General features: G+C 71.6%; 54 protein-coding genes (1 of these 54 cut by a window edge). 27 read left to right on the forward strand and 27 right to left on the reverse strand.

The genetic code is table 11. The annotated features are described in order from the left end of the window. Positions 1-45 precede the first annotated feature (45 nt). Positions 46-540 carry a redox-sensitive transcriptional activator SoxR gene (gene soxR / locus ACHBTE_RS08190; RefSeq protein WP_394722811.1) on the reverse strand — a complete coding sequence of 165 codons (495 nt, stop codon included), beginning with the start codon at positions 538-540 and terminating at the stop codon, positions 46-48. A gap of 139 nt (positions 541-679) precedes the next feature. Between soxR and ACHBTE_RS08195 the strand changes: the two genes are divergently transcribed. After that, a complete protein-coding gene (locus ACHBTE_RS08195) occupies positions 680-1,141 on the forward strand; it encodes a MaoC family dehydratase (protein WP_394722813.1) in 462 nt (153 codons plus the stop codon). A gap of 6 nt (positions 1,142-1,147) precedes the next feature. Here the strand turns inward: ACHBTE_RS08195 and ACHBTE_RS08200 are convergent, their stop codons facing one another. From ACHBTE_RS08200 to ACHBTE_RS08210, 3 genes are all read right to left on the reverse strand, one after another. Further along, positions 1,148-1,771 (reverse strand): TetR/AcrR family transcriptional regulator, encoded by a 624-nt coding sequence (locus ACHBTE_RS08200; protein ID WP_394722814.1) that lies wholly within the window; start codon positions 1,769-1,771, stop codon positions 1,148-1,150. Positions 1,772-1,888: 117 nt separating this feature from the next. Further along, positions 1,889-2,176: a YiaA/YiaB family inner membrane protein gene (locus tag ACHBTE_RS08205; protein WP_394722815.1), complete on the reverse strand. Its 288-nt coding sequence runs from the start codon at positions 2,174-2,176 to the stop codon at positions 1,889-1,891. Positions 2,177-2,282: 106 nt separating this feature from the next. Beyond that, complete coding sequence (locus ACHBTE_RS08210; RefSeq protein ID WP_394722817.1) at positions 2,283-3,434, reverse strand: acyl-CoA dehydrogenase family protein; 1,152 nt, start codon at positions 3,432-3,434, stop codon at positions 2,283-2,285. A gap of 153 nt (positions 3,435-3,587) precedes the next feature. Between ACHBTE_RS08210 and ACHBTE_RS08215 the strand changes: the two genes are divergently transcribed. The 3 genes from ACHBTE_RS08215 (at position 3,588) to ACHBTE_RS08225 (ending at position 6,121) form a co-directional block, all read left to right on the forward strand. Then, a complete protein-coding gene (locus ACHBTE_RS08215) occupies positions 3,588-4,238 on the forward strand; it encodes a TetR/AcrR family transcriptional regulator (RefSeq protein WP_394722819.1) in 651 nt (216 codons plus the stop codon). Positions 4,239-4,340: 102 nt separating this feature from the next. Then, positions 4,341-5,051: an ArsR/SmtB family transcription factor gene (locus tag ACHBTE_RS08220; RefSeq protein ID WP_394722820.1), complete on the forward strand. Its 711-nt coding sequence runs from the start codon at positions 4,341-4,343 to the stop codon at positions 5,049-5,051. A gap of 119 nt (positions 5,052-5,170) precedes the next feature. Further along, positions 5,171-6,121 (forward strand): DMT family transporter, encoded by a 951-nt coding sequence (locus tag ACHBTE_RS08225; RefSeq protein WP_394722821.1) that lies wholly within the window; start codon positions 5,171-5,173, stop codon positions 6,119-6,121. Here the strand turns inward: ACHBTE_RS08225 and ACHBTE_RS08230 are convergent. The 11 genes from ACHBTE_RS08230 to ACHBTE_RS08280 form a co-directional block, all read right to left on the reverse strand. Then, the gene (locus ACHBTE_RS08230; RefSeq protein ID WP_394722822.1) at positions 6,113-7,438 is read right to left on the reverse strand and encodes an MFS transporter; all 1,326 of its coding nucleotides are present in this window, start codon (positions 7,436-7,438) and stop codon (positions 6,113-6,115) included. The genes ACHBTE_RS08225 and ACHBTE_RS08230 overlap by 9 nt on opposite strands. Positions 7,439-7,687: 249 nt before the next feature. Beyond that, a complete protein-coding gene (locus ACHBTE_RS08235; protein WP_394722823.1) occupies positions 7,688-8,770 on the reverse strand; it encodes a Zn-dependent alcohol dehydrogenase in 1,083 nt (360 codons plus the stop codon). A gap of 22 nt (positions 8,771-8,792) precedes the next feature. Further along, the gene (locus ACHBTE_RS08240; RefSeq protein WP_394722824.1) at positions 8,793-10,181 is read right to left on the reverse strand and encodes an aldehyde dehydrogenase family protein; all 1,389 of its coding nucleotides are present in this window, start codon (positions 10,179-10,181) and stop codon (positions 8,793-8,795) included. A gap of 152 nt (positions 10,182-10,333) precedes the next feature. Next, positions 10,334-10,813 carry a DUF3574 domain-containing protein gene (locus ACHBTE_RS08245; protein ID WP_394722825.1) on the reverse strand — a complete coding sequence of 160 codons (480 nt, stop codon included), beginning with the start codon at positions 10,811-10,813 and terminating at the stop codon, positions 10,334-10,336. 67 nt (positions 10,814-10,880) lie between these two features. Next, positions 10,881-11,555 carry a class F sortase gene (locus tag ACHBTE_RS08250; RefSeq protein WP_394722827.1) on the reverse strand — a complete coding sequence of 225 codons (675 nt, stop codon included), beginning with the start codon at positions 11,553-11,555 and terminating at the stop codon, positions 10,881-10,883. Continuing rightward, entirely contained in the window at positions 11,542-12,198 is a 657-nt protein-coding gene (locus ACHBTE_RS08255) for a hypothetical protein (RefSeq protein ID WP_394722828.1), read from the reverse strand. Before ACHBTE_RS08255 ends, ACHBTE_RS08250 begins: the two co-directional genes overlap by 14 nt. A 100-nt stretch (positions 12,199-12,298) precedes the next feature. Beyond that, positions 12,299-13,534, reverse strand: coding sequence for an MFS transporter (locus ACHBTE_RS08260; RefSeq protein ID WP_394722829.1), 1,236 nt, complete (start codon positions 13,532-13,534; stop codon positions 12,299-12,301). 31 nt (positions 13,535-13,565) lie between these two features. Next, entirely contained in the window at positions 13,566-14,999 is a 1,434-nt protein-coding gene (locus ACHBTE_RS08265) for a CitMHS family transporter (RefSeq protein ID WP_394722830.1), read from the reverse strand. Between the two features lie 140 nt (positions 15,000-15,139). Continuing rightward, positions 15,140-17,377, reverse strand: a complete 2,238-nt coding sequence (locus ACHBTE_RS08270; protein ID WP_394722831.1) for a molybdopterin oxidoreductase family protein — start codon at positions 17,375-17,377, stop codon at positions 15,140-15,142. A gap of 103 nt (positions 17,378-17,480) precedes the next feature. Continuing rightward, positions 17,481-18,095 carry a TetR family transcriptional regulator gene (locus ACHBTE_RS08275; RefSeq protein WP_394722832.1) on the reverse strand — a complete coding sequence of 205 codons (615 nt, stop codon included), beginning with the start codon at positions 18,093-18,095 and terminating at the stop codon, positions 17,481-17,483. After that, entirely contained in the window at positions 18,092-18,748 is a 657-nt protein-coding gene (locus ACHBTE_RS08280; protein ID WP_394722833.1) for a hypothetical protein, read from the reverse strand. The genes ACHBTE_RS08275 and ACHBTE_RS08280 overlap by 4 nt, the downstream gene beginning before the upstream one ends. 150 nt (positions 18,749-18,898) lie before the next feature. Here ACHBTE_RS08280 and hmgA point away from each other — a divergent pair, with 150 nt between their 5' ends. Genes hmgA through ACHBTE_RS08295 form a run of 3 tightly spaced genes read left to right on the forward strand, consistent with a single transcriptional unit; the run spans position 18,899 to position 22,197 of the window. Next, positions 18,899-20,251 carry a homogentisate 1,2-dioxygenase gene (hmgA, locus tag ACHBTE_RS08285; RefSeq protein ID WP_394722834.1) on the forward strand — a complete coding sequence of 451 codons (1,353 nt, stop codon included), beginning with the start codon at positions 18,899-18,901 and terminating at the stop codon, positions 20,249-20,251. A gap of 27 nt (positions 20,252-20,278) precedes the next feature. Further along, entirely contained in the window at positions 20,279-21,028 is a 750-nt protein-coding gene (locus ACHBTE_RS08290; protein ID WP_394722835.1) for a GntR family transcriptional regulator, read from the forward strand. Positions 21,029-21,054: 26 nt separating this feature from the next. Beyond that, positions 21,055-22,197, forward strand: a complete 1,143-nt coding sequence (locus ACHBTE_RS08295; protein WP_394722836.1) for a type ISP restriction/modification enzyme — start codon at positions 21,055-21,057, stop codon at positions 22,195-22,197. A 115-nt stretch (positions 22,198-22,312) separates the two neighbouring features. On the opposite strand, the gene ACHBTE_RS08300 is transcribed toward ACHBTE_RS08295, so the two are convergent. Then, positions 22,313-23,029 (reverse strand): TetR/AcrR family transcriptional regulator, encoded by a 717-nt coding sequence (locus ACHBTE_RS08300; RefSeq protein WP_394722837.1) that lies wholly within the window; start codon positions 23,027-23,029, stop codon positions 22,313-22,315. Between the two features lie 63 nt (positions 23,030-23,092). Here ACHBTE_RS08300 and ACHBTE_RS08305 point away from each other — a divergent pair, with 63 nt between their 5' ends. Continuing rightward, a complete protein-coding gene (locus ACHBTE_RS08305; protein ID WP_394722838.1) occupies positions 23,093-24,082 on the forward strand; it encodes an ATP-binding cassette domain-containing protein in 990 nt (329 codons plus the stop codon). Further along, a complete protein-coding gene (locus ACHBTE_RS08310) occupies positions 24,079-24,870 on the forward strand; it encodes an ABC transporter permease (RefSeq protein ID WP_394722839.1) in 792 nt (263 codons plus the stop codon). Before ACHBTE_RS08305 ends, ACHBTE_RS08310 begins: the two co-directional genes overlap by 4 nt. Positions 24,871-25,151: 281 nt before the next feature. Here the strand turns inward: ACHBTE_RS08310 and ACHBTE_RS08315 are convergent, their stop codons facing one another. From ACHBTE_RS08315 to ACHBTE_RS08325, 3 genes are all read right to left on the reverse strand, one after another. Next, complete coding sequence (locus ACHBTE_RS08315; protein WP_394722840.1) at positions 25,152-25,421, reverse strand: hypothetical protein; 270 nt, start codon at positions 25,419-25,421, stop codon at positions 25,152-25,154. A 126-nt stretch (positions 25,422-25,547) separates the two neighbouring features. Then, positions 25,548-26,366: an anti-sigma factor domain-containing protein gene (locus tag ACHBTE_RS08320; RefSeq protein ID WP_394722841.1), complete on the reverse strand. Its 819-nt coding sequence runs from the start codon at positions 26,364-26,366 to the stop codon at positions 25,548-25,550. Then, positions 26,363-26,905, reverse strand: a complete 543-nt coding sequence (locus ACHBTE_RS08325; RefSeq protein WP_394722842.1) for a sigma-70 family RNA polymerase sigma factor — start codon at positions 26,903-26,905, stop codon at positions 26,363-26,365. The genes ACHBTE_RS08320 and ACHBTE_RS08325 overlap by 4 nt, the downstream gene beginning before the upstream one ends. A gap of 230 nt (positions 26,906-27,135) precedes the next feature. Here ACHBTE_RS08325 and ACHBTE_RS08330 point away from each other — a divergent pair, with 230 nt between their 5' ends. The 4 genes from ACHBTE_RS08330 (at position 27,136) to ACHBTE_RS08345 (ending at position 33,865) form a co-directional block, all read left to right on the forward strand. After that, positions 27,136-28,671 carry a DUF4331 domain-containing protein gene (locus ACHBTE_RS08330; protein ID WP_394722843.1) on the forward strand — a complete coding sequence of 512 codons (1,536 nt, stop codon included), beginning with the start codon at positions 27,136-27,138 and terminating at the stop codon, positions 28,669-28,671. Positions 28,672-28,781: 110 nt separating this feature from the next. Beyond that, on the forward strand, positions 28,782-30,434 hold the full coding sequence (locus ACHBTE_RS08335) for a tetratricopeptide repeat protein (protein WP_394722844.1): 1,653 nt from the start codon (positions 28,782-28,784) through the stop codon (positions 30,432-30,434). Then, complete coding sequence (locus ACHBTE_RS08340) at positions 30,431-32,185, forward strand: nickel transporter (RefSeq protein WP_394722845.1); 1,755 nt, start codon at positions 30,431-30,433, stop codon at positions 32,183-32,185. Before ACHBTE_RS08335 ends, ACHBTE_RS08340 begins: the two co-directional genes overlap by 4 nt. 63 nt (positions 32,186-32,248) lie before the next feature. Beyond that, positions 32,249-33,865, forward strand: coding sequence for a serine/threonine-protein kinase (locus ACHBTE_RS08345; protein WP_394722846.1), 1,617 nt, complete (start codon positions 32,249-32,251; stop codon positions 33,863-33,865). Between the two features lie 24 nt (positions 33,866-33,889). On the opposite strand, the gene ACHBTE_RS08350 is transcribed toward ACHBTE_RS08345, so the two are convergent. Next, the gene (locus ACHBTE_RS08350) at positions 33,890-34,699 is read right to left on the reverse strand and encodes an SGNH/GDSL hydrolase family protein (RefSeq protein WP_394722847.1); all 810 of its coding nucleotides are present in this window, start codon (positions 34,697-34,699) and stop codon (positions 33,890-33,892) included. A gap of 314 nt (positions 34,700-35,013) precedes the next feature. Between ACHBTE_RS08350 and ACHBTE_RS08355 the strand changes: the two genes are divergently transcribed. The 6 genes from ACHBTE_RS08355 (at position 35,014) to ACHBTE_RS08380 (ending at position 43,504) form a co-directional block, all read left to right on the forward strand. Beyond that, positions 35,014-35,409 carry a hypothetical protein gene (locus tag ACHBTE_RS08355; RefSeq protein ID WP_394722849.1) on the forward strand — a complete coding sequence of 132 codons (396 nt, stop codon included), beginning with the start codon at positions 35,014-35,016 and terminating at the stop codon, positions 35,407-35,409. A 5-nt stretch (positions 35,410-35,414) separates the two neighbouring features. Continuing rightward, positions 35,415-36,512: a GNAT family N-acetyltransferase gene (locus tag ACHBTE_RS08360; RefSeq protein WP_394722851.1), complete on the forward strand. Its 1,098-nt coding sequence runs from the start codon at positions 35,415-35,417 to the stop codon at positions 36,510-36,512. Between the two features lie 390 nt (positions 36,513-36,902). After that, entirely contained in the window at positions 36,903-37,766 is an 864-nt protein-coding gene (locus tag ACHBTE_RS08365) for a glycosyltransferase family 2 protein (protein ID WP_394722852.1), read from the forward strand. Continuing rightward, on the forward strand, positions 37,763-38,860 hold the full coding sequence (locus ACHBTE_RS08370) for a glycosyltransferase family 2 protein (RefSeq protein ID WP_394722853.1): 1,098 nt from the start codon (positions 37,763-37,765) through the stop codon (positions 38,858-38,860). The genes ACHBTE_RS08365 and ACHBTE_RS08370 overlap by 4 nt, the downstream gene beginning before the upstream one ends. Beyond that, complete coding sequence (locus tag ACHBTE_RS08375) at positions 38,857-39,657, forward strand: polysaccharide deacetylase family protein (RefSeq protein ID WP_394722854.1); 801 nt, start codon at positions 38,857-38,859, stop codon at positions 39,655-39,657. Before ACHBTE_RS08370 ends, ACHBTE_RS08375 begins: the two co-directional genes overlap by 4 nt. Further along, complete coding sequence (locus ACHBTE_RS08380; RefSeq protein WP_394722855.1) at positions 39,650-43,504, forward strand: lipopolysaccharide biosynthesis protein; 3,855 nt, start codon at positions 39,650-39,652, stop codon at positions 43,502-43,504. The genes ACHBTE_RS08375 and ACHBTE_RS08380 overlap by 8 nt, the downstream gene beginning before the upstream one ends. A 70-nt stretch (positions 43,505-43,574) precedes the next feature. Here the strand turns inward: ACHBTE_RS08380 and ACHBTE_RS08385 are convergent, their stop codons facing one another. Next, entirely contained in the window at positions 43,575-44,987 is a 1,413-nt protein-coding gene (locus ACHBTE_RS08385) for a xylan 1,4-beta-xylosidase (protein WP_394722856.1), read from the reverse strand. A 381-nt stretch (positions 44,988-45,368) separates the two neighbouring features. On the opposite strand from ACHBTE_RS08385, the gene ACHBTE_RS08390 reads away from it, so the two are divergent. Both ACHBTE_RS08390 and ACHBTE_RS08395 read left to right on the forward strand, forming a co-directional pair. Next, on the forward strand, positions 45,369-46,463 hold the full coding sequence (locus ACHBTE_RS08390) for a DUF5925 domain-containing protein (protein WP_394722857.1): 1,095 nt from the start codon (positions 45,369-45,371) through the stop codon (positions 46,461-46,463). 106 nt (positions 46,464-46,569) lie between these two features. Further along, positions 46,570-47,343: a DUF72 domain-containing protein gene (locus ACHBTE_RS08395; RefSeq protein WP_394722858.1), complete on the forward strand. Its 774-nt coding sequence runs from the start codon at positions 46,570-46,572 to the stop codon at positions 47,341-47,343. A 95-nt stretch (positions 47,344-47,438) separates the two neighbouring features. Here ACHBTE_RS08395 and ACHBTE_RS08400 read toward each other — a convergent pair whose 3' ends face one another. Beyond that, positions 47,439-47,807, reverse strand: a complete 369-nt coding sequence (locus ACHBTE_RS08400) for a GntR family transcriptional regulator (RefSeq protein ID WP_394722859.1) — start codon at positions 47,805-47,807, stop codon at positions 47,439-47,441. 72 nt (positions 47,808-47,879) lie between these two features. Here ACHBTE_RS08400 and ACHBTE_RS08405 point away from each other — a divergent pair, with 72 nt between their 5' ends. The 3 genes from ACHBTE_RS08405 to ACHBTE_RS08415 all read left to right on the forward strand — a co-directional run bounded on the left by ACHBTE_RS08405 (position 47,880) and on the right by ACHBTE_RS08415 (position 49,669). Beyond that, positions 47,880-48,809, forward strand: coding sequence for a GNAT family N-acetyltransferase (locus ACHBTE_RS08405; protein WP_394722860.1), 930 nt, complete (start codon positions 47,880-47,882; stop codon positions 48,807-48,809). Next, positions 48,790-49,293, forward strand: a complete 504-nt coding sequence (locus ACHBTE_RS08410; RefSeq protein ID WP_394722861.1) for a DUF402 domain-containing protein — start codon at positions 48,790-48,792, stop codon at positions 49,291-49,293. Before ACHBTE_RS08405 ends, ACHBTE_RS08410 begins: the two co-directional genes overlap by 20 nt. A gap of 238 nt (positions 49,294-49,531) precedes the next feature. Next, positions 49,532-49,669, forward strand: a complete 138-nt coding sequence (locus tag ACHBTE_RS08415; protein WP_394722862.1) for a hypothetical protein — start codon at positions 49,532-49,534, stop codon at positions 49,667-49,669. A gap of 28 nt (positions 49,670-49,697) precedes the next feature. Here the strand turns inward: ACHBTE_RS08415 and ACHBTE_RS08420 are convergent, their stop codons facing one another. Then, positions 49,698-49,910: a hypothetical protein gene (locus ACHBTE_RS08420; RefSeq protein WP_394722863.1), complete on the reverse strand. Its 213-nt coding sequence runs from the start codon at positions 49,908-49,910 to the stop codon at positions 49,698-49,700. A 170-nt stretch (positions 49,911-50,080) separates the two neighbouring features. Here ACHBTE_RS08420 and ACHBTE_RS08425 point away from each other — a divergent pair, with 170 nt between their 5' ends. Next, positions 50,081-50,914 (forward strand): DUF4436 family protein, encoded by an 834-nt coding sequence (locus ACHBTE_RS08425; RefSeq protein WP_394722890.1) that lies wholly within the window; start codon positions 50,081-50,083, stop codon positions 50,912-50,914. Positions 50,915-51,102: 188 nt separating this feature from the next. Next, a complete protein-coding gene (locus ACHBTE_RS08430; protein WP_394722864.1) occupies positions 51,103-52,143 on the forward strand; it encodes a lytic polysaccharide monooxygenase in 1,041 nt (346 codons plus the stop codon). Between the two features lie 100 nt (positions 52,144-52,243). Here the strand turns inward: ACHBTE_RS08430 and ACHBTE_RS08435 are convergent, their stop codons facing one another. Beyond that, entirely contained in the window at positions 52,244-53,125 is an 882-nt protein-coding gene (locus ACHBTE_RS08435) for an esterase/lipase family protein (protein ID WP_394722865.1), read from the reverse strand. 199 nt (positions 53,126-53,324) lie between these two features. Then, positions 53,325-53,771, reverse strand: a complete 447-nt coding sequence (locus tag ACHBTE_RS08440; RefSeq protein WP_394722866.1) for a MarR family winged helix-turn-helix transcriptional regulator — start codon at positions 53,769-53,771, stop codon at positions 53,325-53,327. A gap of 81 nt (positions 53,772-53,852) precedes the next feature. Here ACHBTE_RS08440 and ACHBTE_RS08445 point away from each other — a divergent pair, with 81 nt between their 5' ends. After that, complete coding sequence (locus ACHBTE_RS08445; protein WP_394722867.1) at positions 53,853-54,227, forward strand: cupin domain-containing protein; 375 nt, start codon at positions 53,853-53,855, stop codon at positions 54,225-54,227. 21 nt (positions 54,228-54,248) lie between these two features. Here the strand turns inward: ACHBTE_RS08445 and ACHBTE_RS08450 are convergent, their stop codons facing one another. Together ACHBTE_RS08450 and ACHBTE_RS08455 are read right to left on the reverse strand one after the other, a co-directional pair. Further along, a complete protein-coding gene (locus tag ACHBTE_RS08450; RefSeq protein WP_394722868.1) occupies positions 54,249-55,226 on the reverse strand; it encodes a hypothetical protein in 978 nt (325 codons plus the stop codon). Beyond that, on the reverse strand, positions 55,223-55,308 hold the 3' portion of the coding sequence (locus ACHBTE_RS08455; RefSeq protein ID WP_394722869.1) for a DNA polymerase III subunit alpha. The gene runs 3,358 nt beyond the window's last position; 86 of the gene's 3,444 nt are visible here — the last part of the coding sequence; its start codon lies off the right edge, out of view; it ends in the stop codon at positions 55,223-55,225. Before ACHBTE_RS08455 ends, ACHBTE_RS08450 begins: the two co-directional genes overlap by 4 nt.

Below are 55,308 nucleotides of genomic sequence, written 5' to 3' on the forward strand. Positions count from 1 at the left end.
CGCCCCGGCACGAGCGGGCGGTCGCTCGCGCCCGCACCGCACCCGTCACCCGGTCCTGCCCGGCCCGCGCTGCTGACGGCCTCCCCCCTGCTCCACCATCAGCCGCGACCCCGTCAGCCGTTCGCCGAAGACGTCGTCCGGGTTGGACAGGACGCAGGTGTCGAGGGAGAGGCAGCCGCAGCCGATGCAGTCGGTCAAGTGATCGCGGAGGCGGTTGAGTTGCCTGATGCGCTCGTCCAGTTCCGAGCGCCACGCCTCGGACAGGCGGGCCCAGTCCTCATGGGTCGGCGTGCGTTCCTCGGGGAGCTCGGCGAGGGCGTCGCGGATCGTGGCCAGGGGGATGCCGACACGTTGCGCGGCCCGTACGAAGGCGACCCGGCGGAGGGTGTCACGGGTGTAGCGGCGCTGGTTGCCCGTGGTGCGGCGGCTGCTGATCAGCCCCTTGGACTCGTAGAAGTGCAGGGCGGACACGGCGGCGCCGCTCCGGGCGGACAGCTGGCCGACCGTGAGCTCGTGGATCTTCTCGGGGATCTGGGGCACGGCCCAAACTTACCTACCGCGTCATGGCCCCGGTCCGTTGACAGGGGCCCCGCCCGCTAGCATGCTAAGCAGTTGCTTAGACATAGTTCTCTGGAATCAGACATAGCTCTCTGGAAAACGCGACGCGAGAGGCCTGGACATGGCAGAGCCGAGGATCTTCACCTCCGCCGACGACCTGAAGGCGGCGGTGGGCGAGCAGCTGGGGTACACGGACTGGCTGGAGATCGACCAGAAGCGGATCGATCTGTTCGCCGAGGCCACGGGCGATCACCAGTGGATCCATGTCGACCCGGAGAAGGCGGCCGCCGGCCCCTTCGGCACCACCATCGCGCACGGGTATCTGACCCTGTCGCTGCTCCCGCTCTTCGGGCCGCAGCTCCTTCGGGTCGACGGCATGAAGATGGGTGTCAACTACGGCACGAACAAGGTCCGTTTCCCCGCCCCGGTACCGGTCGGGTCGCGGCTGCGCGCCACCGCCACCATCACCGGCGTCGAGGACGTCACGGGCGGCATCCAGCTCAGTGTCGCGTTCAGCGTGGAGCGCGAGGGCGGGGACAAGCCGGTCTGCGTCGCCGAGTCCGTCGCGCGGTACTACCTCTAGCCGACGCTACTTCGCCCCGACCATCCGCAGGACGAGGTCGGCGTACAGCGCGCCGACCTCGTCCGGGGTCCAGGGCCCGTCGACGTTGAACCAGCGGGCCACGTCGATGCAGAGGGACAGGACCGCCAGGGTGGTGCCCTTCACGTCCAGCACGTCGAAGTCGCCCGCCGCCACGCCGTCCTCGATGATCGCGCGCACCTCGGCGTCGCACTGCCGGCGCAGCGCGAGGATCTCGGCGCGGGCGTCCGGGCCGAGCGAGTCCAGTTCGTACTGCACGACCCGCGCGGTGGTACGCCCCCCGGCGTGCCAGCGGACGAAGGAGCCCACGGCGTCGGAGAGGCGCTCGGCCGCCGTGCCCTCACGCCGGGCCGCCGTCCTGAGGATGTCCAGCGCCTTCTCGTGGCCGATCCTGCTGATGCGGTGGAGCAGCTCTTCCTTGGTCTTGTAGTGGATGTAGAGCGCGGCCGGGCTCATGCCGGCGCGGCCGGCGATGTCGCGGGTCGTGGTGGCGTGGTAGCCGCGCTCGGCGAAGGCCTCCACGGCGGCGATCAGCAGCCGCCGGGCCGCGTCGGGCGTGACCTCACCCCACGCCGACGTCTCGCCGCCGGCCGTGTCCTCCGCCGTACTCATCGCTCAATCGCCCCTCTCGAAGACAGAGCCCCCACCATACCGCCGATACTGAGCGAGCGCTTAGCGAGGCGGCCGGTCGGGTCAGCCCGGTCCGCGGCGAGGCTGTACGGCCGCGGCTCAGATCTTCTCGAAGGGATCGTGCTCGGCGAGCAGCTTCTCCAGGCGCGCCTGGTCGACGCGGCTCACGACCTGCCCTGCCTCCTGTCGGTCGCGGATGACCTTGGCGAGGGTGAACGCCGACGTCACCAGGTAGAGGACGGCGATCGCGAGGAAGCCGCGCACCCAGGCGTTGGCGTTCAGCTGGTAGATGCCGATGCCGGTGGCGGCCATGGCGACCGCGAAGGACGCGACGGACTGGCCGTAGAAGGCCGCCGTGTTCTGCTGCTTGACGGGTGTGTCACTCATGGGGAACAGCGTCGCGGTTTGTGGCCCCGACCACATCCGCCGAAATACTCACCCAGGTACTCAGAATCAGAGACCCGGAATCGGAAGGCCGGTACGGAAGGCCGGATCAGAAGGCCGAAACCCCCGTCAGCGCACGGCCGATGACCAGCTTCTGGATCTGGCTCGTGCCCTCGTAGAGGGTCATCACACGGGCGTCGCGCAGGAGCTTGCCCGCCGGGTACTCGTCGATGTAGCCGTAACCGCCGAAAACCTGGAGGGCGTTGTTGGCGGCGCGCACGGCCGCCTCGGAGGCGAAGAGCTTGGCCTTGGAGGACTCGACGGCGAAGGGCTGCCCGCGGTCGATCAGGTCGGCGACCCGCCAGGTCAGCAGCCGCGCCGCGTCCACGTCCACGGCGATGTCGCTGATCAGCTCCTGGACCAGCTGGTGACGGGCGATCGGCTTGCCGAACTGCTCGCGTTCACCGGCGTACTTGACGGCCGCGTCCAGGGCGGCCTGGGCTATGCCGACGCAGCCCGCCGCGACCGACATCCGCCCCTTGGCCAGAGCCGACATCGCGATCGAGAAGCCCTTGCCCTCCTCGCCCAGCATGGCCGCCGCGGGGACCCGCACATCCTCCAACACCAGCTCGGCGGTGGCCTGGCCGCGCAGACCGAGCTTGCCGTGGACGGTGCGGCGGGTCAGGCCGGGGGTGTCGGTGGGGACGAGGAAGGCGGAGACGCCCTTGTGGCCGGGCGCGTCGGTGGAGCGGGCGAAGAGCAGGACGACATCGGCCCAGGTGCCGTTCGTGATGAACATCTTGGTGCCGTTGATGACGTAGTCGTCGCCGTCCCGGACTGCTCGGGTGGCGAGGTTGCCGGCGTCGGAGCCGGTGCCCGGCTCGGTGAGGCCGAAGCAGCCGACCAGCTCGCCCGCGGTGAGCCCGGGCAGCCAGCGGCGCCTGTGCTCCTCGCTCCCCCACGCCGCGACCGTCTTGGCGACCAGGCCGAGGGAAACCGACACGATGCCGCGCACCGAGGAGTCGCCCCGGCCCAGCTCCTCGGTGACCAGGCAGTACGCGAGGTGGTCGCCGCCGCAGCCGCCGTACTCCTCGTCGATCGTCAGGCCCAGGAAGCCGACCTCGCCGAGCTTCTTGACGATCGAGCGGTCCACTTCCTCGGCGCGGTCCCAGGCGACGGCGTTCGGGGCCAGTTCACGCTCCACGAAGTCCCTGGCGAGCCGCCGGACGGCGGTCTGCTCCTCGCTGAGCTCCAGATTCATGCCGAGTCACCCCACTGACGGTGGACACCGATGAGCCGTACGTCGACAGCCGTACGTCGACGGCTGTGCGTCGACAGCCGCACGTCTACAACCCTCACGTCGATAGCTGTACGTTTAAATTAGCACTGCTAGTTTCCGTTGGGCACCCCTACTATGTGCGCCATGGCCCGACCGCGCAAGCCCCTCCTCAGCTACGACCGGATCGTCGAGACGGCACGCGCGCTCGTGGACGGCGAGGGCCTCGCGGCCGTCTCCACCCGCCGGCTCGCCTCCGAACTGGGCGTGAGCGGGCCGTCCCTCTACAACCACTTCCGCACGAAGGACGAGATCCTGGAGGCGGTCGCCGACTCGGTGAGCGCCCAGGTCGATCTGTCGATGTTCGAGGACGGCCGGGACTGGCGGACCGCGCTGCACGACTGGGCCGTCTCCTACCGGGCCGCCCTGCGCGACCATCCCAACATCGTCCCGGTGCTCGCCCACGGGCCCGGCCGCCGCCCGGCAGCACTGCGGCTCGCGGACGCCGCCTACGGCGCGATGGTGGCCGCGGGCTGGCCGCCGGCGCAGGCCACGTCCATCGGCGCGCTGATGCGGTACTTCATCATGGGCTCGGCGCTCGGCTCCTTCGCCGGGGGCTTCGTGGGCGACGCGAGCGCGTACGATCCGGCCGACTACCCCCACCTCGGCCAGGCCCACCTCCTCGCCGAACAGCAGGAGAAGATCGACGAACGCGCCTTCGAGACGGGCCTGACGGCCCTGCTGGACGGGCTGGCGCTCCAGTACGAGCAGCTCGGGCGGGTCGGCTAGCGGGGGGGGCGCGCTCGGCGGGACCCCCGGCCCCACGCACACGCAGGTTCGGGCGCGCACCCTTCGGCCGTCGCCGAAGTGTTCGTGCCGCATGCTGGACGCATGACCACCAGGGACCCCCAGGCATCGCAGCTGGCCCGGTTCGCCGGGCTCATCGCCGACGAGACGCGGGCCGCATGTCTGCTGGCACTGCTCGACGGGCGGGCGTGGACCGCCGGGGAGCTGGCGCGGCATGCCGAGGTCGCCGCGTCCACGCTCAGCGAGCACCTGGGCAAGCTCGTCGCGGGCGGGCTGCTCACCGAGGAGCGCCAGGGACGGCATCGGTACGTACGGCTGGCCGGCGCGCCGGTCGCCCAGCTGATGGAGGACCTGGCCGCACAGGTGACCCCGGGCGCCACCGCACGGCCGCGCGGCCTCAGGCAGTCCAGCGCGGGTTCGGCGATGGCCCGCGGTCGCACCTGCTACGACCATCTCGCCGGGCGGCTCGGCATCGCCGTCACCGACGCCCTGACCGCGCGCGGACTGCTGCGCCAGGACACCGGGTTCGCCCTCACCGACGCCGGCCTCGGATGGTTCGACTCGACCGGCATCGGCCTCGACCGCACCGGCCGCCGGCCGCTCGCCCGCTCCTGCCTCGACTGGACCGAGCGCCGGCCCCATCTCGCCGGCGTCGCGGGCGCGGCCCTGTGCCGGCACGCGCTGGACGCGGGGTGGTGTGTGCGGATCGGTTCGGAGCGGGCCGTGAAAGTGACCCCACCGGGCGAGCGGGCCCTGGCGGAACTGCTCGGCATCGAGGCGGGGGCGCTGCGGTGAGGCGGGCTGGACGGCTCCGGGGTGCCTGAGCGGGTGCCTGAGCGGTTCGCCCACCCCCTCCCAGCACCCCGTCCGAAATCCGCAGGCGTCGCGCCCCCTCCCCTCCTAGCCTCTGGAGCATGATGAACGTCCCCCCAGCCCACCCCGCCCGTCGTACGGAGCTGCTTGCCGCCGGTGCGGCCGGTGTGACCGTGGTGATGTGGGCCTCCGCCTTCGTGTCGATCCGCAGTGCGGGTGACGAGTACTCGCCGGGCGCGCTGGCGCTGGGGCGACTGCTCGTCGGTGCCGTGGTGCTGGGTGGCATCTGCCTCGTACGACGCGAGGGGCTGCCGCCGAGGGCGGCCTGGCCCGGCATCGCGATATCGGGACTGCTGTGGTTCGGGTTCTACAGCGTCGTCCTGAACTGGGGCGAGCAGCAGGTGGACGCCGGTACGGCGGCGCTCGTCGTGAACATGGGGCCCATCCTCATCGCGCTGCTGGGCGCCCGGCTGCTCGGTGATCCGATGCCGCCGCGGCTGCTGGCCGGGATGGCGGTGTCGTTCGCCGGTGCGGTGACCGTGGGGCTGTCGATGTCGGGCAAGGGCGGCTCCTCGGTGCTGGGCGTGGTGCTGTGCCTGTTCGCCGCGATCGGGTACGCGGGCGGAGCCGTGGCGCAGAAGCCGGCGCTCGGCCACGCGAGCGCCCTCCAGGTGACGACGTACGGATGTCTGGTCGGCGCGGTCGCCTGTCTGCCGTTCGCCGGGCAGCTCGTCGACGACGTGGCCCACGCCTCCGTCCCGGCGACCCTCAACCTGGTCTATCTGGGCGTGTTCTCGCTGGCTCTCGCCTTCACGACGTGGGCGTACGCCCTGGCCCGGACGACCGCCAGCCGGATGGGCGCGACGACCTACGCGGTGCCCGCGCTGGTCGTGCTGATGTCGTGGCTGGCGCTGGGCGAGGTGCCGGGGCTGCTCACGCTGGCGGGCGGTGTGCTGTGTCTGGCGGGGGTCGCCGTGTCGCGGTCCCGTGCGCGGGCCGCTCGGGTCGTGGCGGCGGCGCCGCGACCCGAGCAGACCCGCGAGTCAGCGTGAACGCGCCCTGTCAGCCAGGACCTTGATGGACAGCAGGGCGATCACCGACAGAGCGATGATGTAGCCCGACACCGCCATCGAGGTGCCCGTCGTCTCCAGCAGCAGCACCATGACGAACGGGGCGAGGCCACCACCGGCCACGGCCGCGATCTGGTAGCCGAGGGAGGCGCCTGTGTAGCGCATCTCGGGCGTGAACAGCTCGGCGAACAGGGCCGCCTGGGGGCCGTACATGATGCTGAGGAAGCAGCTGGCGACGAAGGTGCCGACCGCCAGCCACAGCAGTGAGCCGGTGTCGATCAACAGGAACAGCGGTACGGCCCACAGCGCGATGCCGGCCGCGCCTAGCGCGTAGATGCGGATGCGGCCGACCTTGTCCGAGAGCGCGGCGGCGGCCGGGATCAGCACCAGCTGGGTGAGGCTGACACAGAGCGAGACGGTGAGGACCGCGCTCTTCTTCATGTCGAGTTCCCGGGTCGTGTAATCGAGGACACCGGTGATCAGGATGTAGAAGGTCGCGGTGTTGACCGCGAAGGAGCCGCCGGCGAGCAGGACCGTGCCGAGGTGGTGGCGCATGATCGTGCGCAGCGGGCTGCTGCCCTGCTCCGTCTTCTCCTTCTCGGCGAGCGCCCGCTCGGCCTGCCGGAATTCGGGGGTCTCCTCGACCCGGGTGTGGATGTACCAGGCGAGGACGAGGACGAACAGGCCGATCAGGAACGGCATCCGCCAGCCCCAGGAGGCGAACGCGGAGTCGCTGGTGAAGGCCCCGGCGAGCAGGAAGACGGTGTTGGCGGTCACGACGCCGATGGGGACGCCGAGCTGGACGACGCTGCCGTAGACACCGCGCTTGCCCTCGGGGGCGTACTCGGTCGCGAGCAGCATCGCGCCGCCCCACTGGGCGCCGACCGCGACGCCCTGGGCGATGCGCAGGACGACGAGCAGGATCGGGGCGGCGACGCCGATCGTGTCGTAGGTCGGGAGCAGGCCGATGCCGGTGGTGGCGAGGCCCATGAGGGTGAGCGCGAGCACCAGCATCGGCTTGCGGCCGCGCTTGTCGCCGAGCTGCCCGGCGACGATGCCGCCGAGGGGCCGGGCCAGGAAGCCGACGGCGAAGGTGGCGAAGGAGGCGAGCACTCCTGCGGTGGGGCTGCCGGCCGGGAAGTACAGGTCGCCGAGGACCAGGGCGGCGGCGATACCGAAGACGAAGTAGTCGTACCACTCCACGGCCGACGCGAGGGCGGCGGCCGTGGCGACACGGCGGCGGTTGCCGACGGCTGGAGCGGTGGTGGCGAGCGGCTGGGCGGAAGGTGCCGTGTCCATGCGTGCACACTCCGGTGGGTGCGGGGGACGGAATGGGGGGTGGCTCGGGTTCCGGGGAACGTACTGACCGGACGGTATGTACGTCAACGGTTGGTACGCAGGAGTTTTTGCCGGCGCATGGCACGAAGCGGCGGGCGCGGGCATGCCGACGGCCCCGGCCTCGCTCGAGGCCGGGGCGCGCGGAAGGCGGGGCGGGGGCCCGCCCCAGGTCAAGGCGTCGCGGGGCAGGCGGGACTTCGCGGATACGGCCTAGAACACCACCAGCGCCCGGCCACCCTTGCCCGCGAGCATGTTCTCGAATGCCGCCGGGATCCCCTCCAGGGCGATCCGTTCCGTCACCAGCGCGCCCAGGTCCAGGCGGCCCGCGCGGACGTGCTCGGCCAGCACCGGCACGTCCCGCGCGGGGTCGGAATTGCCGTAGACGCAGCCGGCGAGGGTGCGGCCCCAGTGGAAGATCTCCAGGGCGTTGAAGGTGACCTGCTGGTCCTTGCCGCCGATGCCGACGACCGTGGTGCGACCGCCGCGGCGGGTGGAGTCCCAGGCGGCGCGGATCGTGGTCGCGCGGCCCACGCACTCCACGGCCACGTCGACGCCGTGCCGGTCGGTCAGCCCCCGGATCTCCCGGGCGGTGTTCTCGGAGGCGAGCACGTAGTCGGTGGCGCCCGCCGCGCGCGCCAGCTCTTCCTTCTCCGGCGAGACGTCGACGGCCACGATCCTGGCGGCGCCCGCGATCCGGGCCGACTGCAGGGCGGCCAGCCCCACGCCGCCGACGCCGAACACCGCGACGCTCTCCCCCGTCTGGACCCCGGCCGAGTGGTGCACGGCGCCATAGCCGGTGAGGACGGCGCAGCCCAGCAGGGCGGCGTCGGTCAGCGGGACGCCGTCCGGGGCGGGCAGGACGCAGGCGGCCGGTACGACCGTCTCCTCGGCGAACGCGGCGACGTTCAGGCCGGGGTGGAGTTCGGTGCCGTCCGCCGCACGGGCGTGGACGTTCGCGGCGCCGTTCAGCGCGTTGGCGCACAGCCAGACCTCGCCGAGCGAGCAGGCGTGGCAACTTCCGCAGGACGGGGCCCAGTTGAGGACGACACCGGCGCCGGGCGCGAGATGGGTGACGCCCGCGCCGACGGCGACGACCGTGCCGGCGCCCTCGTGGCCCAGGATCGCGGGGACCGGGACGCGCATGGTGCCGTCGGACAGGGACAGGTCGGAGTGACAGACGCCGGCGGCGGCGAGCCGGACGCGGACCTGACCGGGGCCGGGGTCGGGCAGGTCGATCTCGGTGACCTTCAGCGGGGCACCGATGGCGGGCAGGACGGCGGCACGGACGGCCATGAGGGGTGACTCCCTTGCCGGGTCAGAACTGGAGGGACTTGGTCTGGAGATACTCGGCAAGGCCGTGGGCGCCGAGTTCACGGCCCACGCCCGACTGCTTGTAGCCGCCGAAGGGGGCGAGCGGGTTGAACCGGCCCCCGTTGATGTCGACCTGTCCGGTGTCCATACGGCGGGCGAAGGCCACGGCCTCGGACTCCTGTGCCGCCCAGACGGCGCCGGCGAGGCCGTAGACCGTGCCGTTGGCGATGCGCAGCGCTTCGGCCTCGTCCTCGTACTTCAGGATCGTCAGAACGGGGCCGAAGATCTCCTCCTGCGCGACCGTCATGTCCTCGGTCACGTCGGCGAGGACGGTCGGCGCGACGAACCAGCCCCGCTCACGCGGCGCTTCGGGGCCGCCCGCGACGAGCCGCGCCCCTTCGGCGATCCCCGTCCGGATGTAGCCGAGCACGCGCTCCTGCTGTGCGGCGCTGACCACCGGCCCGATGCGCTCGCCGTACTTCGCGGCGGCTGCCGCGGCCAGTTCCACGGCCTCGTCGTAGCTGTCCTGGTGCACCAGCATCCGCGTCCAGGCGCTGCACGTCTGACCGGAGTTGGACATGACGTTGGCCACGCCGACGTTGACGGCCTTGGCCAGGTCCGCGCCCGGCAGGATGACGTTGGCGGACTTGCCGCCCAGCTCCAGGGCGACCTTCTTGATCGCCGCGCCCGCCACCGCGGCGAGGCGCCGGCCGACGGCGGTGGAGCCGGTGAAGGAGACCAGGTCGACGCCCGGGTGCTCGGCGAGCGTCTGGCCGGCGATCGGGCCTAGGCCGGTGACCAGGTTGAAGACTCCCGCGGGGACGCCCGCCTCGTGCACCGCCTCGGCGAAGAGCTGGGCGACCAGCGGGGTGTTCTCGGCGGGCTTCAGGACGACCGTGCAGCCGGCGGCGAGCGCGGGGGCGGCCTTGGCGACGATCTGATGGAGCGGGTAGTTCCAGGGTGTGATGGCGCCGACCACGCCGACGGGCTCGTGGTACACGGTCGAGTTGCCGACCTTCTCCTCGAAGGAGTGCGTCGCGGCGAGTTCGGCATAGGAGCCGGCGACAGCGATCGGGACGGCGGCGTGGACGGCCTGCGAGAACTTCAGCGGTGCGCCGAGTTCGGCGGTGACCGTCTCGGCGATCTCGTCCTTGCGGGCCTCCAGGACGTCCCGCAGGGCGGCCAGCCGTGCGGCCCGCTCGGCGGGCGGGGTGGCGGCCCAGCCCGGCAGGGCCGCGCGGGCGGCTCGTACGGCGGTGTCGACGTCGGCGGCGGTGCCGGCGGGGACATGGTCGATGACCTGCTCGTCGGCCGGGTTCACCACTTCGATCACGTCCCGGCCCGCGGCGGGGCGCCAGTCCCCGTCGATGTACATGCCGTCGTGTGCCTTCATCGCGCTTCCTCCCGGGCGGGGCGCCTCGTCGTCAGGCTGTCGTCGTACGACTCACAAACTAGCGGCGATAGTTTTTGAGCGCCAGATGCACCCGTGAGAGATCAGAAGGCCCGGTGCGATCACCGGTCCCTCCAGGTGGGATCACGGAGCCGTCAGAAGTCGACCTCCACCTGGTCGTCCACCCTCCCCACCGCCTCCTGCCCGAATGTTTTCTCATAGGCCCGGCGGATCTCCTCGATGTTCCGGTCGACGGGGCCGGCCGCCGCCGGCGGATACAGCAGGATCAGCTCGTACGACCGTTCCTTCTCGATGGTCCCGCTCGCGTCCCGCCACTGTCCGCGCCCGCTCTGCACGGTCAGTCCGTCCGGGAAGTCCGGCGTGACCTCCTTGTCGACGAACGCCATGAACTGCTCGTCGGTGACCGCCGGCCCACCGTCCGGGCGCGCGGTGCCGAAGAACAGCCGTGTCTCGGCGTACGGCTCCCCCCGGGACGGAGTCGGTGACCCGGAGGCGGCCGAGGCCGGTGTGCCGCGGTCGTCGTCGAGGGTGGCGTAGGCGGTCGGTGCCCCGACGGCCAGCAGGAGCCCCATGGTGGTGAGAACGGACCGGGTTCGGGTGAGACGCAGGTTCATGCGCCATGGCTAGCCGTGCCGCCCCGTCTTCACGCCTGCGTGTGCCCGGCGCGGGGAGGCATCGGGGTCACTTCACAGCGGTCAGATGCGCGAAGACCACCACGTTGCTGGTGTAGCCGGACTGCCGGTCGAAGAGTCCGCCGCAGGTGATCACGCGCAGCTCGGGGCGGCGCGGGGAGTTGTAGACCTCTTTGTCGGGAAAGCTCGCCTTGTCGTAGACCTTCACCCGGTCCACGGTGTAGACGGCGGTACGGCCGTCCGCGCGCCGCGCCTCGATCCGCTTGCCGCGCTTGACCGAGGCGAGCCCGGCGAAGACGGCGGGGCCGGTCGTGGTGTCACGGTGTCCCACCGCGATGGCGGCGCCCTGTTCGCCGGGCGTCGCGCCGCCCCGGTACCAGCCGATCAGCTTGGGCTTGTCGATCGGCGGTGTCTCCAACTCCCGTTCCGCGGTGAGCCCGAGGCCGATGATCGGGGCGTCGATGCCCAGGGACGGGATGCGCAGCGAGGTCGGCCGCGAGCGCGGCAGGGGGCGGGGTGGAGGGGTGGGCGGGGTGGAGGCGGCGTGGGCCCGGCCCGCCGCGACGGTGTCGGGGTCGTCGCGTCCGCCCGGCGCGGTCACATCGCCGCCTCCGTCGCACCGGGCCACCACCGACACCAGGACGACCGTGAGCAGAGCCGTCCTGGTGAGGCGGTAGGCCCGGGTCCGGTGCCAGGGCCTGCGTCTGCGCCTACGCGGCACCATCGGTCTGCCGGCGGTTCCTCCGGACGTACACGGCACCGCCGACGGCGACCAGACCCACGGTCGCGGCAGCGGTCACCGGCGCATACGCGGCAGCGGTGTCGACGAGGCCGCCGCCACCCGCGTGCACGCCGCCCTTCGGACCGTGCTCACCGCGCCCCCATCCCTCGTCGTTGCGCTCACCGCGGTCCTCGATACGGTTCTCGGGACCGTGCCTGCCCTCCCGCTTGTCGCCGCACTTGACGCGGAAGAGCTTTCTCTTGGTGTTCGTGACGTCCACGGTCCAGGTGATCATGTACTGGCCGTCCGCCAGCCCCAGCAAGTCGGTGTGCCCGGCGCCTCCCGCGAGCTGGATGGTCCCGGTGACGGTGGCGGCGCTGGGCAGCGGAGGCTGCGGCGTGATCGTGTACTCGATCGTGGGGAGGGTGTCGAAGTTGACAGCGTCGAGATAGAACCGGCAGACCACCGACTCGTCGTCCGGGGTCCCGTAGGGCATGCCCTCGCTGTGGATCCTGATGTCGCCGTTCGCCTGGGCCGACGCGGTCGGCGCCGCCACCCACGAAGCGCCCGCCGCGGCGAGGGCGGTGAGGACGACTGTGGCGCCCGCGCGGGCGCGGAACGTACGTGAGGGTGTCAGGGTCGGCATGCGCGCTCCTCTGATTCAGACGATTTTCATACAAATCGCTCCTTCGCCTGACTCTCCGCTACGCGCACTGCGACTCGCCGCACCGATGTCCGGCGCGTCGTCAAAGTTCGCTCGTCCGGCTCAATCCCGAGCGCTTCGGCTCCTCCCGCGGGGCCGGCCCGGGCCCTTCCGGCCGCTTCGGCGTCCGCACGGCGATGCCCGCCGACAGCAGCAGCAACACCCCCAGCATCAGGAAGGGCGCCGCCACTCCCGCGACCCCCGCGACCAGACCCGCCGAGGCCGGCGCGGCGACCTGGCCGAGGCGGTTGCCGGTCAGCCTGAGGGCGAGGGCGGTGGAACGGGCGCCCTCGGGGGCCGCCTGGACGACCGTCGTCATGGACAGCGGCTGGCCGACGCCGAGACAGAAACCGAGCACCGCCAGCATCAGCGCCAGCCCCCACACCGGCACCGGCAGCGCGATGCCCGCGCACAGCAGGGCCGCCAGCAGACAGGTCACCGTCAGCAACAGGGTGCGGCCGAGCAGCCGCAGCAGCGGCGTCAGGACCAGCCGGCACGCGATGGTCGCCGCCGCGCGCAGGCTGAGCAGCAGGCCGATCACCGACGGTGCGATGCCCCGGTGCTCGCCGACCACCGGGAGGTAGGCGGTGAGGATGTCGGTCGCGGACAGCACGGCGAGGCTGATGAAGATGCCGGCCGGCACGCCACGGGCGCGCAGGATGCCCCGTACGGGAACGCGTTCACCGCGTCCCGCGCGGGACTCGGCGGCTGTACGGCTCTCTATGCGCCACAGCGACGTGAGCGCGACCGCGCCGCCCGCGCCCGCAACCAGCAGTGCGAGTGCGCTGGTTGCCGCCATGTCCCGGCCGCCGATCAGCGCGCCCGCGGCGATCGGGCCGACGAGTTGGCCGAGGGAGGCGCCGATGGTGAAGTGGCCGAAGTTGCGGTCCTGTTCGTGCGCGGCGGACCGGCGGGCGACCAGGGACTGGGCCCCGATGACGAAGCAGAGATGGCCGAGGCCCATCACTCCGCTCCAGATCGCCATCACCCACAGGGAGTTCGCCATGCCGCTCGACGCGCAGCCGCCGGAGATGAGGACGACTCCGACGGGCAGCAGGGGCGCACACCGGCCCTGGTCGGTACGGCGGCCCAGCGGGACGGCGGCGAACAGCGGGAGCAGGGCGTACACGCCCGCGATCACACCGATCGCCCGCTCGTCGGCGCCCAGCGCGAGCGCCCGGTAGGAGACGGCGGGCCGGGCCATGGACACCGCCCCCTGCGCGAAGCTGAAGGCGATGACGAGGCGGAGCAGCCAGCCGCGGTTCCCACCGGGCGCCATGGATCGTGTCCTTCCACAAAGGTCGGCCGGGTCAGATGATTCCGAACAGCATTCCTGCCGCGAGGATGACGAGGCAGGTGAGCGCGGCCCACTTCACGACGAACCTGGTGTGGTCGCCGAACTCCACCTTGGCCATGCCGACCAGGACGTAGACGGCCGGGACGAGCGGGCTCGACATGTGCAGCGGCTGGCCCACCAGCGAGGCGCGGGCCATCTCCAGCGGGGTGACGCCGTGGGCGGCGCCGGCCTCGGCGAGGACGGGCAGGACGCCGAAGTAGAAGCCGTCGTTGGACATGAAGTAGGTGAGCGGGAGGCTCAGGACGCCGGTGACGAGCGCCATGTGCGGGCCCATGCCCTCGGGGATGACGTCCACCATCCACCTGGCCATGTGGTCCACCATGCCGGTGCCCTGGAGGACGCCGGTGAAGACGGCGGCGGCGAAGACCATGCCGGAGACGTTCAGGACGTTGTCGGCGTGGGCGGCGAGCCGGGCCTTCTGGTCGGGGATGTGCGGGAAGTTGACCGTCAGGGCGAGCGCGGCGCCGAGCAGGAACAGCACCGGGATCGGCAGCCACTCCATGATCATGGCGGTGAGCAGCGCGACCGTGAGCAGCGCGTTGAACCAGTAGAGCTTGGGGCGCAGGGTGGCGCGGTCGGGGTCGAGGACCTGGAACCGCTCGGCGTCTCCCTCCCCGTCGTCGCCCTCGGCGTCGGTGCCGGAGCCGGCGCCGGCGCCGCCGGTCGCCTTGCCCGTACCGGAAGCACCGGGGCCGGAACCGGCGCCGACGAGAACCGTCTCGGTCTCCTTCTCCTCGGCCTTCTCCTCGACCAGGACCTGCTCCAGCGTCAGCACACCCAGGCGCTTGCGCTCGCGCAGGCCGAGGAAGTACGAGAGGACGAAGACGGCCACCAGACCGACGGCGAGGGCCGGGATCATCGGGACGAAGATGTCGCTGGCGTCGAGCTTGAGCGCGGTGGCGGCACGGGCGGTCGGGCCGCCCCACGGCAGCGTGTTCATCACGCCGTTGGCCATCGCGGCGACACCGGTCATCACGACCAGGCTCATCTTCAGGCGCTTGTACAGCGGATACATCGCCGAGACGGTGATCATGAAGGTGGTCGAGCCGTCGCCGTCGAGCGAGACGATCGCGGCGAGGACCGCCGTGCCGACCACGATCCGCATCGGGTCGGCCTTGCAGAACTTCAGGATGCCCCGGACGATCGGGTCGAAGAGGCCGACGTCGATCATCACACCGAAGTAGACGATCGCGAACATGAGCATCGCCGCGGTGGGGGCGAGGTCGGTGACGCCGTCGAGGACGTAGTCACCGAGCTTGGCGCCCTTCCCGACGAAGACGCAGAACAATGCCGGGATCAGCACGAGCGCCGCGATCGGCGACATCTTCTTCATCATGATCAGGACCAGGAAGGTCGCGATCATGGCGAAGCCAAGGATGGTCAGCATGAGTGGATACCTAACGTTCGCCCTTGAACGACCCCACCAGGGCCGGCGGTGCGATGACGTTAGGTCCCGTCAAGCAGCGTTAACAAGACGTTGACGTGCGAGCAATAAGCGCAAAACTGCTGGTCAGAGCTTTGCGCTGCTCACAGCGCTGATGCCGTGGCGAGTTTTACCGGTACGCCGTTGAGGACCGCGTTGCCCGACAGCGGGTCGAGCAGGCTGCCGTCGAGGAGCTGGTTGACGTTGACGCCGGGGTTCTTCAGCGCATGGTTCAGCCGGGTGCCGGGGCGGTTGTGGCCCCAGCCGTGTGGCAGGCTGACGACTCCGGGGCGCACCGCGTCGGTGACCTCGGCCTGCGTGACCACCTCCCCGCCCGCGCCCTTCACGCGCACGGACGCCCCGTCCCGCAGCCCGAGCCGCTCGGCGTCCTCGGGGTGGATGTGCAGGGTGCAGCGGTTGGTGCCGCCGGTGAGGGCGGGCACGTTGTGCATCCAGCTGTTGTTGGAGCGCAGATGGCGGCGGCCGACCAGGACCAGCCCGTCGGGGCGCTCCCGCAGCGCCGCCCGGAGGCGGGGCAGGTCACCGGCGATCGGCTCCGGCAGCAGCTCCACCTTGCCGCTGACGGTCTTCAACGGCTGCGGCAGGCGGGACTTCAGCGGCCCGAGGTCGATGCCGTGCGGATGCGCCAGCAGCTTCTCGAGGGTGAGGCCGTCCGGGCGTACGCCGAAGCCGTCGCCGTAGGGGCCGAGGCGCAGCATCATGTCGAGCCGCCGCTCGGGGCCGGTGTCGCCGGTGAGCCGGGCGGCGAGTTCCTGGGGGTCGCGGCCGTGGACGGGTGAGTGGCCCTCCTTGACGGACTTGCCGAGGGTCTGTCCGATGACCAGGTCGTCCACCGCGGACGGGTCGGCGCCGTGCATGCCGGTGGCGGCGAGGATCAGCCGGGCCAGTATCTCCGTCTCGGCCATGCGGCCGGGCTCGAGCGGGATCGCGGGGCGGGTGTAGCGGACCTGGTTGCGCACGGCGAGGGTGTTGAAGGCGAAGTCGTGGTGCGGGCTCTGCGAGGGCGGGGGCGGAGGCAGCACGACATGGGCGTGGCGCGAGGTCTCGTTGAGGTACGGGTCGACGCTGACCATGAAGTCGAGCGAGCCGAGGGCCTTGTCGAGCCGGTCGCCGTCGGGGGCCGACAGGACGGGGTTGGCGGCGATGGTGATGACGGCCCGGACGGGCTCGCCCTCCTCGGTGGCCGTGTCGATCTCCTCGGCGAGCGCGGAGAGCGGCAACTCGCCCTTGGCCTCGGGGTGTTCACTCACCCGGGAGTGCCAGCGCCCGAGCGTGAAGCCGTGGCCGGGCCCGGCGGGGCGGGGGGTCCGGTCGGTGGCGGCCTGTGGGAAGAGGGCGCCGCCGGGGCGGTCGAGGTTGCCGGTGAGGATGTTGAGGACATCGACCAGCCAGCTGGCGAGGGTGCCGTGCGGGACGGTGCAGCTGCCGATGCGGGCGTAGACGGCGGCGGTGGGCGCGGCGGCGAGGTCGCGGGCGAGCGCGCGGATCGTGCCGGCGTCCACGTCGCAGACTTCGGCGGCGGCTTCCGGGGTGAAGTCGCCCAGGGCCGCGCGCAGTGCGTCGAGGCCGTCCGCCCAGGGCGCGAGGTCCTTGAGGTCGACGAGGCCCTCCTCGAAGAGGGTGTACGCCATCGCCGCGAGGAGCAGGGCGTCGGTCCCGGGGCGGATGGCGAGGTGCCGGTCGGCGAGTGCGGCGGTGCGGGTGCGGCGCGGGTCGATGACGGTGAGGGTGCCGCCGCGCGCCTTGAGCGCCTTGAGCTTGCCGGGGAAGTCGGGGGCGGTGCACAGACTGCCGTTGGACTCCAGCGGGTTGGCGCCGATCAGCAGGAGGTGGTCGGTGTGGTCGAGGTCCGGTACCGGGATGGCGTTGGCGTCGCCGTAGAGCAGTCCGCTGGAGACGTGCTTGGGCATCTGGTCGACCGTGGAGGCGGTGAAGAGGCTGCGGGTGCCGAGCCCGGCGATCAGCACCGGCGGGTACAGGGCACCGGCCATGGTGTGCACATTGGGGTTGCCGAGCACGACGCCCACCGCGTTCGCCCCGTACCGCTCGACGACCGGACGGATCCCCGCGGCCACCGCGTCGAAGGCCTCCTCCCAGGTGGCCTCGCGCAGCTCGCCGTCCTTGCGCACGAGCGGGGCACGCAGCCGGTCGGGGTCGCCGTCGACGGCCCCGAACGAGGCGCCCTTGGGGCAGATGAACCCCTTGCTGAACACGTCGTCACGGTCACCGCGGGCCCCCGTGACCCGGGCCCCCTCCACGGTGAGCGTCAGGCCGCAGGTGGCCTCGCACAGGGGGCAGATGCGCAGTGCGGTGCGGGACACGGGTCCTCCCGGGGTGGCGGCGACGATGGCGCGCGAACTCCCACCGAGCATACCGACCGGTATGGATGGTGGGGAGGGTTTGCCGGGAGCGGAGTTGAAAACGTCAGTCCAGGACCCTTCCCAGATACGCGCGCAGCAGCTCGCGGGCCTCCTCGATGATCCGTTCGTCGCCCTGCGGGGCCATGCGGAAGGCGAGGTGGACCAGGGTGTCGGCGGTCTCGACGGAGACGAGGAAGACACGGCGCAGATCCTCGTCCGGCTCACGGCCGAGGTAGCCGGAGAGCAGCTCCGTGAGGCGGTCGGCGACGCGATGGTTGGGTTCGCCGCGGGTGCCTACCGGGATCTGGTTGCCGAAGTCGACGAGCGAGAAGCCCGGCGCGGTGCGTTTCATGGCGAGGTACTCGTCGAGCACCGCGTCCATGGCCGCGCGCCAGCCCCCGTCACCGTCGCGTTCCAGCCGTTCGGTGACGCGGGCGGAGTAGCGTTCGAGGTTGCGCTGGGCGAGGGCGTCGGCCATCTGGCGCTTGTTGCCGAAGAAGCGGTAGACCGAGCCGATGGGCACGCCGGCGCGCTGGGCGACGGCCCGGGTGCTCAGGTCGTCGTAGCCGACCTCGTCGAGGAGGTCGGCACAGGCGTCCAGGATCCTGGTGAGCCGTTCGGCACTGCGCCGCTGCACGGGCGCCCGGCGTAGCGATGCGGGATGGGGCACGCTGTTCATGATGCCTTTCCGGCTCGGTCCGGTGAACCTCGGCCCTCATCAGTACGGTCACGGTTGCCCGGTGCACTCACCGCGGGGCCGGAGGGCGTCGGCGCCACGGCCGTCCCGGCCTCCGACGCCGTGATGTCGGCGGTGCGCTCCACGGGCGCGCCGTCCACCGCCCACACCGTGCCGTCGTCCGCGTAGAGCCGGACCGTGATGTGGTGCGTGCCGCGCGGGACGAGGTCGGCCGGGAGGCGATGCCCTGGGGTGCGCAGTCTGGCGACGAGACGGCCGTCCACGAAGAGATACGCGAGGCCGCGGCCGGCCACCGCCCGGGCCCGCGCTCCGGCGGGCGAGAGCCGGAAGCCGCGCAGCGTCAGCCGTACGTCCCAACCGCCGCCGCGGTCGACACCTTCGGCAGCGCCTTGTGCGCCCCCGCCGCCCGCCACGTCCGGCTGCACCTCGATGCCGACCTCGGGCGCCCGGCCCTCTTCCACCTCGCGGTAGTGGCGCCCGTCACTGTCGGTGTCGTCGAGGACTTTGCCCGCCGGAGACGGCGCCGCCATGTCCGCCTCCCGCTCGCGGGCAGCGTCGGATCCGCAGCCCACGGTTCCGGTCAGCAGCAGGACACAGACCGCGAGCGCGGCGAGAGAAGTCCGCGTGCACGACATGCCCGGGAGACTAGAACACACCTACGACAGCCGGATCCCCCTCGAGGCGGGTTCCCGTCGTCCCTCCGGGTGAGGTGCGGCCGATCTCTTGCGCTCTGGAAATCGCAATCCTACGGTGAAGCATAGGAATCAGATCCCGAGGGAGCGATCATGAGCGATGCGGGTACCTCCCGCGCGACTTTGTCCGAGCGTGGGGGAATGCGGAAGACCGCGGAGAGCCTGACCTATATGTCCGGCTTCGGCAACGAGCACAGCTCGGAGGCGGTGCCCGGCGCCCTCCCCGAGGGCCGCAACTCGCCCCAGCGCGCCCCACTGGGCCTGTACGCCGAACAGCTGAGCGGTTCCGCGTTCACCGAACCGAGGGCGCACAACCGCCGCTCGTGGCTGTACCGCATCCGCCCCTCGGCCGCGCACCCGGCGTTCACCCGCACGGACAACGGCGCGATCCGTACCGCTCCCTTCACGGACTCCGTGCCGGATCCGAACCGTCTGCGCTGGAACCCCCTGCCCGAGCCCGCGCCCGGCACGGACTTCCTCGCCGGCCTGTGGACCCTGGGCGGCAACGGCGACGCGACCCAGCGCACCGGCATGGCCGTGCACCTCTACCACGCCAACGCCTCGATGGACCGCGTCTTCAGCGACGCCGACGGCGAGCTGCTGATCGTCCCGGAGCGCGGCGGGCTGCTGCTGCGCACGGAGTTCGGGATGCTTCATGTGGAGCCGGGGCATATCGCGCTGATCCCCCGTGGGGTGCGCTTCCGCGTGGAGCTGCTGGACGATTCCGCTCGGGGTTATGTGTGCGAGAACTATGGGGCCCCCTTCCACCTCCCCGACCTCGGCCCGATCGGCGCCAACGGCCTCGCGAACGCCCGGGACTTCATGGCACCCGTGGCCGCCTACGAGCAGGTCGAGGGCCCGGTGGAGGTGGTGAACAAGTTCTGCGGAAACCTCTGGACGGCGACATACGACCACTCGCCCCTCGATGTGGTCGCATGGCACGGCAACCATGTGCCGTACGTATACGACCTGCGCCGTTTCAATGTGATCGGCACCATCTCGTACGACCACCCCGACCCGTCGATCTTCACGGTGCTCACCTCCCCGTCGGACACACCGGGGCTGGCCGGTGTCGACTTCGTGGTGTTCGCGCCGCGCTGGCTGGTGGGCGAGGACACCTTCCGGCCGCCGTACTTCCACCGCAATGTGATGAGCGAGTACATGGGCCTCATCGAGGGCGCCTACGACGCGAAGGCTGAGGGCTTCGTGCCCGGCGGCGGCTCGCTGCACAACATGATGTCGGCGCACGGCCCGGACCGGGAGACGTTCGACAAGGCCAGCGCCGCCGAGCTGCGGCCACAGAAGATCGACGACGGCCTGGCGTTCATGTTCGAGACGCGCTGGCCGGTGACGCTCACCCCGCACGCGGCCGGGGCGCCACACCTGCAACAGCGCTATGACGACGTCTGGCAGGGCATGGAGCGGCACTTCCGCCCCTTGCACTGACCATTCCCGACCGGTACGGATGGGCCCGTGACCTCCTTCGCTCCGGACTCGATCGTCCTGAACCGCAAGCTGCCGCTCTGGTACCAGGTGTCGCAGTCGCTGCGGGCCTCGATCCTCGGCCGCTCGCCCCAGGACCCGCTGCGCCTGCCCACCGAGGAGCAGTTGGCGGAGCACTACGGCGTGAGCGTGCTGACCATGCGGCAGGCGCTGAAGGAGCTCGAGGACGAGGGCCTGATCACCCGGCACCGCAGACGCGGCACGTTCATCGAGCCGGACGCCCGCCGGGGCGCCCCCGTGCGGCTGCTCGGCTCGGTGGACGCGATCGTGGCCCAGCAGTCCGGCATGGCGACCGAACTGCTGGACCACGGCCCCGCACCCGTGCCGGCCGAAGTCGCCGAGTTCTTCCCGGACGTCGAGGAGGTGGCGACGTTCCACCGGCTGCGCAGTGACGAGAAGACGGGCGAGCCGACCAACCACGCCCGTAACTACGTCCGCCCCGAACTGGCCGCCCGCATCGACCTGGACGACCTGGTCCGCTGGCCGATGACCAAGGTGCTGCGGGATGTCGTCGGGGCGGACATCAGCCGCATCACGGACACCGTCGAGGCCCGGCTGGCCGATCCGGAGACGGCGAAACTGCTCCAAGTCCCGCTGCTGAGCCCGATCCTGCACTACACAGGTGTGACCTACGACGGGGACGGCCGGGTGCTGGACGCTGCGGTCATCCACTACCGGGGCGACCGGTTCTCCTTCACGGTGACCCTGGAGGCCAACTGACCCCCGGGGCGCGGCCAGGTCGTACGATGCCCAGCGTGACGCACGACGACGCGCCGCCGCTGGCGGACCTCATGCCGTGGTCCGTCGCACCGCCACGGCTCGGCCGGGGGTGGCCGACGGGCCCCGACCCGGCGTCCCTGAAGGCCCGCTGGGACGCCTTGGTGAAGGCCGAGGGCCCGGATCGGGAGACCCTGCTGGAGCCGACGCGCTCGCGCACCCTGCACTCGGCGGTCGGACAGCTGCCCGGCCGGTCCACCGGCACGGAGAGACTGAGCCGCGCCTCGGGCCCGTGCGCGGAGCCGGTACGCGTCCTGCACGCGCCGTTCGACGAGCAGTGGCTGATCCCCGACCACCGTCTGATCGACGCCGCCCGCCCCGAGTTGTGGCGGGTGGCGGACGAGCACCAGGTCTTCGTCGTGGAGACTGCGGAGTCCGGCCTGCTGGCGACCTCCTTGCTGCCGCTGGTCCGGCCGGGCCGCGTCCGCCCGCTGTACCGCCGCCCCGGCGGCACGGAACCCAATCTGGCGCCGGGCCTCCTGGAGCATCTGCGGGACCGCCTCGGCGGGGCGGTCGAGCCGCTGGACGTCCTCGCCTGGATCCTGGCGGCCGTACGCCCCGACCTCACCGTCCCGCTCACCGACGACCCCGGGCTCTGGGCCCGGGGTGTGGAGTCGGGCCGCCGCGCCCTGTGGCTGATGCGTCGCGACGGCGACCGCCCGAAGCTGCCCGGAGGCCGCCGCCCGTATGTCCGAGCGCCCCTCCCCTGCCGTCCGCTGACGCTCGCGTACGACCGCGACGAGGAGGCCCTGCTGCTGGACGAGGGCCGTATCTCGCCGGTCCCGCCCGCGGCCTGGGACTTCGAGGTGGCGGGGGTGAAGGTGCTGGAGCAGTGGTTCACCGCCCGGGTCGCGGAGCCCGAGCCGGGCACCCTCGCCACGATCCGCCCGGCGACCTGGCCGCAGCCGTGGACGTCGGAGCTGCTGGAGCTGATCACGGTCCTGGCCCTGCTGGCGGAACTGGAGCCGCTCGACCAGGAGTTGCCGTCGGCCGTCTCCACGGCCGACCTCCGCGACGCCGGCGTTCTGCCGGTCCCGGGGTCGGCACGCCGCCCGGCGTCGGTCCTGGACCACCACGAGGAAGGCCCGGAGGGCCAGTTCGCGTTGCTCTGACCGGCCTCAGGGACGCGCGACCGCGTCGACAGGCGGCTCCGCGGCGCGGACGCGACCGGCCTCGACGGCCGCCGCGGACGCAGGCCGGCCATGGCGGTCGTCATGCCGTCGTCACCTAACGGGCCTCGGGGTCAAAGGCGTCGAGCACCCTTTCGAGCGCCCGCCGGAACACCGCCTCCAGATCGATCGGCCCGCTGTCCTCCGCGAAGGACGCGGCCAGGCGCGGGTACTTTCCGGTGGCGACCTCGCTGCCGAGGTAGGCGATGCGGACCGCGTTCTCCTCCTCCGCGGACCAGGGCATGGACCGGGCGCGTTCGGCGGTGGCGATCTCGTTCGCGGTGTACGTCGTGACGACGCCGTTGAGCAGCGCGACCAGCTCCATCTTCACGCCGGAGGAAACGTCGAGCGGTTCGAGACAGGCCAGGCAGTGCTCGAGATAGCGCAGCGTGTTGGGGCTGAAGCCGTACACCCCTGACATCAGCCGCGGCACCCAGGTGTGCCGGTGCATGATGGCGCGGGTCTCCTGCGCGTTGCGGATCATGTCGGCGCGCCAGTCGCCCGTGGGCTCCCGGATCTCGTGCTCGGCACCCACCGCGTCGATCATCAGCTCGTGCAGGTCCTCCTTGCGCGGGACGTAGTTGTACAGGGACATCGTCCCGCAGCCCAGTTCGGCCGCCACATTCCGCATGGACACGGCGTCCAGCCCGCTCTCGTCCGCGATCCGCACCGCCGCGGCGGCGATGCCCGCACGCGTGAACGCCGGTCTGGGGCCACGCCCGGTCCGTTCGGGACGCGCCCAGATCACCTGGGGTTCGGCCGCCTTGCCCGCCATGGGTCATCACCTCGGTCACCATGCTAGTTACGTACACCGTACGTAGTGCGCTATGGTCGACTCATGACTTCTACGTACGCTGTACTTAGTGAAGGTCTGGAGAAGCGGTTCGGCGAGGTCCACGCCCTGCGCGGGCTGGATCTGGCCGTCGCGCAGGGCACCGTCTGCGGCATCCTCGGGCCGAACGGCGCGGGCAAGACCACGGCCGTACGGCTGCTGACCACACTGCTGCGCCCGGACGCCGGCTCGGCCCGGATCGCCGGACACGACCTGCTCCGGGAGCCGGCCGCCGTCCGGAGCCGGATCGGCGTCACCGGTCAGTACGCCTCGGTGGACGGCGACCTCACCGGCCGTCAGAACCTCCGGCTCTTCGCCCGGCTGCACCGGGTGCGCGGTCCGGCCGCGCGGGCCGACGAGCTCCTGGAGCGCTTCGGGCTCACCGAGGCGGCCGACCGGCCGGCGTCCACCTACTCGGGCGGGATGCGGCGCCGGCTGGACCTGGCCGCGAGCCTCGTCCGCCGCCCCGACGTACTGTTCCTGGACGAGCCGACGACCGGCCTCGACCCGGCCAGCCGCAATCGGATCTGGGACGCGGTGCGGGAACTGACGGCGAACGGCACGACGGTGCTGCTCACCACGCAATATCTCCACGAGGCCGACCAACTCGCCGACGACATCGCCCTGGTGGACCAGGGGCGGGTCGCGCACACGGGTTCGCCCGCCCAGTTCAAGGCGGTCCTGGGCGCACATGTCGAGGTCGTCGTCACCGACGCGGACGTCATGGCTCAGGCGGCGGCCGTACTGGATCAACTCACGGGCTCGGAACCGACGTTCGACCACGAACGGCGCGCCGTCGGCGCGGTCACCCGCGACGACACCCTCACCCTCCCCCGTCTGGTACGCGAACTCGACGCCGCGGGCGTCCCGTTGCTCGACGCGAGCCTCAAACCACCCACGCTCGACGACGTGTTCCTGCGACTCACCCAGGAAGTCCAAGAAGCCCAGGAAGCCCAGAAACCCCGGGTACCCCGGAAAGAGGAGCGTGCCGCATGAGCACCCTGGCGTACGACGGCGGCGCGATGCTGGGCCGGCAGCTGCGGCGGATCCGGAACAACCCGGGGCTGCTGATCCTGACCCAGACGATGCCGATCACCATGCTGTTGTTCTTCGGGTACGTCTTCGGCAGCGCCCTGGCGATGCCCGGCGCGGAGTACCGGTCCTTCCTGGTGCCCGGCCTGCTGGTGGCGACGGCCGCCAACGGGATCATGACCGGCATGTTCCAGGCTGCACAGGACACCCACCGGGGCGTGATGGACCGCTTCCGGACCCTGCCGATGAGCCGTGCGGCCGTACCGCTCGGACAGGCCGCCGCCGACCTGGTCGTGACGGCCGCGGGGACGGTGCCGTTCCTGCTGGTGGGGCTCGCGGTGGGCTGGCGGATCGAAGGATCCGCGTACGAAGCGGCCGGTGCCTTGGGGCTGTTGCTGCTGTTCCGGTTCGCCACGACGTGGGTCGGGATCTTCCTCGGGCTGCTCACCCGCAACGAGGAGGCCGCCGGTCAGCTGGGCGGTGCGACCTTCGTCCTGCCGCTGCTGTCCAACGCGTACATTCCGACCGACGGTCTGCCGGGCTGGCTGCGCACGCTCGCCGAGTGGAATCCGATCAGCGCGCTGACCACGGCTCTGCGGGACCTGTTCGGCAACGCACCGGTACCGGACGGCGCCGCCTGGCCGGTCGCCCATCCGATCGCCGGGTCGCTGGCGTGGTGCGCGGTGCTGCTGGCGGTGTTCGCACCGCTCGCAGTGGGTCGGTACGCGCGGGGAGCGCTGAACAACGGATGAGCGTGTCGCAGTGCACGGCCCCGGGCGATGGCCGATCGCTCGACAACAACCGTGCACGGCAGAGGAATCACACGCCGAGCACCGCAGAGAAATCACACGCGGGGCGCGGCCGAGGAGCGGGATCGGGCGGGGGCTCGGGGGACGTACCCGCGCTCGGGCGGCACTCCGGGACGCGCTGCCTGCCGTGGGGATGACGGACGGCGACAGCGCGACACGACACCGGGGCGGAAGTGACGACCGAGCGCGGGTTCTCCAAATCGCTCCAGGAACGCTGGTGCGGCTCAGTGCCCGCCGAACAGCGAGCGACGCAGACGACGCAGCGGAGCGAAGAGCGAGACGCGACGGACCCGTGCACCACGGTCGCTGCCCGCGCGCCTGGTGTCACGAGCGGTCAGTTCACGCATCAGCGAGGTCGCCTCGGCCGCCTCCGTCTGAGGCACGGCGGGACCCGCCAGCACCGAGAGGTGGCGGTCGAGGCGCGAACTGGTCGCGCTGCTCCCGCAGGTGATCGCAGGGACCCTGGCCCTGCTGCGCATCGTTATCTGTTCCATGTCACTCCCCACCCGTACGAGTCCACCCGGCCCGGGCAGGTTAACCCTATCGCCCCGACGGGGCACGCGTGTATCGCGGTCACAGGATTCACCTTCCCCGTAAGGGTGTTGACGACCCGTCTTCGATTACTCTCCGAATCCGACCGATTTCAGGGCGAGTTGGACAAGTGGCTGGCTGGTGGGTTGCGGAGAGCCGCCGTCCGGTTCGATCGTCACAGCCAGTGACGTCGCCGACTTGTCGAGACCGGAGGCGATCAAGGGCGTGTCGCCGTCGAAAAGCCCGAGGGAGCGCGGTTGTGCGTCCGGGCGCATGAGCCAGAGCTGATGCACCCGGCCGTCCGGCACCTTGCCATATCCGCGCAGAGTGACGATCGCCCGCCCCGCCGATGCGGAGGCGACCACTCCGATCCGCCGGCCCCGCGCGTCCTCACCGGCGGTCGCCCGGGCGTCGGGAGCCGCCAGAACGTTAGCGATCTCACTCGCCCGAACTCGCTGGGCGTCCAGCTGATCCTGTGTCCGGCCGGCCTGCACGGCGAACAGGGCGGCGACGACCAGGGCCGCCGCGGCCGTGACGGTGGCGAACGGCACGAGCATCGGCCGCGGCCTGGAGGCCCGCGTGCGCGGCGGCGGCTGGACGCCCCACACATGCGGCGGCAACTGGGCGGCCCGCGCACGTGCCGGCTCCCGCCCGGGGGGCTCCTGCGCGGTGGTGCGTACGGCGGCCAGTACCCGGTCGCGCATCGCGGCCGGCGCCGGGGCGGCCGTCGACCAGGCGAGGCGCACGGCGTCCTCGGACAGGGCCCGCACCTCTACGGCACAGCTGTCACACGCCTTCAGGTGTTTCTCGAAGCGGATCCGCTCGCCGCCTTCCAGGGCGTCGAGGGCGTAGGGGGCGGCGAGGGAGTGCGGATCCCCTCGCCCCAGCAGACGGCCGACAAAGCTCACGCGACACCTCCCAGGCACTTGCGCAGCTGGGTGAGTCCGTCGCGCATACGGGTCTTGACCGTGCCCAGCGGCAGGGAGAGCCGCTCGGCCACTTCACGGTAGGTGTAGCCCTCGTAGTAGGCGAGGGTGACCGACTGGCGCTGGAGCGCGGTCAGCCGGTCGAGGCAGCGGCGCACCCACTCGCGTTCGAGTCCCGCCTCGACCTCCTCGGCGACCTGGTCGAAGGCCGGCTGGTTCGCGCGCAGCGCCTCGCGCTGCTCCCGCTCGCCGGCCGCGCGGGCGCTGCGCACCCGGTCGACCGCCCGCCGGTGGGCGAGGGTGAGGACCCACGACAGGGCGCTGCCCCGGCCGGGGTCGAACCTCGCGGCGGACCGCCACAGTTCGAGCAGCACTTCCTGGGCCACCTCCTCGGACTGGGCGGGGTCGCGCAGCACGCGCCGCACGAGCCCGTACACCGGTCCGGACACCAGTCCGTACAGCTCCTCGAACGCCTTCTGGTCACCGCCCGCCACGAGCACCAGCAGCTCGTCCGCGTCCAACTCGTCTCCCCCTCCAGCAAGACCGCATCTCGGCCGTCCCGTCCCACGAGGCATTCGCAACGAACACACCTCCGGATGGGGTTACGGATCAGCGGCCCGAAAACGCGGGTCGCCCGACGATGAAACAACTTTTCAGTTCCGCCGTAAGAACGCTTGGGATTCGAGCAATCCAACCTGACGACGGCTCCGAATCGGGTGCGTCAGGCAAGTTGGCACTGAGGACGGACGGCATGACACCTAATTCCAGGAGCGGTGCGGGACGCAGGGGTCTGGCGACCCTTGTATGCGGTGCGCTGGCCGCCGGGGGGCTCGCAGCCGCCGGCGTGACCGCGCTGGAACCGGGGGCGGCCTCCGCCTCCAGCCACCGGGAGGCCCCGCTGATCTCGGGGACTCCGCAGTACGACAACACGGACGTGTACGCGTTCGTCAGCCCGGACAAGCCGGACACGACGACGATCATCGCGAACTGGATCCCGTTCGAGGAGCCGGCCGGCGGACCGAACTTCTTCACGTTCGCCGAGGACGCGCAGTACGACATCCACATCGACAACAACGGTGACGCACAGGGCGAGTTGCTCTACCGCTTCACGTTCGACACCCACATCAAGAACAAGAAGACGTTCCTGTACAACACGGGTCCGGTCGAGAGCCTCGACGACCCCGACCTCAACATCACGCAGACGTACGACGTCGAGCTGCTCAAGCTCAAGGACCAGCACCTGGTGTCGAGGACGAAGGTCGCCAACGATGTGCCGGTGGCGCCGTCGAACGTCGGCAAGGCGTCGATGCCGGACTACGCCAAGCTGCGCGAACAGGCCGTCCACAAGCTGGCGGGCGACGCGACGTCGTTCGCCGGGCAGGCCGACGACCCGTTCTTCCTGGACCTGCGGGTCTTCGACCTGCTCTACGGCGGGAACCTCTCCGAGGTCGGCAACGACACGCTCAAGGGCTACAACGTCAACTCCATAGCCCTCCAGGTCCCGAACCACATGATCGCCGAGTCGGCGGACCAGCCGATCGTCGGCATCTGGTCGACGACCCAGCGCAAGAACGCCCAGGGCCACTTCCGGCAGGTCTCGCGCCTCGGCAACCCCCTGGTGAACGAGGTCGTCAACCCCCTCAAGGACAAGGACAAGTTCAACGCGTCCGCGCCCTGGGACGACGCCAAGTTCCTGAAGAACGTCACCAACCCCGAGCTGCCCAAGCTCATCGAGGCGATCTACAAGATCCCGGCGCCCGACGAGCCGCGCAACGACCTGGTCGACGTCTTCCTCAAGGGCGTGAAGGACCTCAACCAGCCGCCGCACGTCACACCGTCCGAGATGCTCCGCCTGAACACCTCGATCGAGCCGGCGGCGAAGCCCAAGCGGCTCGGTGTGCTCGACGGCGACAACGCGGGCTTCCCGAACGGCCGCCGCCTCACCGACGACGTCATCGACGCCTCGCTCCAGGTCGTGGAGGGTGAACTGCTGGGCGCCAAGAACGACTTGGGTGACGCGGTCGACAAGAACGACAAGGAGTTCGAGAAGGCATTCCCGTACGTCGCCCTGCCGACGGAGGGTTCGCGCGGACCGCTCGCCAAGGGCACGGACGGCGAGACCGACGTACGCAGCCAGCTCGGCGACGCGCTCCAGCCGGCGGGCACGTCCGGCGGCACCGACGACACGACCCTGATCGCCGCCTCCGCGGGCGCAGGCGCGCTGGGCATCCTGCTGATCGGCGCGGCCCTTGCGTGGTGGCGCCGTATGCGGGACCGGGCGTACTAGCCGGCCCCTCTCTACTGGCGCGGCCCGCGCGGTAACCATCCCCCACGGCGCGGGCCGCGCCGCACCACGCGACAACGTTCCGTCAGCAGCAAGGCGACCGAGGAGAGGGCATGGCCCCGCGCACGAACCAGAACGAGCCCGAGCGGGACTACGAGGGGGCCGAGGACGGGGCCGCGGAGCGCGTCAGCGCGGTACGGCGGATCAAGGCCGCCGCGCGGCAGAGCGACGGTGTTCCGGCCGGCGGGCGGTCGAGGGCGTCCGGGGCAAGGCCCGTTCGGGACCCGAGCGCGGGCCCGGGGGCGGAAGCCTCCGGCGGCAACGCGGGGGGCGAGCCCCCTCAGGACGGAGCGGACCGCTCGGACGGGGGCGGCAGGGACAGCGAGAGAGACGAGGAACCCACGCGCATCACCGCCGTCCGCCGCACCGCCGCAGCCGCTCGACGCGGCCGAGCCCTCCACCTCGCCGGCTGCGCCGCCCTGCTGGCCGTGGCCCTCACCGCCGGCTCCATAGCGCTCGGCGCCATACGCGACAGCGGCACCCAGGGCCTCGCCCCCACCTCCGCCGCCGTCTCCCCCGGCCTCCTCACCACCGCGGACCTGGACACGGGCATCACCACCCTCCAGGCCCATCTGCGCGACCAGCCGAAGGACCACACCGGCTGGGCCACCCTCGGCCTCGCCTATGTGGAGCAGGCTCGCACCAACGGTGACCCCTCCCGCTACCCCCAGGCCGAGCGGGCCTTCGATCGCTCGCTCGCCCTGGACCCCGCCAACGACCAGGCCCTCTCCGGCCGCGCCGCCCTGGCCGCCGCCCGGCACGACTTCGAGGACGCCTTGAAGCAGGCCGACCGGGCCCTGAGGGAGAACCCGTACAACGAACGCGCCCTGTGCAGCCGGATCGACGCGCTCGTCGAACTCGGCCGTTACCAGGACGCCGGCAAGGCCGCCGAGACGGCCGACGACCGCCGCCCGGGCATCCCCGTCTTCACGCGGTACGCCTATGTGCACGAGTTGCGCGGCGACGTGAGCACGGCCCGGCGCGTGCTGGAGCAGGCGCTCTCCTCCGCGCTCTCCCCCGGCGACATCGCCTACGTCGCCACCCAGCTCGGCCAACTCGCCTTCAGCCAGGGCGACCACGACAGCGCCCGCACGCACTACGCGCGCGCCCTCGCCGCCGACGAGAACTACGTCCCCGCCCTGGAGGGCCGCGCCCGCGCCCGGGCCGCCGGCGGTGACAGGTCCGGCGCGGTGGCGGGCCTGAGGGACGTCGTCGCCCGCTACCCCCTGCCCGGTCCGCTCGTCGAACTCGGCGAGCTGTACGAGGCGGCCGGCGACAAGGTCAAGGCCGAGGACCAGTACGCCCTCGTCGACGCCTGGACCGCCCTCGCCCGGGCCAACGGCGTCAACGCCGACCTCGACACCGCCCTCGCGGCAGCCGATCACGGAGACAAGGCCTCCGCCCTGCGCGCCGCCCGCACCGAGTGGGACCGCCGCCGCACCGTGCACACCGCGGACGCCCTCGCCTGGGCGCTGCACGTCAACGGCAAGGACAAGGAAGCCCTGAAGTACGCCCACGAGGCGACGGCCACCGGTTACCGCAACGCCGCGTTCCTCTATCACCGCGGGATCATCGAGCACGCCACGGGCGACGCCGAGAACGCCCGCGAGAACCTGCGTGCCGCGCTGAAGCTGAACCCCGGCTTCTCACCGCTGGGCGCCCGCGAGGCGCGTACGGCTCTGAAGGAACTGGAGGCGGCCGAGTGAGCCCCCGCCGGCTGTTCGCCTCCGCCGCGGCCGTCCTCACGACGACCTGCGCGCTCGCGCTGTTCTCCGCCCCTCCCGCGAGCGCGCACCCCCTCGGCAACTTCACCGTCAACCGGTACGACGGCCTCGTCGCCGCCCCCGGTGAACTGCGCGTCCATCATGTCGAGGACCTCGCCGAGATCCCGGCGACCCAGGCCGGGCCCGAGATCGAGAAGGCCGGCATGACGGCCTGGGCCCGGGAGCGCTGTGCGGCGGCCTCACGGGACAGCGAGGTGACCGTGGACGGCCGTACGGTCGAACTGACTCCGACCAGCAGCCATGCGCGCGTGCGGCCCGGTCAGGCGGGGCTGGACACCCTCCGCGTGGAGTGCCGGCTGACGGCGCCACTCCCCGAGGACGCGACGGCCGACGTCGGTTTCCGCGCTGCGGGCGCCCAAGCCGGCCCCGGTTGGCGGGAGATCACCGCGCGGGGCGACCGGATGACCCTCGCCGCGTCGGACGTACCGAAGAACTCGATCTCCCGCGAACTGACCGAGTATCCCGAGGAGTTGCTGTCCTCCCCCGCCGATGACAAGAGCGCCTCCCTGCGGGTGCGCCCCGGCGGTCCGGCCCTCGCCGAGGCGGAGCAGGACGCGCCCGGCTCCGCCGTCCTGCCGCGTGGCGCCGACCGCTGGACGCGTGCCCTGGACGACCTGGTCTCCCGGCAGGACCTCACCGTCGGCTTCGCCGCCCTGGCCCTGGTCATCGCGGTCTTCCTCGGTGCCATGCACGCGCTCGCCCCGGGGCACGGCAAGACCATCATGGCCGCGGTCGCGACCGCACGCGGCGGCGACGCCCGCCTCAAGGACGTCCTGCCCCTGGCCGCCTCGGTGACGGTCACCCACACACTGGGCGTGGTGGCCCTGGGCGTCCTGGTCACGGCCGGCTCGGCGGCGGCCCCCTCGGTCATCACCTGGCTGGGCATCGCGAGCGGCGTCCTGGTGACACTGGCGGGAGCGACGCTGGTACGCCGGGCGTGGCACATCCGCGGGCACGGCCATGGGCACAGCCACGCACACGGGCACAGCCACTCACACGGGCACAGTCACCCGCACGGCGACGACCACTCCCATGAGCACCCGCATGATCACGACAAGCCCGCCCACGACCGCACCCACTCACCCGAGCCCGCCCACGACCGCGAACCGGCCCTGGCGGTGGCCCACACGCACCCCACCCCGCAGCCCCATGCACACGCCCGGGCCGCCCACGCCCCTCACCACGAGCACGGCAACGAGCACGGCAACGACCACCCCCCTCACCACCACAGCCACACCCACCCCCACGAAGACGCCCACACCCACACCCACACCCACGGCCTACTCACCCACACCCACGGCGTTTTCACCCACACCCACTCCACCGCCCCCACCCTCCGCGGCACGATCCTCCTCGGCTTCGCGGGCGGCATGGTGCCCAGCCCCTCCGCGATCGTCGTGCTGGTGGGCGCGGCGGCGCTCGGCAAGGCGTGGTTCGGGCTGCTGCTCGTCGTGGCGTACGGCGTCGGCCTCGCCCTCACCCTCACCGCCGCCGGGTTCGCCGTGGTCAGGCTGGGCAGCTTGGTCAGCCGGGTGCTGGACCGGGGTGCCGGCTGGGCCGCGCACCCGGTCACGAACTTCCTGCGCAGGACCGCGCCGCTGGGATCCGCGTTCCTGGTCGTCCTGCTCGGAGTCGGATTGGTGTTCCAGGGGGCGGCATCCGCACTCGGCTGAGCTACTTTTGGGGAGAAATAAGACGGAGTGGAGAGTGCGCACGGATGCGAATGGGGGACGCCCGTGTCCGAAGAACCGGGCAGTGAACGGCTGATCGCAGATCGCTACCGCCTTCTGTCCCCGCTCGGCGAGGGCGGCATGGGCACCGTGTGGCGTGCCCGTGACGAGCTGCTGCACCGCGAGGTCGCCGTCAAGGAGGTGCGCGCGCCGCACGGGCTGCCGGCGCCGGAGGTCGAGCGGATGTACGCCCGGCTGGAGCGCGAGGCGTGGGCGGCGGCGCGGGTCGCCAACCGCAATGTCGTGACGGTGTACGACGTGGCGACGCAGGACGGCCGGCCCTGGATCGTGATGGAGCTGGTCCGCGGCATCTCGCTGGCCGAGCTGCTGGACGCCGAGGGCCCGGTGAGCCCGCAGCGCGCCGCGCACATCGGCGCCGAGGTGCTGTCGGCCCTGCGTGCCGCGCACGAGGCCGGGGTGCTGCACCGGGATGTGAAGCCCGCCAATGTGCTGATGTCGAACGACGACCGAGTGGTGCTGACCGACTTCGGTATCGCCATGGTCGAGGGCAGCTCGGCGCTGACCATGACCGGCGAGGTCATCGGCTCCCCGGAGTTCCTCGCCCCGGAGCGGGCACTGGGCCGCACACCCGGCCCCGAGTCCGACCTGTGGTCCCTCGGCGTGCTGCTGTACGCGGCTGTGGAGGGCAACTCCCCGTTCCGTCAGGACACCCCACTCAGCACCCTGCGCGCGATCGTGGACGAGGAGCTGCCGCCGCCGCACCGGGCCGGGCCGCTCACGCCGGTCATCGAGGGGCTGCTGCGCAAGGACCCGGCCGAGCGGCTGTCCGCCGACCGGGCCGAGCAGGATCTGCGGACCATCGGCGCCGGGGGTGCCCCCCGCGCGGCGGCTCCCTACCCGCCGACGATCGCGGCGCATCCGGCACCCGGCGCGCCGACTGCCCCCACGTCCCCCGTGCCATCGCCCGGACCGACCAGGCCCACGCCGGCCACGGGGCAGGCGCAGGACACCGCTCCCGCCCGGCCTGACCGCAACCGGCGCGCCGCCGCCGTTCTGATCGCGGGCGCCCTCGCCCTGGCGCTGGCCGTGGCGGGGCTGACGTACGCGCTGCTCAACCGCGGTGACGGGGGCGGGAACGAAGGCGGTGGGAACGCCACCGGCCGGACGCAGGACCCGACTTCACAGGCCGAGACCGAGGACGAGAACACCACCGGCGGGGACGACACCGCGAAGCCCAGCCCGAGCAGGAGCCGTACGACAGCGCCCCCGGCGCAGTCGGTGCGGGTGACGCTTGCGGGTTCCCACACGGAGTACTCCGGGGCCTGCCCGCCGCCCACCGGTGCGGCGCCCGCCTTCACGGCGACGTTCACGGTGGGGCGGCTGCCGGCCGAGGTCAGCTATCGCTGGGTTTCCGAGGACGGCGAGGTCCTGGATCAGGGCTGGAAGACGCTCTCGTTCCCGGAGGGCGGTGGGCGCACCAAGCAGGACAGGGTGTTCCTGACGACGTACGACGAGAGCGGGACGTTCGAGAGCGAGATCGGCGTCGAGGTGCGGGACCCGGTGGAGACGAAGTCCGAGTCGGTGCCGTTCTCGGTCACCTGTGTGACGGAGACCCCGACGGACGGGGTCTCGCCATCCCCCACCGAGGAGCAGACCTCGTAGAGGGCCGGAGCGGCCGTGGGTGGATCAGGCCGCGCTGTCCAGCACCGGCAGATAACCACCTGACTGGCCCGCGGCCGTCGGGTGGTAGGACTCCGGGATGTTGAACCAGTTGACGGAGTGCATCCAGGGGCTGCCGGAGCAGAGTTCGTGCCCGGTGAACGCGGGCCGGACGTCACCGAAGGTGAAGCCGTGGTCCGCGGCGCGCTTCGCGGTCGCGGCGTCGATGTAGTCGGCCGCGCCGTTGAGCGCCCTGCGCTTGGTCTCGGACAGACCGAGGCAGCCCGACGCGCCCAGCTTGTAGAAGCGGGGGTAGCCGAGGACGACCACCTGGGCGGACGGTGCCTTGGCCCGGATGGCCGAGTAGACGGTGTCGAGCCGGCCGGGCAGTGTCGAGTCGACGTACGCCTTCGCGGTGTTGATGCGTGAGACGCAGGCGCTGTCGGACTGGAGCACGCAGGTCTGCATGATGTCGGAGAAGCCCGCGTCGTTGCCGCCGATCGTGACGGAGACGAGTGCGGTGGAGGAGCTGAGCGGGCCGAGCTGACTGGCGGTCACATCACTCGTACGGGCGCCCGCGCAGGCGGTGAAGTCGAACGACGAGGGTGCGTTGGCGGCGGCCCACAGGTACGGGTACGCCTTCGTGCTGCGCTTGCAGTCGCCGCTGGAGGCGATGTAGCTGCCCGCTCCCAGGCCGGAGGAGTAGGAGTCGCCGAGGGCCACATAACCGCCGGCGGCGGCGGTGTCGGCGGCCTGCGCGGTGGCGGTCCCGGTCAGGACGGTGCCGACGGCGAGGAGGAGCGAGGCGACGAATGCGGTAAATCGGGAACGTCTCATGGAACCTCCCTATAGCAGGATCTCTGCCATAACCGTCGTACCAACTACGCGTGTTGACGGGAAGTGTCCATGCCAAGTTTTTGAGGTGCCGCCGCCTTCGTCTCAATGACGCGTGGCCTCCCCGGACTTCCTCAGACTTCCGCTCGGCCCCCTCGACCCCCGGAGAACGGGTCGGGTCGCAACCGCATACGAACAGATGTCAAGAGGTCGTTCGCATCTTGACGACCGCCGCGGCACTGCGCGACATTGAAGCCCGGCATCCGGCGCTTCGGGGGGCAAAGTCGCCAATGCAGACCTTAAGCAACAAGACAGCTATGTCCGAGGAAACCGAGCGGGCGCGGTCAGGACCGGGGAGGGACCTGACGCCGCTGCTCGCGGGCGCCGCGACGGCTGTGGGGGGATTCGGCGCGGTGCTCGCACTGGTCGACTCCGGCTCGCCGCTGCGCGGCCCGTTCACCTTGTTCTTCCTCCTGGCGGCGCCGGCCGCGGCGATCGCCGCCGCGCTGCGCGGGCTGGAACCCTTCGGCCGCACGGTCGCCGCGGTCGCGGGCGCGGTCGTCGTCAACATGCTGGTGGCCCAGGGCATGCTGGCCGTGCACCGGTGGTCGGTACGCGGCGGGATCGTGGCGGTGACCGCGATCAGCGCCCTCCTTCTCCTGCTGGTTCTGGCAGGGCGGCTGCGCGGCCGTGACGACGCGAAGGCGGAGTGACCGACGTGGACATCAGCGTGTACCGCCCCGGCGAGCTCAGCTCGGCCGACCGGGCGGCCTGGACCTCCTTGCAGTCCAAGGCCCATCTGCAGGGTTCACCCGAGCTGGGCAACCCCTTCCTCTCCCCCGAGTTCGCGCTCGCGGTCGGCCGCTGCCGGCGCGGGGTGCGGATCGCGGTCGTACGGGAGGGCGGCGAGCCGGCCGCGTTCTTCCCGTTCCAGCGGACGGCGGCCGGAGTGGGCCGGGCCATCGGCCTCGGTGTCTCGGACGCCCAGGGCGTCGTGCACCGGCCCGGGTTCACCTGGGACGCCAGGGAGCTGCTGAAGGCGTGCGGGCTCGTCGTCTTCGAGTTCGACCACCTGGTGGAGGGCCAGGCGGCGTTCACGGCGGAGGCCACCGGCAGCTACCCGTCCCCGGTCATCGACGTCGACCAGGGGTACGAGGCGTACCTCGGTCAACTGCGCGAGCGATCGCCGAAGTTCACCCGGACGACGCTCGCCAAGGGGCGCAAGCTGGGCCGGGATCACACCGACGTGCGGTATGTGCACGACGAGCGGGACCCGGCCGCGCTGCGCACGCTGATGGCCTGGAAGTCCGCGCAGTACCGCAGGACCGGGCGCAGCGACCGCTTCGCCCAGGAGTGGATCACCCGGCTCGTGGAGCAGCTGTTCCACACCCGCTCCGAGCCGTTCGCGGGGATCCTGTCGGTGCTGTACGCGGGAGGCAGGCCGATCGCCGCGCACTTCGGGCTGCGCTCCGAGCGGGTGCTGGCGTGCTGGTTCCCGGCCTACGACCCGGAGTTCTCGAAGTACTCCCCGGGGCTGGTCCTGCATCTGCGCATGGCCGAGGCGGCTGCCGCCGACGGCATCGCCCATCTCGATCTCGGGCGAGGCCAGAAGGAGTACAAGGACTCCCTGAAGACACGCGAGCTGTCGGTGTCGGAGGGGTGGGTGACCCGGCGTCACCCGGTCGCGTTCGGCCACCGGGCACGCCGTGCCCCGGTCCGGGCGCTGCGCAACACCGTGCAGACCCGGCCGGAGCTGTTCGAACCGGCGGACCGCCTCCTCAAACGCATGGGGCGGATCCGTTCGGGACGAGGGTGACAGCAGGGTCAACTGGACCGGTTACGGTCAAAACAACAAAAACGTGAGAGCTCGTTCCAGCTCTTGCCATACAGTCTCAATCATCAATACCGTCGTACATCTCACCCGCATCGGACTGTCGTACGCGGCTCCAGGGGAGGGCTCAAGGCCGCGGCAGTCCCGGCGCGGGGCGCGGTAGGGGGGTGCTCGGTGACGGTGTCCGCACTTGTTTCCGAGTCGTGCCGCGCGACCGGCTGCCGGTTCACCGGCGGTCGGCCACACATGCCAGCTCACCGCACGCGCACGGAGTTCTGTTCCTCCGTGCCGTGAGTGAGAACCCCCCTTTCGAACCGGACACAATGCCGGGCCGCCCAGGGGCGGGCGGTCCACCGGACGAGAGGGACCAGACTCATGAGCTCTGTTCTGCGCCCGGCGGTCGCGGACCAAGGTCCGACCACTGCCGGCAAGTACCGGCCCGTCTCCTCGCATCTGGCCATCGCGCCGCCGGTGAGCGTGGTGATCCCGGCCATGAACGAGGCGGAGAACCTTCCGTACGTCTTCAAGACCCTGCCGGACTGGATACACGAAGTGGTCCTGGTGGACGGCAACTCCACCGACGACACCGTCGATGTGGCCCGAGGGCTGTGGCCGGACGTGAAGGTCGTGCGGCAGCGCGGCAAGGGCAAGGGGGATGCCCTGATCACCGGGTTCGAGGCGGCCACCGGCGACATCATCGTGATGGTCGACGCGGACGGCTCGGCCGACGGCAACGAGATCCTGTCGTACGTCTCCGCCCTGGTCTCGGGCGCGGACTTCGCCAAGGGGTCCCGTTTCGCCAACGGCGGCGGCACCGACGACATGACGCCGATCCGCAAACTCGGCAACTGGGCGCTGTGCACGGCCGTCAACCGCAAGTTCGGCGCCCGCTACACCGACCTCTGCTACGGATACAACGCGTTCTGGCGGCACTGCCTGGACAAGATCGACCTCGACTGCACCGGCTTCGAGGTGGAGACCCTGATGAACATCCGGGTCGTCAAGGCGGGGCTGAAGGTGCAGGAGATACCCAGCCACGAGTACCTCCGCATCCACGGCACGAGCAATCTGCGGGCCGTGCGGGACGGGCTGCGGGTGCTCAAGGTGATCCTCAAGGAGCGCTCCAACCGACGTGCCCTGCGCCGCCGCACCGCCGCGGCGCACTCCCCGACGCTCGGCTCGGTGGCGTCGGTCCAGCCGGTTCACCCCGTTCGCTCGGTCCGGGGAGAGGCGTCTTGAGCGGTCCCGACATCTCCGTCGTGATCTGCGTGTACACCGAGGACCGCTGGGAGGACATCCTCGCGGCGGTCTCCTCGGTGCGGGCGCAGTCGTATCCGGCGCTGGAGACGCTGCTGGTCGTCGATCACAACGAGGCGCTCCTGGAGCGGCTCACCAAGGAGTACAAGGAGTCCGAGGAGTCCGAGGAGTCCGAGGAGTCCGAGGCCGGCGCGGGCGAGGTGCGGGTGCTCGCCAACGCGGGCCCCCGCGGCCTGTCCGCCGGCCGCAACACCGGTATCGCCGCCTCCTACGGCGAGGTCGTCGCGTTCCTCGACGACGACGCGGTGGCCGAGCGCGACTGGCTGCGGCACTTCGCGGCCGGGTACGCCGACCCGCGCGTCATGGCCGTCGGCGGGCGGACCGAGCCGATCTGGGCGTCGGGGCGCCGGCCGCACTGGTTCCCGGAGGAGTTCGACTGGGTGGTGGGCTGCACCTACCGGGGCCTGCCGCCCGGCCGGGTGCGCGTGCGCAACGTCCTCGGCGGCAACGCCTCCTTCCGGCGTACGGCGTTCGACTTCGCGGGCGGTTTCGCCACCGGCATCGGACGCGACGGCGACCGGCTGCCGCTGGGCTGCGAGGAGACGGAGCTGTGCATCCGGCTCACCCGGGCCCGGCCCGACGCGGTACTGCTGATCGACGACCGTGCCGTGATCCACCACCGGGTGCCCGGACCGCGCGAGCACTTCCGGTACTTCCGCACCCGGACGTATGCCGAGGGCCTGTCGAAGGCGCTGGTGGCCCGGAGCGTCGGTGCGGACAAGGGACTCGAGTCCGAACGCCGGTACGCCACCCGGGTCCTGCCGGCCGGGGTGGCGCGGGGGCTGCGGGACGCGCTGCTGGCCCGGCCGGGCGGCGCGGGGCGGGCCGGGGCGATCGTCGCCGGGGTGCTCACCGCGGCCGGTGGGTACGTGGTGGGGAGTGCCCGGGCGCGGCGGGGCGGAGCCGGCTACTCCGTCGCGGCGGTCGAGGGGGCGGCCGGCACCGAGGAGGCAGCCGGCACCGAGGGGGGAGCCGGCACCGAGGGGGGAGCGGGCACCGAGGGGGGAGCGGGATGAGCGAGCCGCGCGTACCGATTCTCATGTACCACGCCGTCTCCACCACGCCGAACGACGCCACCCGCGCGCTGTCGGTGGCACCGGAGGCGTTCGCCGAGCAGATGGCGCTGATCGCCGAGCTGGGGCTGACGCCGGTCACCACCGCCGACCTCGCGGCCCGCTGGCGCTCGGGCCGACCGCTGCCCGAGCGGCCGGTGCTGATCACCTTCGACGACGGCTACGAGGGTGTGCACCGGCACGCGCTGCCCGTGCTCGCCAAGCACGGTTTCGCGGCCACGGTGTTCGTCTCCACCGGCTGGCTGAAGGGCCCGCACGACATGGGCGGCGGCCTGGACACCATGCTCGACTGGGACCAGGTCCGCGAACTGGCCGGGGCCGGCGTCGAGATCGGCGGTCACAGCCACACGCATCCCCAGCTCGACCAGCTCCCGGACGACAGGCTGCGCTCCGAGCTGATCCTGTGCAAGGAGATCGTCTCGGACCGGCTGGGCACCGTCCCGGCCTCGTTCGCCTACCCGTACGGCTACTCCAGCCGCCGGGTGCGCGAGGCGGTACGGGAGACCGGGTACGCCCAGGCGCTCGCCGTGAACAACGGCCTCGCGCGGCGGCGGCAGGGCCCGTACGCCCTCACCCGGCTCACCGTGCGCCGCGCCACCGGTATCGAGGAGTTCGGGCGGCTGGTCCAAGGCCGTGCGATCGCCCGTTCGTTCGCCGGGGACCGTGCCCTCACCAAGGGGTACGCCCTGGTCCGCAGAGCACGACAGGTCCGCCGGAAGGCCATCCGTACCCGTGTCTGACACGACGACCACGACCGAGCCCGAAGCCGGAGACGCGACGGCGTCCGAGCAGTCGGGGCGCCGGCTCCGCCTGCCCGGCCTGGGCGGGTCCGCCGGTGGCAGCCAGCTGTTCCGCAACGCCTACGCCCTGATGCTCAACACCGGTATCTCCGCCGTGCTGGGGCTCGGATTCTGGCTGGCCGCCGCCCGCCACTACTCCGAATCCGCGGTCGGCCAGGGTTCCGCCGCGATCGCCGCGATGAAGTTCCTCGCGGGACTGACCGCGGTGACGCTGACGGGGGCGCTCGCGCGTTTCATCCCGGTGGCTGGGCGCGCCAGCGGACGGCTCATCTTCCGTACGTACGCGGGCAGTTGCGTGGTGGTTGCGCTGGCCGCGGGCGCCTTCCTGCTGACGCTGGATCTGTGGGGGCCGTCGTACCGGTTCCTGCACGGGGCGGCCGGCGGGCTCTTCTTCGTCGTGGCCGTCGTCGCATGGAACCTGCTCACGCTCCAGGACGGGGTGCTGACCGGGCTGCGCAGCGCGGCATACGTGCCGGTCGGCAACACCGTGTTCTCCGCGGTGAAGCTGGCGCTGCTGGTGGCCTTCGCGGTGGCGATCCCCACCGCCGGTGTCTTCGTGTCGTGGGTCGCGGCGATCGCGGTGTCGGTGCTGCCGCTGGGCTGGCTGGTGTTCCGGCGGTTGGTGCCGCGCCATGTGGCGGCGACCGAGAACCGCGCCCGGCCGCCGTCGCTGCGGGAGATCGGGAAGTTCCTCGCGGGTGACTACACCGGCTCGCTGTTCTCGCTGGCCGTGGTCTATCTGATCCCCGTGATCGTGGCCGCGCAGGTGTCCGCCGAGGACAACGCGTACTTCTACATCACGGCCACCATCGGCGGCACCGTCAATCTGCTCGCCATCAACATGGGTGCCTCCCTCACGGTCGAGGGTTCGCACGCCCCGCGGCGGCTGGCCGCCAACACCCGTGCCGCGCTGCGGCGCATGGCGCGGATCATGGTGCCGGTCTGCGCGATCCTGTTCTTCGGGGCGCCGTGGATCCTGGGCGTCTTCGGCCAGGGTTATGCGGACGCGGCCACCCCGCTGCTGCGCTGGTTCGCGGTCGGCGCGCTGCTGCGGGTCGTCATGGAGACGTACTTCGCGGTCCTGCGTGCCCAGAGCCGCACCGCCGGACTGGCCTGGCTCCAGGGCCTGCTGTGCGCCCTGGTGCTCGGCCTGACGCTGCTGCTGCTCCCCCGCATGGGCCTGACCGGCGCCGGTGTCGCCGAGATCGTCGCGCTGTCGGTGATCGTCGCCATCGCCGCGCCCAAGCTGTACCGGACCGCGCGGGCCACGGCGGCGGAGGTGCCTCAGGACACGGCCCCGGACGGTGACCTCTCCGACCTCGGGGCGCGCGAGGCGTCGGCGGGGGCGCGCAAGCGGGGGCCCGCCTGGGCGCTGGACAGCGACACCCTGGCCCTCGGCATCCATGTGGACTTCGACCATCTGGAGCGCCGGCCCGACGTCCGCCCGGGGCCGGGCACGCCACCCACGGGCACCCCGTCGCTCCGCCCGGAACACCGGCCGGCCTGGGCACGCGAGCCGGAGTTCGGGCTCCCGGTGGAGGAGCGCGCACCCGGCTCGGAGGCGTCGCTGGGCCCGGCGGAGGTGGACGCGCCCTTCGAGTCCGAGTTCGACGCGGGCAAGGGCGAGGAGGCCGCACTGCCAGAGCGCGAGGAGGCTGCCGTACGGGAGGAGGCCGTCGTACGGCAGGACAGAGCCGTACGGGAAGAGCCGCCCATGCACGAAGAGGCCGTACGACAGCCGCAGGCGCCCGCCCCGGCCTGGGCCGAGCGTCTGCTGCCCACCCGGGCCGGGGTCGTCCTCGGCTGTCTGCTGGCAGCGGCGCTGCTGCTGTACTGGGTGCCCGCGCTGCGGCTCGGCGAGGCCGATCTGGACCGGATGGGCGGGCTCGGGCTGGTCTCCGTGCTGCCGTTGCCCACGCTGGCCGGGGCCGCGTTGCTGACGGTGGTGTTCGCCTCGCTGCTGTGGCTGGGCCGTGAGCATCGGGCGCTGCTGCTGGTGACTTTGCTCGCGACGGTCGTGTCGCTGCACTCCCTGCCCGCGCTGATCGAGACCGAGCCGCGGTTCGCGACGGCCTGGCAGCACCTGGGCTTCCTCGACTACATCGACCGCACCGGGTCGGCCGTGCCCGACCTGGACGCACGCTGGAGCTGGCCCGGGTTCTTCGCGGTCGCCGCGTTCGTCGCGAAGGCGTGCGGGGTCGGTGACCTCACCGAGGTCATCCGCTGGTGGCCGCTGACCGTGCAACTGCTCTACCTGGTGCCGATGTTCCTGCTGGTGCGCCATATGCGGGCGAGCTGGCGCGCCAAGTGGACCGGAATCTGGGTGTTCGTGCTCAGCGGCTGGGTGGGCCAGGACTACTTCTCACCGCAGGGCTTCACCTATCTGCTGTACCTGGTGTTCGCGGCGGTCCTGCTGGTCTGGTTCCGGGCGCCCGGCGTGATCTGGACGAAGCGCCGGCCGGGCGAGGCCGAGGTCGAACCGGCCGGCCGGGGACAGCGGGCCGTGCTGCTGGGCGTGGTGACGGCACTGTTCGCGGCGAGCGTTCCGGCCCACCAGCTGACGCCGTTCGTGATGCTGGGCGTGCTGACCGGTCTCGTACTGATCGGCAAGTCCGAACTGCGCGGCCTGCCCCTCCTGTTCGGCGTCCTGGTGACGGCCTGGATCGGCTTCATGGCCGAGCCGTACTGGTCCGGGCACTTCGACGAACTCTTCGGCGGGGTCGGCGGCGTCGGCACCAATGTGTCGTCCTCCGTCTCCGGCCGCATCGAGGGCGGCAGCTCCACCCACAAGCTCGTGCTGTACACCCGGGTGCTGCTCGCCGGCAGCGTGCTGGCGATGGCCTGCTGGGGCTGGTGGCGTCGCCGCTTCCACCACTACCGGGAGCGCTCGCTGCTCGTCCTCACCTTCGTACCGTTCCTCGGCTTCGGGATGCAGTCCTACGGCGGTGAGATGGCGCTGCGGGTCTTCATGTTCGCCCTGCCCGGCGCCGCTCTGCTCGCCGGACTCGCGCTGTTCCCGCGCACCGGCGTCACCGCGACGGAGCGCGACAAGGACCGGGTGAGCCTCGCGCCGCTGGCCGCGCTCATGGCGGGCCTGGTGCTGATGGGCGGCTTCCTGGTGGCCCGGTGGGGCAACGAGCCGTTCGAGCGGGTCCGGCCCGGCGAGGTCGCCGCCATGGAGTATGTGTACGCCCATGACGACCCGAGCCTCAGGCTGCTGTGGCTGAGCGACGACCCGGTCAACGTCGTGACGCCGTCGATGCCGTGGGGGGCGCGGGACATGGAGAAGGTGGAGTACCTGCCGACGCTCGCGCCGGCGGACCCGGTGCTGGTCTCGGGTCTGGTGAAGGCCCTCAAGGACGCGGGCCCGAACTCGTATCTGATGATCAACCGTGGTCAGGTCACCTATCTGCGGATGGACGTGGGCTATTCGGCGACCTGGGAGTCACGGCTGATCCAGAACCTGGACAGGCGGCAGGAGCTGAAGAAGGTTCTCGCCAACGGCGACGTGACGATGTACGCGCTCCGGAAGAAGCCGGCCGGCGAGGTCCCGAAGGCCGATCCCGGGCCGATCGGGCCGCAGGTGACCTGGACGCCGTGGTCGGTGGTCGGAGGGCTCGCGGCACTCGCGCTGATCGTGCTGCTGATGGCCCGCGAGCTCGTCCGGGTAGCGATGGCACCGAGCGTGCGGCAACTGCGGTGGTTGCAGAGCAGCTTCTGGTTCTCACTGCCGCTGCTGGCCGTGCTGCTGGCCTCGCTGGTGCAGCGGTTCCTGACGATCAAGTAGCCGGGTGGAGGTCCGCGGCGGCGGGCGGGTCGAGTGGTTCAGCGGTTCAGGTGTTCAGTTGTCGAGCGGTTCAGCGCTTGAGCCACTTGACTTCGTACGCCTGCAACGTGACCTTCTTTCCGTCGAGCTCGACGGCGGTCTGCCGGTCGAGGGTGTTCACGGCCAGGACGACGTCGCCGGTGGCCAGTACCCGGACGTCGGGCGTGTCGACGGACACCTTCTCGTAGTCCGTCCCCGGCGGGAACTCCTTGCCGAACCGGGCGATCAGGTCGTACATCGGCAGCGCACGGCCGCCGTCGGCGCTGTCGGTCGGTGTCCACAGACAGCCGGGGCAGTCGCGGCCCGTCTTGTTCTCGGGGTTCCAGTAGAACGCGGAGGACACGCCGCCCTTGGCCAGGGCCATCATCCCGGCGGCCTGGACGGCGACGCGGCGGGGCTCCGACCAGCCCTCGCGGTCGTCGTCGGCGTCGGCGGGCTCGACGTAGTACTCGGCCCACCACAGCGGCAGATCGCCGGTCTGCTGCCGCACCCACCGGCTGACGGCAGTGAACTTCTCGGTGGCCGTGAACTCGTCGGGCAGCAGCTCGTCGTCCCGGGTGTAGCTGGAGCCGTCGACCACGACGAAGTCGGCGCCGGTCTTGTGCCGGTTCCAGTACCGGAAGGCGTCGACGGTGCGCCGGTCCAGGGCGCCCCAGGCGCCCTTCACAGCGGTGGACGCCTCCGCGGCCCGCGGGTCGACACTGTCCATCACGAGGTACGGCCCACCCACCATGATGCCGGGGTCGACCTTCTTCAGCGCCTTGTGGACGAGGTTGTACAGCCGGGTGTAGCCCTCATGGTCCCAGCGGGCCTCGGCGTCGTTCCAGAAGCCCTTGAACTCGTTCCACACGATGAAGTGGCGTACGTCGGGATAGCGCTTGGCGACGGTCACGGCGAGCGCGGCGAAGTCGTCGAAGTGCTCGGGGTCGGGCGCCGTCTCCAGGGCGGCCTGGCTCCAGTCCGTGCTGTCGACGCCGGGCTCGCCGCCCTTCATCCAGTCGGGGGCACAGCACAGGGTGATGACCGGGGTGCCGCCGGAGGCGCGGACGAAGTCGATACGGCGGTCCATCGCCTCGAAGTCGTAGCGTCCCTCGACCGGTTCGGGGTTGTCCGCGCCCCAGCCCATGATGTGCTGGATCTGGGGCAGTCCCCCCGCGTCCGCGAGCCGTTTCTCGACGCGCCCGACGGCGGCCGACTCGCCCTCGTCGGCGCTGTACTGGGTGTGGGTGAACCCCCATCCGACCTCGGGGTCCGTGCCGTCCGGCGGGGCGGCCGGGGTGCCGTGCACCTTGTCGCCGTCGCGTGTGGTGCCCGCGGTGCTCACGCCGTCGCCGGGAAGCGTGTTGAGCAGGGTCACCACCAGGGCCAGCGCGGCCAGACCCACACCGAGCAGCGCGGTGAGCCGCCACCGCCGTGCCCCCGAATTCCACCCATGACGTCCCATCAAGGACAACGGTAACGGGGGTGACGGGGGCCCGGGCAGGGTTTGGCGGTACACAGTCGCGTAACAGGAGGCGACGCGGGGCGGGCACCGGTCGCGGACGGCCGACGGCACCGGCGCGGACGGCCGGTGGGCACGGGCGGCGGGCACTGACGGACGGCGGGCACGGGGCACTGACGGACGGCGGGCACCGGGCATGGACCGCTGCGGGCAGGGGGCATGGCCGCCCAGCGGACACGGGGCTTGGACCGTTGGCGGGCGGGGGCACGGACCGCACTGCCGGCACGGGGCATGGACCGCCCTGCGGCGCCAGGCATGGACCGTTGGCGGGATGTGCCACGGAAACCGGGTGCACGGGGGCGCCGTGTGCCGGATCATGGCCGCATGTCTGCGAACCCTCACGACGCTCTGCCGATCCGGCTCAACGTCGACGACAGCGACTCGCCGTCCGACGTCGTCGACGCGCTGTTCCTCGGCCGCTTCGCGACGGGCGAGCAGCCGTACTCGCACGCGGTGAACATCGACCGCGTACGGTCCGGGGCTACCCTTCTGCCGCCGGGCGCCCGTGTGCTGCGCGCGGCTCGCGACGACGACCGCAGCGCGACCCTGGCCGAGGGCGACGGCTGGACCCTGCTGATCTCCCGCTGGAACCGCGGCGCCGATGTCACGGTGACGGCGACCAGCGAGGAACTGGCCGAGCGGGTGCTGGGCGAGGCGACGGACGGCGCGGCCGACGAGCCCGAGCCGCAGCCGGAGAACGTGACCATGGGCTTCTGGTACGTCTCCCCCAGGCGCGGCCCGCACCGCACGACCCGGCAGATCTCCGCGGGCACCTGGGACGAGGTGCGTGCCAACTACACCGCGCCGGTCGCGGACGCGATGGACCGGCTGATGAAGACGACCCCGGAGGACATCGCGGGCCGGCTGCTCCTGCTGCACGGTCCGCCGGGCACCGGCAAGACGTCGGCGCTGCGGACACTGGCCCGCTCCTGGCGGGACTGGTGCCAGGTGGACTGCGTACTGGACCCGGAGCGGCTCTTCTCCGACGTCGGCTATCTGATGGACATCGCGATCGGCGAGGAGGACGCGACGGGCAAGGGCCGCTGGCGGCTGCTGCTCCTGGAGGACTGCGACGAACTGATCCGCGGGGAGGCCAAGCACACGGCCGGACAGGCGCTGTCGAGGCTGCTCAACCTGACGGACGGGCTGCTCGGGCAGGGCCGTAACGTTCTGGTCGGCGTCACCACCAACGAGGACCTGGAGCGTCTCCACCCCGCCGTCGTGCGCCCCGGCCGCTGTCTGGCCCGCATCGAGGTGGGACCGCTGACCCGCCGGGAGGCGGTGAGCTGGCTGGGCACCGAGGAGGGGGTCGGCCGTGAGGGCGCGACGCTCGCCGAGCTGTACGCGCTGCGACGGGGCACGTCACCGACGTCGCTGCCGGAGCCGCGGGAGGGCGCTGACTCGGGGCTCTATCTGTAGCCACGGGCCGCTACCGGTCGCCGCTCCAGCGGGAGGTGCCACCCCCGGCACGAGGTGCCGCCTCGCTGTGCGGGCCGCGTGGAGCGCGCGGTGCTTTCATGGACGTATGACGTTGTTCGTCGGCACGTCGGGGTGGCAGTACAAGGACTGGCGGGACGTTCTGTACCCGGCCGACGTGCCCATGCGGCTGTGGCTCGAGGAGTACACGCGGCACTTCGCGACGGTCGAGATCAACAACGCCTTCTACCGTCTGCCGAGCCGGGAAAACTTCGAGGCGTGGCGGGACCGGGTGCCGGGGGATGTCGTGGTCGCGGTGAAGGCGAGCCGCTATCTGACCCACATCAAGCGACTACGGGATCCCGAGGAGCCGGTGGACCGCCTGATGAGCCACGCTCAGGGACTCGGCCCCCGCCTGGGCCCGGTCCTCCTCCAGCTGCCGCCCACGCTGAAGGCCGACGCCGGGCTGCTGGACACCTGCCTCGCCTGCTTCCCGGCCTCGACGCGGGTCGCGGTGGAGCCGCGGCACGACAGCTGGTGGACGCCGCAGGTGCGGGCGGTCCTGGAATCCCGGGGGGCCGCCCTGTGCTGGGCCGACATCAAGGCCCGTCCGATGACACCGCTGTGGCGGACGGCCGACTGGGGATACGTCCGCTTCCACGAGGGCCGCGCCCAGCGGTGGCCGCACTACGGCCGGCAGGCGCTGGACACCTGGGCGCACCGCATCGCGGACACGTTCTCCGCCGACGACGACGTGTACGCGTACTTCAACAACGACCCGACGGCAGCGGCGGTGCAGGACGCGATGACGTTCGCCCGCAGCGCGTCGACGGCGAACCTGCGACCGACCCGAACCCCGGATCACCTGCTGACAACCGCCTAGACCCTCCAGCCCGTCCTGCCCTTCCACCCCCATGCCCCGTGGCGCCCGCCCCGCGCGCCTCGCGGGAGGGCGCTCGGCACGGATCCGCACCGCGCCTATTTCCCGTAAGCCGCCCGCAGGGCATCGCGCACGGCGGTGAGCGCCTCCGTCTCGTCCAGCCCCAGCCGTCGCGCCCGCTCCACGTAGGCCTGCGCCGCCGACGCCAGCTCGCGCTCCGCGGCCGAGCCGGCCGCGGCCACGAAGGTGCCGTTGCGGCCCCGCGTCTCGATCACCCCGTCGCTCTCCAGCGCCCGGTAGGCCTTGGCGACCGTGTTGGCCGCCAGCCCCAGCGACTCGGCCAGCCCCCGCACGGTCGGCAGCCGGTATCCCACGGGTAGCACCCCCGCCCGCGCCTGCTCGGAGATCTGCGCCCGCACCTGCTCGTACGGGGCCGCACTGTCGTCGATGTGGATCTTCAAGGTCACGCAGGCGATTGTCCCGTACCCCGCGGAAAATGAGAGGCACCCCGGCGCATCCCCCGCGTAGCGTGCGGCTCCATGACCGTGTCTGTCCGCGATCTGCGTCCCGAAGTCCGTGCCGATGTGGAGGGGTTCGTCGGTGTCTGGCATCGCGCCCTCCCCTATCTCGTCGTCACCCCGGAGGCCGTCGTCCACGGCACCGCCCGCGCCCATCCCGACGCCCACGCAAGGCCCCTCGTCGCCGAGGAGAACGGCGAGATCATCGGCACGGCACAGGTCGGCATCGCCCATGACAGCCCAGAACCGGGGCAGGGGTTCATCAATGTGTACGTGCATCCGGAGCACACGCGCCGCGGCGCCGGTGCGCTTCTGCTGCGCGTCGCCGAAGAGCACCTGGCCGCCGTCGGCGCCACCAAGCTCTTCGCCTGGGTGCTGGACGAGCCGGGCAACCGTGCCTTCGCCGAGCGGTACGGCTACCGGGCGAGCCGCTCGGCGCACTTCCTCCGCCTGGACCTGGCGAACGGCGAGCTGCCGCCGCGCCGGCCCCTCCCGCCGGGTGTCGAACTGCGCACCGGCGCGGACTTCGCGCACGACCCGCGCCCACTGTTCGAGCTGGACGCGGAGACGACCCTCGACGAGCCGGGCGACGTCGACGCCGAGTTCACGGATTACGAGGCGTGGCTGGAAGAGACCTGGCGGCATCCGCTGAACGACCATGGGCTGACCTCGGTCGTGCTGGTCGACGGCCGCCCCGCCGCCTTCAGCGCCGCGCGCACGGACGGCGCCACCCGGTACGGCACCGCCATGACCGGCACCGCCCGTGCCTTCCGCGGCCGGGGCCTGGCCAAGCTCGCCAAGAACGACTCCCTGCACCGCGCCCGCGCCGCCGGATACACGGAGGCGTTCACGGGCAACGACACAGACAACGGCCCGATGCTCGCGGTCAACAAGTGGTTCGGGTACGAGATCTGCGCGACGGAGGTCCGCCATGTCCGCGAACTCGGCTGACCGGGCGCGTCCGCTGGAGGTGGTCCTCGTCAAGGCCGGCCGTACGAAGATCCGTTACGCGGCCGAGGTGATCGACGACGACGGCATCCGCATCACGGTCCGGGCCCCCTGGTCCGGCGCCGGGGCCCGGGACTTCGGCTTCGTCCGCTTCGAGCCGGGCGACGTCTTCACGGAGTACTACTGGCGCGACCGCTGGTACGCCGTGAAGGAGGTCCGCGACGCGCGGGGCGGCCTGAAGGGCTGGTACTGCGACATCACGCGCCCCGCCGTCGTCTCCGGGACCGAGCTTGTCGTGGAGGACCTGGACCTGGACCTGTGGTGCTCGGCCGACGGCTCGGACGTGCTGCGCCTGGACGAGGACGAGTTCGCCGAGAGCGGCCTCGCCGAACGGGACCAGCGAGCGGCAGCCGCCGCGCTGACCGCCCTCGACGAACTGGAGGCGCTCGCCACCGGCGACCGTGGCCTGAAATCGCTGCTGACGTAGACCTTGCCCCCACCGGCCGTGCCACCACCCCGTAACCGATGCCGAACACCGTGTCACACGCACCCCCGCTCGCGTGACGACACGCTCACCGTTCGTCACATATCAGCGGTGACGCCCGCCACTGACACCCGAATCGTGACCACGGCCACTGACAGGACCTGCGACGATGAGTAACTCTCGCCCCAAGGGTCTACCTCCATGAGAACGAGGAACTCGGTAGCCCCTGAAGGAGGCCGCCATGCGCCGTGTGACCGTGCAGAAGCCCCTGAAGACGAAGTCGGATGCCCGCCGGGTCCGGGAGGAGGCCGACGAGCGCCCCTCGGGACGACCCGAAGTCCGCAAGGACATCGCCCGCACCTGGTGGCCGGACGGCTGAAACGCGCCACCGGCCGCATGAGACCCGGTCAACCGAGCCGCTTGCGGTAGTGGACGCGGTCGTACGGCCCGTCCATGCGCCGCTCGACGAGCTCACAGTCCTCGCTCGTCATGGCCCGAACGCAATCGAGACCCCGCGGGCCACCCATCCGCAGCGCGGCAGAGGCGGTGACACCGAGACGGCGGGCGTCTCCGCTGCACAAGGCCGGGCCGTCCACAGCCTCGTCCGCATGCACGTCCAAGGACCACCCCGTAGCGTGGATCACGTGCGTTCCGCCTACACCGCCTCTCACTCGGGAGACGACCTCCGTGCGGCGAGCCAACTGCCGGGCGTCCGGACCGGATGATGCGTCCGGGCCGTCCGGCAGCGCCTGCCGACCCGCCTCACCCACGACGCTCCAGGCGGTCCCTTCTGCCCGTGGTCGTCGCCATCGCGATCCTGATCGTGGTGGCCGTGGCCGTCGGCTCGTGGCTGCAGTTCACCGAGCGGCAGGAGGCCGACATACGGCACACCGTCGGATCCTCGGCCGCCGACCGGGTGGATGTGGAGGCCGTGGTCCAGAGCGTCGACGCCGCGGGAAGAGAACTCGTCCTTCGGGTCTGGGTGACCCCGCGCGGGACCCTTGGCGAGGGGGACGGGGCGGCTCCGGTGGCCGATCTCAGCCTCCAGACCTCCGGGGCGACCCTGGGTGACCTGAAGTTCGCGGCGCACGAGCGGCTCACAACGAAAGACGTGCAGGTCGCGCTGACGGGTGGATCGATCAGTGACTACCCGTTCGACACCTACGAGACCGACATCGGGTTCCGGGCGAAGGTGGGCGGCGAGCAGGTGCCGGTACGGATGATGTTCTCCAACAACGACGCGCTCTTCTCGATCTCCGCGGCACCCGTGTCCCCCCGGCAGGAGGCCGTGGTGGCGCTGGGAGTGGCGCGATCGGGCAGCCTGCTCGTCTTCGCGGTCTTCATGATGGTGGCGATGTGGGCGCTTGCGGCGTCGGTACTCATCGGGGCCTGGTACCTGACGACCGGCAGCGAGGGCGTGGTCTGGCCCGGCCTCGCCTGGATGGCCGCGACACTCTTCGCCCTCGCCGCGTTCCGCAACACCGCGCCCGGCACACCTCCGATCGGCTGCGTGCTGGACTGGTTCGCCTTCCTGTGGGCCGAGTCGGTCATCGCCCTCTCCCTCATCACCGTGGTCGTCACCGGCGTCAACAGGGCGGTCCACCAGGACGCGCCGCCCCCGTAGTGGCCCCGCCGCAAACGCGGCCGGGCTCTTCGGCCACCCCATCCTGAGGCCCTGGTTAGCCGTACCTTAAGGCGACCCTAAAGATCGCCATCAACCGCCGCCGGCAGGCCAGTTCGCGGTTTTCTCGGGCTAGCTTCTGATCGCCCCCACGGGATGCCCCCGCATCAGAACCACTGAGGAGATTTTCCATGCCCGCACGCCGTAAGGCCGCCGCCGCAGTCCTCGGCCTGACCCCGCTCGCCCTGACCGCACTCGCCACGGCCCCGGCCACGGCGCACGGTTCGATGGGGGATCCGGTCAGCCGGGTCTCGCAGTGTTACGCGGAGGGCCCCGAGAGCCCGAAGTCGGCCGCGTGCAAGGCGGCGGTCACCGCGGGTGGCACGCAGGCCCTGTACGACTGGAACGGCATACGCATCGGCAATGCGAACGGCCGCCACCAGGAACTGATCCCGGACGGCAAGCTGTGCAGCGCCAACAGTGAGGCGTTCAAGGGCCTCGACCTCGCCCGCGCCGACTGGCCGGTGACGAGCGTGAGCCAAGGGTCGTACACCTTCAAGTACCGCGTGACCGCCCCGCACAAGGGCACCTTCAAGGTCTACATCACCAAGCCCGGGTACGACCCGACGAAGCCGCTGGCCTGGAACGACCTGGATCTGGCCAACCCGGTGGCCACGGCCACCGACCCGGCGGCCTCGGGTGGCTTCTACACCTTCTCCGGCAAGCTGCCCGAGCGCTCGGGCAAGCAGCTGCTGTACGCCGTCTGGCAGCGTTCGGACAGCCCGGAGGCGTTCTACTCCTGCTCGGACGTCTCGTTCGGCGGGGGCGACGGCGCCGCCGGCGGCACCACCGACGACAGCGGCAGCACCGGCAGTGGCAGCTCCGGCGGCAACGGCAACGGCAACGGCAACTCCAGCGGCGAGGCCGCCCCGGCGCCGAGCGCCTCCGCGCCTTCCGAGGAGCAGATCGAGGCCGGTGCCGACCAGTCGACGATCGAGCACAACGGCCATGGGGACCAGGACGCCAGTACGTCGGCGAAGCCGGCCGCCGAGCCGGCCAACCAGCCGAAGGCCGCGGGTGCCGGTGAGAACCTCGCCGAGACCGGCGGGGACAGCAACACCGCGTATCTGGCGATGGGCGGGGCGGCGACGCTGGCGCTGGGTTCGGCGGTCCTGTTCGCGTCGGTGCGCCGGCGTGCGGCCGGTGCCGGCGGCGCCCGCCACGGTCGCTGAGCCGAGAGCTCGCTGAGCCGAGAACTCCGGGGCCTGAACGGCGGCTCAGGCCGGTCAGGCCCCGGCGGTGTGTCTCGGCGGGGTCAGGGTGCTCAGTTGCTCAGCCGATGGCGGACAGGCAGGTGGTGGGCTTGGCCCGGGCCGGGTCGAGTGCGTTGGCCACCTCGTGGAAGGCGATCCGGTCCGTGAGGCCGATGAAGGCGTGCTCGGAGAGGTCGATCGCGCACAGGTCCTGGATCAGGACGTTCTTGACGCCGGGCCCGTTCAGGAACTGGCTCCGGTACGGCGTGACCACCTCGTCGTACTTGGTGGCGATGACCGTGTAGCGGACGCCGGGGACGGTGTCGCCGCCGGCGTTGAGCTTGGCCATGAACTCGGAGCCGACGACCTGCTGGGCGAGGGCGGGGGTGGCGGTGGAGAGCAGGTCCTCGGCACCGGGGAAGTACGGCAGCAGGTTGGTGAGCCCGCCCAGGGTGGTGCCGTGGTTGTTGGGCGCGATCCCGACCAGGGCGTTCACCTTGTCGGCGCCACCGAGGAACTTGAGGTAGTAGCGGGGCATCATGCCGCCCTGCGAGTGTCCGACCAGGTCGGCTTCGGCGGCGCCGGTCGCGGCGAGCACCTTGTCGACATAGGCGGACAGTTGCTCGGCCGACTTCTCGATGGGGCCGAGGGCATGGAAGAAGGGCACGCCGGGCAGTTGGCCGTAGTCGAGGGAGAACACGCAGTAGCCGCGGTTCGTCAAGTAGGGCGCGAGGCCCAGCCAGTTGTCGACGGAGTTGGCGAAGGTGCCGTGCACGAGGACGACAGGGCGGGGATGGGCGGCGGACGGCTTGCAGGAGTAGTCGTTCCAGCCGCCGCGCGAGGTCGCCGCGGTTTCGGCAGCCTGGGCGGGGGTGGCGGCGGCGGTGGTGGGGACGACGGCGACGGCGGCGGTCAGCAGGAGCGCGGCCAGGGGTCTGAGCGCTCGTTTCCAGGGCAGCATCGTGTGATCTCCTTGCGGCTCAAGGGAGGTGCGACGGCCTTACGCCCTGTGATCCGGATCACGAAGGATGCTGTTCACTCGTCAAGTTACGGGCGAGTAGTAGACGTGTGAAGTTACGCGTCAGTAAAAACTTCCAGCGGTAGTTCAGCGGCGGGTCAGCGGTGGATCACCTCTGCCGAACACGACTACTGACGTACCGTCACCACGTCGGCCTGATGGGCCCGTTGGGCGCGATACGCAGCAACCGGTCGAGCAGCTCCCGCACTTCCCCCTCGCCGAGCACGCCGACCCACCCCCGGACGGCGTCCGCGGCCGCCTCCTCCGCCGCGCGGGTGCAGGCCCACCCCCGCTCGGTCAGCACCACCAGCCGTGCGCGGGCATCCCCGGGGTGCGGCCGGCGCTCGGCGTACCCCTTGCGCACGATCTCGTCGACCAGCTGACCGGCGGCCTGCTTGGTCACACCGAGATGGACGGCGAGGTCGGTGGCCGTCGCCCCGTCCGCAGCGAGCCGCGCGAACGCGAAACCGTGCGCGGGCCGCAGCCCCTCGAAACCCCGGGCGACCACACCCTCATGGATGCGCTGAGTGAGCTCACCGGCGACGGCGAGCAGGGCGGCGGAGAGGGCCATGGCTTCGGAGTTCTGCACCCAGGCATTGAAACACCCTTGACGGAAAGGTCAAGCAGCTTGACTATATGGTCAAGTAACTTGTCCATCACTGGAGGTGTCATGCCCGTCGTCCGCCCGTCCGAGGCCGTGGTCCATGAGATGCACGGCGCTCGGTTCGTCTCGCACGCCTCGCCCCGCACCGGGAGCAGGGAACTGTGCGCCTGGCGCGGGGAGATCCCGCCCGGCACCCGGGCGCCCGCCCACACGGTCAGCCGGGAGGAGATCCTGCATGTGCTGCACGGCGAGCTGCTCGTCACCCTCGACGGCCACCCGACCCGCGTCGGCACCGGCGACACGCTGATCATCAACCCGGGCGCGACCCTGGCCGTCGAGAACCCGGCCGACCGGACCGCGATCACCTGGGTCACGACCTCCATCGGGCTGGAGGCAGAACTGGCGGACGGGACCCGCATCGCCCCGCCATGGGCTCGATGAGAGCCAGGCCGCGGACACGACCTACGCCGCCAGCGCCCCCGGCAGCACCGCGCGCGGCCCGAACCTCGCTCGCGCGCGGTCCGCGACCTCCTCGAGCCGACGGGCCTTCTCGTCGAGCGGGTCGAAGGTGAGCTGGTAGGAGGCGTGCTCGGCGGGGTCGAGGCCCTCGGCGCGCAGGGCGAGGGCGCGGACGCGGGCGCGCTGGAGGCCGAGGGCGTCGTACATGCCGTAGGCCGCCCTGGTCAGCGCCGCCGAGTGGGCGGTCGGCTCCTTCAGGGTGCGGCTGCGCGTGGTCGAGGAGCGGTCGGCGTAGCGGACGGTGAGGGTCAGGGTGCGGCAGACCTTGTCCACGGCGCGCAGCCGGGCGCCCAGTTCCTCGGCGGCCGAGAGCAGCGCGCGGCGGTGTCGGCCGGGGTCGAGTTCGTCGCGGGTGAAGGGGCGTTCGGTGGCCAGCGAGCGCGACACGGCGTTCGGCACCACCCGGCCGCGGTCGACACCGCCCGCCTTCTCGTGCAGCTCACGGCCGGCCTTCGCGCCGACCAGCCGCTGGAGCGTGGACAGGGGCGCGGCGGCGACCAGGCCGAGGGTGTCGACGCCGTACTCGCACAGGGTGCGGGCGGTCGCGGCGCCGACGCCGGGCAGCGCGGCGACGGGTTTGTCGGCGAGGAACTCCGCGACGGCGTCCTCGGGGACGGCACACGTCACCCCTGGCCGCGCGTCCCTCAGGGCCATGCGGGCCAGCATCGGCCCCGGTCCCGCGCCGATCACGCAGTCGATCCCGTGGTGGGCGAGGGCGCGCACCCGGATCACCGACGCCAGCTCGACCGCGTCACGCCCGAAGTACCGCTCGGCGCCCCGCAGATCGGCCAGCGCCCCGTCCGGTGGCAGCGCCTGAACGACCGGCGTGAAGTCCTCCAGCAGCCCGAGCAGCCCCGGCAGCCCGGGCAGGGCCGCCTCGGCCGCCGGCGGCAGCTGGAAACGTACGCAGAGGATGGTCATCCCGCACTCCCCGGACTCTGGTGCCACAACTTCCGTACCTGCGAAGGCTCTTGACCCGCCGGTCGAAGATCGGCCCACGGGT

The organism is Streptomyces sp. M41 (genome assembly GCF_043673425.1).
Lineage (GTDB): Bacteria > Actinomycetota > Actinomycetes > Streptomycetales > Streptomycetaceae > Streptomyces.

What these genes read in the sequence shown, in the direction of transcription:
- ACHBTE_RS08195 (WP_394722813.1), top strand. Translation starts at nt 680, where the DNA reads ATGGCAGAGCCGAGGATCTTCACCTCCGCCGACGACCTGAAGGCGGCG.
- ACHBTE_RS08200 (WP_394722814.1), bottom strand. Translation starts at nt 1,771, where the DNA reads ATGAGTACGGCGGAGGACACGGCCGGCGGCGAGACGTCGGCGTGGGGT.
- ACHBTE_RS08205 (WP_394722815.1), bottom strand. Translation starts at nt 2,176, where the DNA reads ATGAGTGACACACCCGTCAAGCAGCAGAACACGGCGGCCTTCTACGGC.
- ACHBTE_RS08210 (WP_394722817.1), bottom strand. Translation starts at nt 3,434, where the DNA reads ATGAATCTGGAGCTCAGCGAGGAGCAGACCGCCGTCCGGCGGCTCGCC.
- ACHBTE_RS08215 (WP_394722819.1), top strand. Translation starts at nt 3,588, where the DNA reads ATGTGCGCCATGGCCCGACCGCGCAAGCCCCTCCTCAGCTACGACCGG.
- ACHBTE_RS08220 (WP_394722820.1), top strand. Translation starts at nt 4,341, where the DNA reads ATGACCACCAGGGACCCCCAGGCATCGCAGCTGGCCCGGTTCGCCGGG.
- ACHBTE_RS08225 (WP_394722821.1), top strand. Translation starts at nt 5,171, where the DNA reads ATGATGAACGTCCCCCCAGCCCACCCCGCCCGTCGTACGGAGCTGCTT.
- ACHBTE_RS08230 (WP_394722822.1), bottom strand. Translation starts at nt 7,438, where the DNA reads ATGGACACGGCACCTTCCGCCCAGCCGCTCGCCACCACCGCTCCAGCC.
- ACHBTE_RS08235 (WP_394722823.1), bottom strand. Translation starts at nt 8,770, where the DNA reads ATGGCCGTCCGTGCCGCCGTCCTGCCCGCCATCGGTGCCCCGCTGAAG.
- ACHBTE_RS08240 (WP_394722824.1), bottom strand. Translation starts at nt 10,181, where the DNA reads ATGAAGGCACACGACGGCATGTACATCGACGGGGACTGGCGCCCCGCC.
- ACHBTE_RS08245 (WP_394722825.1), bottom strand. Translation starts at nt 10,813, where the DNA reads ATGAACCTGCGTCTCACCCGAACCCGGTCCGTTCTCACCACCATGGGG.
- ACHBTE_RS08250 (WP_394722827.1), bottom strand. Translation starts at nt 11,555, where the DNA reads ATGGTGCCGCGTAGGCGCAGACGCAGGCCCTGGCACCGGACCCGGGCC.
- ACHBTE_RS08255 (WP_394722828.1), bottom strand. Translation starts at nt 12,198, where the DNA reads ATGCCGACCCTGACACCCTCACGTACGTTCCGCGCCCGCGCGGGCGCC.
- ACHBTE_RS08260 (WP_394722829.1), bottom strand. Translation starts at nt 13,534, where the DNA reads ATGGCGCCCGGTGGGAACCGCGGCTGGCTGCTCCGCCTCGTCATCGCC.
- ACHBTE_RS08265 (WP_394722830.1), bottom strand. Translation starts at nt 14,999, where the DNA reads ATGCTGACCATCCTTGGCTTCGCCATGATCGCGACCTTCCTGGTCCTG.
- ACHBTE_RS08275 (WP_394722832.1), bottom strand. Translation starts at nt 18,095, where the DNA reads ATGAACAGCGTGCCCCATCCCGCATCGCTACGCCGGGCGCCCGTGCAG.
- ACHBTE_RS08280 (WP_394722833.1), bottom strand. Translation starts at nt 18,748, where the DNA reads ATGTCGTGCACGCGGACTTCTCTCGCCGCGCTCGCGGTCTGTGTCCTG.
- hmgA (WP_394722834.1), top strand. Translation starts at nt 18,899, where the DNA reads ATGAGCGATGCGGGTACCTCCCGCGCGACTTTGTCCGAGCGTGGGGGA.
- ACHBTE_RS08295 (WP_394722836.1), top strand. Translation starts at nt 21,055, where the DNA reads ATGCCCAGCGTGACGCACGACGACGCGCCGCCGCTGGCGGACCTCATG.
- ACHBTE_RS08300 (WP_394722837.1), bottom strand. Translation starts at nt 23,029, where the DNA reads ATGGCGGGCAAGGCGGCCGAACCCCAGGTGATCTGGGCGCGTCCCGAA.
- ACHBTE_RS08305 (WP_394722838.1), top strand. Translation starts at nt 23,093, where the DNA reads ATGACTTCTACGTACGCTGTACTTAGTGAAGGTCTGGAGAAGCGGTTC.
- ACHBTE_RS08310 (WP_394722839.1), top strand. Translation starts at nt 24,079, where the DNA reads ATGAGCACCCTGGCGTACGACGGCGGCGCGATGCTGGGCCGGCAGCTG.
- ACHBTE_RS08315 (WP_394722840.1), bottom strand. Translation starts at nt 25,421, where the DNA reads ATGGAACAGATAACGATGCGCAGCAGGGCCAGGGTCCCTGCGATCACC.
- ACHBTE_RS08330 (WP_394722843.1), top strand. Translation starts at nt 27,136, where the DNA reads ATGACACCTAATTCCAGGAGCGGTGCGGGACGCAGGGGTCTGGCGACC.
- ACHBTE_RS08335 (WP_394722844.1), top strand. Translation starts at nt 28,782, where the DNA reads ATGGCCCCGCGCACGAACCAGAACGAGCCCGAGCGGGACTACGAGGGG.
- ACHBTE_RS08350 (WP_394722847.1), bottom strand. Translation starts at nt 34,699, where the DNA reads ATGAGACGTTCCCGATTTACCGCATTCGTCGCCTCGCTCCTCCTCGCC.
- ACHBTE_RS08355 (WP_394722849.1), top strand. Translation starts at nt 35,014, where the DNA reads ATGTCCGAGGAAACCGAGCGGGCGCGGTCAGGACCGGGGAGGGACCTG.
- ACHBTE_RS08365 (WP_394722852.1), top strand. Translation starts at nt 36,903, where the DNA reads ATGAGCTCTGTTCTGCGCCCGGCGGTCGCGGACCAAGGTCCGACCACT.
- ACHBTE_RS08375 (WP_394722854.1), top strand. Translation starts at nt 38,857, where the DNA reads ATGAGCGAGCCGCGCGTACCGATTCTCATGTACCACGCCGTCTCCACC.
- ACHBTE_RS08385 (WP_394722856.1), bottom strand. Translation starts at nt 44,987, where the DNA reads ATGGGACGTCATGGGTGGAATTCGGGGGCACGGCGGTGGCGGCTCACC.
- ACHBTE_RS08390 (WP_394722857.1), top strand. Translation starts at nt 45,369, where the DNA reads ATGTCTGCGAACCCTCACGACGCTCTGCCGATCCGGCTCAACGTCGAC.
- ACHBTE_RS08395 (WP_394722858.1), top strand. Translation starts at nt 46,570, where the DNA reads ATGACGTTGTTCGTCGGCACGTCGGGGTGGCAGTACAAGGACTGGCGG.
- ACHBTE_RS08405 (WP_394722860.1), top strand. Translation starts at nt 47,880, where the DNA reads ATGACCGTGTCTGTCCGCGATCTGCGTCCCGAAGTCCGTGCCGATGTG.
- ACHBTE_RS08410 (WP_394722861.1), top strand. Translation starts at nt 48,790, where the DNA reads ATGTCCGCGAACTCGGCTGACCGGGCGCGTCCGCTGGAGGTGGTCCTC.
- ACHBTE_RS08415 (WP_394722862.1), top strand. Translation starts at nt 49,532, where the DNA reads ATGCGCCGTGTGACCGTGCAGAAGCCCCTGAAGACGAAGTCGGATGCC.
- ACHBTE_RS08430 (WP_394722864.1), top strand. Translation starts at nt 51,103, where the DNA reads ATGCCCGCACGCCGTAAGGCCGCCGCCGCAGTCCTCGGCCTGACCCCG.
- ACHBTE_RS08435 (WP_394722865.1), bottom strand. Translation starts at nt 53,125, where the DNA reads ATGCTGCCCTGGAAACGAGCGCTCAGACCCCTGGCCGCGCTCCTGCTG.
- ACHBTE_RS08445 (WP_394722867.1), top strand. Translation starts at nt 53,853, where the DNA reads ATGCCCGTCGTCCGCCCGTCCGAGGCCGTGGTCCATGAGATGCACGGC.
- ACHBTE_RS08450 (WP_394722868.1), bottom strand. Translation starts at nt 55,226, where the DNA reads ATGACCATCCTCTGCGTACGTTTCCAGCTGCCGCCGGCGGCCGAGGCG.